This is a genomic window from Aliirhizobium sp. YIM B11859 (assembly GCF_057163345.1).
This window is the reverse complement of record NZ_JBXHAY010000013.1, coordinates 1-57,115: the sequence shown is the minus strand read 5'-3', so window position 1 is coordinate 57,115 and position 57,115 is coordinate 1. Positions and strand designations below refer to the sequence as shown.

At 60.5% G+C, this 57,115-nt stretch carries 51 protein-coding genes, 1 pseudogene and 1 riboswitch (1 of these 53 cut by a window edge); of the genes and pseudogenes, 17 read left to right on the top strand and 35 right to left on the bottom strand.

Translation table 11 applies throughout. The annotated features are described in order from the left end of the window. The 5 genes from cysG to AC2GXZ_RS29320 all read left to right on the top strand — a co-directional run. On the top strand, positions 1–1,365 hold the 3' portion of the coding sequence (cysG, locus tag AC2GXZ_RS29340) for a siroheme synthase CysG (RefSeq protein ID WP_483762796.1). 93 nt of this gene lie to the left of the window's left edge; 1,365 of the gene's 1,458 nt are visible here — the last part of the coding sequence; its start codon lies beyond the left edge, outside the window; its stop codon occupies positions 1,363–1,365. A gap of 14 nt (positions 1,366–1,379) precedes the next feature. Beyond that, positions 1,380–1,694 carry a DUF2849 domain-containing protein gene (locus tag AC2GXZ_RS29335; RefSeq protein WP_483762822.1) on the top strand — a complete coding sequence of 105 codons (315 nt, stop codon included), beginning with the start codon at positions 1,380–1,382 and terminating at the stop codon, positions 1,692–1,694. Positions 1,695–1,715: 21 nt separating this feature from the next. Continuing rightward, positions 1,716–3,389: a nitrite/sulfite reductase gene (locus AC2GXZ_RS29330; protein ID WP_483762795.1), complete on the top strand. Its 1,674-nt coding sequence runs from the start codon at positions 1,716–1,718 to the stop codon at positions 3,387–3,389. Then, positions 3,389–3,907 carry a DUF934 domain-containing protein gene (locus AC2GXZ_RS29325; RefSeq protein ID WP_483762794.1) on the top strand — a complete coding sequence of 173 codons (519 nt, stop codon included), beginning with the start codon at positions 3,389–3,391 and terminating at the stop codon, positions 3,905–3,907. Before AC2GXZ_RS29330 ends, AC2GXZ_RS29325 begins: the two co-directional genes overlap by 1 nt. A gap of 148 nt (positions 3,908–4,055) precedes the next feature. After that, positions 4,056–4,868, top strand: coding sequence for a ferredoxin--NADP reductase (locus AC2GXZ_RS29320; protein ID WP_483762793.1), 813 nt, complete (start codon positions 4,056–4,058; stop codon positions 4,866–4,868). Positions 4,869–4,897: 29 nt separating this feature from the next. Here the strand turns inward: AC2GXZ_RS29320 and AC2GXZ_RS29315 are convergent, their stop codons facing one another. The 7 genes from AC2GXZ_RS29315 to msrA form a co-directional block, all read right to left on the bottom strand. After that, a complete protein-coding gene (locus AC2GXZ_RS29315; protein ID WP_483762821.1) occupies positions 4,898–6,190 on the bottom strand; it encodes an MFS transporter in 1,293 nt (430 codons plus the stop codon). Between the two features lie 367 nt (positions 6,191–6,557). Beyond that, complete coding sequence (hflX, locus tag AC2GXZ_RS29310; RefSeq protein ID WP_483762792.1) at positions 6,558–7,898, bottom strand: GTPase HflX; 1,341 nt, start codon at positions 7,896–7,898, stop codon at positions 6,558–6,560. A 74-nt stretch (positions 7,899–7,972) separates the two neighbouring features. Next, positions 7,973–8,215, bottom strand: a complete 243-nt coding sequence (gene hfq, locus AC2GXZ_RS29305; protein WP_007757453.1) for an RNA chaperone Hfq — start codon at positions 8,213–8,215, stop codon at positions 7,973–7,975. 107 nt (positions 8,216–8,322) lie between these two features. Next, complete coding sequence (locus AC2GXZ_RS29300) at positions 8,323–9,186, bottom strand: D-amino-acid transaminase (RefSeq protein ID WP_483762791.1); 864 nt, start codon at positions 9,184–9,186, stop codon at positions 8,323–8,325. 62 nt (positions 9,187–9,248) lie between these two features. After that, entirely contained in the window at positions 9,249–10,613 is a 1,365-nt protein-coding gene (gene ntrX, locus AC2GXZ_RS29295; protein WP_483762790.1) for a nitrogen assimilation response regulator NtrX, read from the bottom strand. Next, on the bottom strand, positions 10,603–12,873 hold the full coding sequence (locus tag AC2GXZ_RS29290; protein WP_483762789.1) for a sensor histidine kinase NtrY-like: 2,271 nt from the start codon (positions 12,871–12,873) through the stop codon (positions 10,603–10,605). The genes ntrX and AC2GXZ_RS29290 overlap by 11 nt, the downstream gene beginning before the upstream one ends. A gap of 526 nt (positions 12,874–13,399) precedes the next feature. Further along, a complete protein-coding gene (gene msrA, locus AC2GXZ_RS29285) occupies positions 13,400–13,909 on the bottom strand; it encodes a peptide-methionine (S)-S-oxide reductase MsrA (protein WP_483762788.1) in 510 nt (169 codons plus the stop codon). A 266-nt stretch (positions 13,910–14,175) separates the two neighbouring features. Here msrA and AC2GXZ_RS29280 point away from each other — a divergent pair. The 3 genes and pseudogenes from AC2GXZ_RS29280 to AC2GXZ_RS29270 all read left to right on the top strand — a co-directional run. Beyond that, positions 14,176–15,441: pseudogene (locus tag AC2GXZ_RS29280) on the top strand (cation:proton antiporter); the annotation flags it as partial. A gap of 9 nt (positions 15,442–15,450) precedes the next feature. Continuing rightward, positions 15,451–16,470, top strand: a complete 1,020-nt coding sequence (locus AC2GXZ_RS29275; RefSeq protein WP_483762820.1) for a universal stress protein — start codon at positions 15,451–15,453, stop codon at positions 16,468–16,470. A gap of 471 nt (positions 16,471–16,941) precedes the next feature. After that, positions 16,942–19,398, top strand: coding sequence for a membrane-bound PQQ-dependent dehydrogenase, glucose/quinate/shikimate family (locus AC2GXZ_RS29270; RefSeq protein ID WP_483762787.1), 2,457 nt, complete (start codon positions 16,942–16,944; stop codon positions 19,396–19,398). Positions 19,399–19,522: 124 nt separating this feature from the next. Here AC2GXZ_RS29270 and AC2GXZ_RS29265 read toward each other — a convergent pair whose 3' ends face one another. The 3 genes from AC2GXZ_RS29265 to AC2GXZ_RS29255 all read right to left on the bottom strand — a co-directional run bounded on the left by AC2GXZ_RS29265 (position 19,523) and on the right by AC2GXZ_RS29255 (position 23,482). Continuing rightward, on the bottom strand, positions 19,523–21,133 hold the full coding sequence (locus tag AC2GXZ_RS29265; protein WP_483762786.1) for a M23 family metallopeptidase: 1,611 nt from the start codon (positions 21,131–21,133) through the stop codon (positions 19,523–19,525). 710 nt (positions 21,134–21,843) lie between these two features. After that, on the bottom strand, positions 21,844–22,716 hold the full coding sequence (locus tag AC2GXZ_RS29260) for a GntR family transcriptional regulator (RefSeq protein WP_483762785.1): 873 nt from the start codon (positions 22,714–22,716) through the stop codon (positions 21,844–21,846). A 202-nt stretch (positions 22,717–22,918) separates the two neighbouring features. Continuing rightward, the gene (locus AC2GXZ_RS29255) at positions 22,919–23,482 is read right to left on the bottom strand and encodes a manganese efflux pump MntP (protein ID WP_483762784.1); all 564 of its coding nucleotides are present in this window, start codon (positions 23,480–23,482) and stop codon (positions 22,919–22,921) included. Between the two features lie 75 nt (positions 23,483–23,557). After that, a riboswitch (yybP-ykoY riboswitch) is annotated at positions 23,558–23,669 on the bottom strand. A 332-nt stretch (positions 23,670–24,001) separates the two neighbouring features. On the opposite strand from AC2GXZ_RS29255, the gene AC2GXZ_RS29250 reads away from it, so the two are divergent. Beyond that, positions 24,002–24,265 (top strand): hypothetical protein, encoded by a 264-nt coding sequence (locus AC2GXZ_RS29250; protein WP_483762783.1) that lies wholly within the window; start codon positions 24,002–24,004, stop codon positions 24,263–24,265. 98 nt (positions 24,266–24,363) lie between these two features. Here the strand turns inward: AC2GXZ_RS29250 and AC2GXZ_RS29245 are convergent, their stop codons facing one another. After that, positions 24,364–24,936 (bottom strand): cytochrome b, encoded by a 573-nt coding sequence (locus tag AC2GXZ_RS29245; protein ID WP_483762782.1) that lies wholly within the window; start codon positions 24,934–24,936, stop codon positions 24,364–24,366. Between the two features lie 262 nt (positions 24,937–25,198). Between AC2GXZ_RS29245 and AC2GXZ_RS29240 the strand changes: the two genes are divergently transcribed. Together AC2GXZ_RS29240 and AC2GXZ_RS29235 are read left to right on the top strand one after the other, a co-directional pair. Beyond that, positions 25,199–25,768 carry a cytochrome b gene (locus AC2GXZ_RS29240; RefSeq protein ID WP_483762781.1) on the top strand — a complete coding sequence of 190 codons (570 nt, stop codon included), beginning with the start codon at positions 25,199–25,201 and terminating at the stop codon, positions 25,766–25,768. Positions 25,769–25,789: 21 nt separating this feature from the next. After that, positions 25,790–26,377, top strand: a complete 588-nt coding sequence (locus tag AC2GXZ_RS29235; RefSeq protein ID WP_483762780.1) for a YceI family protein — start codon at positions 25,790–25,792, stop codon at positions 26,375–26,377. Between the two features lie 95 nt (positions 26,378–26,472). Here the strand turns inward: AC2GXZ_RS29235 and AC2GXZ_RS29230 are convergent, their stop codons facing one another. Continuing rightward, a complete protein-coding gene (locus AC2GXZ_RS29230) occupies positions 26,473–26,847 on the bottom strand; it encodes a winged helix-turn-helix transcriptional regulator (RefSeq protein WP_483762779.1) in 375 nt (124 codons plus the stop codon). A gap of 109 nt (positions 26,848–26,956) precedes the next feature. Here AC2GXZ_RS29230 and AC2GXZ_RS29225 point away from each other — a divergent pair, with 109 nt between their 5' ends. Further along, positions 26,957–28,018, top strand: coding sequence for an SDR family oxidoreductase (locus tag AC2GXZ_RS29225; RefSeq protein ID WP_483762778.1), 1,062 nt, complete (start codon positions 26,957–26,959; stop codon positions 28,016–28,018). 79 nt (positions 28,019–28,097) lie between these two features. On the opposite strand, the gene ntrC is transcribed toward AC2GXZ_RS29225, so the two are convergent. Genes ntrC through dusB form a run of 3 tightly spaced genes read right to left on the bottom strand, consistent with a single transcriptional unit; the run spans position 28,098 to position 31,713 of the window. After that, entirely contained in the window at positions 28,098–29,549 is a 1,452-nt protein-coding gene (gene ntrC / locus AC2GXZ_RS29220; RefSeq protein ID WP_483762777.1) for a nitrogen regulation protein NR(I), read from the bottom strand. Then, on the bottom strand, positions 29,546–30,694 hold the full coding sequence (locus AC2GXZ_RS29215; RefSeq protein ID WP_483762776.1) for a two-component system sensor histidine kinase NtrB: 1,149 nt from the start codon (positions 30,692–30,694) through the stop codon (positions 29,546–29,548). The genes ntrC and AC2GXZ_RS29215 overlap by 4 nt, the downstream gene beginning before the upstream one ends. After that, positions 30,691–31,713, bottom strand: coding sequence for a tRNA dihydrouridine synthase DusB (gene dusB, locus AC2GXZ_RS29210; protein WP_483762819.1), 1,023 nt, complete (start codon positions 31,711–31,713; stop codon positions 30,691–30,693). Before dusB ends, AC2GXZ_RS29215 begins: the two co-directional genes overlap by 4 nt. Before the next feature lie 173 nt (positions 31,714–31,886). Between dusB and AC2GXZ_RS29205 the strand changes: the two genes are divergently transcribed. Both AC2GXZ_RS29205 and AC2GXZ_RS29200 read left to right on the top strand, forming a co-directional pair. Beyond that, on the top strand, positions 31,887–33,080 hold the full coding sequence (locus AC2GXZ_RS29205) for a bifunctional 2-C-methyl-D-erythritol 4-phosphate cytidylyltransferase/2-C-methyl-D-erythritol 2,4-cyclodiphosphate synthase (RefSeq protein ID WP_483762775.1): 1,194 nt from the start codon (positions 31,887–31,889) through the stop codon (positions 33,078–33,080). Next, a complete protein-coding gene (locus tag AC2GXZ_RS29200) occupies positions 33,077–33,577 on the top strand; it encodes a CinA family protein (protein ID WP_483762774.1) in 501 nt (166 codons plus the stop codon). Before AC2GXZ_RS29205 ends, AC2GXZ_RS29200 begins: the two co-directional genes overlap by 4 nt. A gap of 6 nt (positions 33,578–33,583) precedes the next feature. Here the strand turns inward: AC2GXZ_RS29200 and AC2GXZ_RS29195 are convergent, their stop codons facing one another. Continuing rightward, positions 33,584–34,042: a type II toxin-antitoxin system RatA family toxin gene (locus AC2GXZ_RS29195; RefSeq protein WP_483762773.1), complete on the bottom strand. Its 459-nt coding sequence runs from the start codon at positions 34,040–34,042 to the stop codon at positions 33,584–33,586. Between the two features lie 506 nt (positions 34,043–34,548). Here AC2GXZ_RS29195 and AC2GXZ_RS29190 point away from each other — a divergent pair. Further along, entirely contained in the window at positions 34,549–34,734 is a 186-nt protein-coding gene (locus AC2GXZ_RS29190) for a hypothetical protein (RefSeq protein WP_483762772.1), read from the top strand. Positions 34,735–34,754: 20 nt separating this feature from the next. Here the strand turns inward: AC2GXZ_RS29190 and lipA are convergent, their stop codons facing one another. The 12 genes from lipA to AC2GXZ_RS29130 form a co-directional block, all read right to left on the bottom strand. Beyond that, positions 34,755–35,729 (bottom strand): lipoyl synthase, encoded by a 975-nt coding sequence (lipA, locus tag AC2GXZ_RS29185; protein WP_483762771.1) that lies wholly within the window; start codon positions 35,727–35,729, stop codon positions 34,755–34,757. A 112-nt stretch (positions 35,730–35,841) separates the two neighbouring features. Beyond that, positions 35,842–36,090 carry a GlsB/YeaQ/YmgE family stress response membrane protein gene (locus tag AC2GXZ_RS29180; protein ID WP_483762770.1) on the bottom strand — a complete coding sequence of 83 codons (249 nt, stop codon included), beginning with the start codon at positions 36,088–36,090 and terminating at the stop codon, positions 35,842–35,844. A gap of 225 nt (positions 36,091–36,315) precedes the next feature. Then, positions 36,316–37,761 carry a dihydrolipoyl dehydrogenase gene (gene lpdA / locus AC2GXZ_RS29175; RefSeq protein ID WP_483762769.1) on the bottom strand — a complete coding sequence of 482 codons (1,446 nt, stop codon included), beginning with the start codon at positions 37,759–37,761 and terminating at the stop codon, positions 36,316–36,318. 76 nt (positions 37,762–37,837) lie between these two features. Beyond that, entirely contained in the window at positions 37,838–38,110 is a 273-nt protein-coding gene (locus tag AC2GXZ_RS29170) for an HP1242/YdcH family protein (RefSeq protein ID WP_483762768.1), read from the bottom strand. 70 nt (positions 38,111–38,180) lie between these two features. Next, positions 38,181–38,819, bottom strand: coding sequence for an SGNH/GDSL hydrolase family protein (locus tag AC2GXZ_RS29165; RefSeq protein WP_483762767.1), 639 nt, complete (start codon positions 38,817–38,819; stop codon positions 38,181–38,183). Between the two features lie 18 nt (positions 38,820–38,837). Next, positions 38,838–40,184, bottom strand: coding sequence for a pyruvate dehydrogenase complex dihydrolipoamide acetyltransferase (locus tag AC2GXZ_RS29160; RefSeq protein WP_483762766.1), 1,347 nt, complete (start codon positions 40,182–40,184; stop codon positions 38,838–38,840). A 15-nt stretch (positions 40,185–40,199) separates the two neighbouring features. Then, entirely contained in the window at positions 40,200–41,585 is a 1,386-nt protein-coding gene (locus AC2GXZ_RS29155) for a pyruvate dehydrogenase complex E1 component subunit beta (protein ID WP_483762765.1), read from the bottom strand. A gap of 20 nt (positions 41,586–41,605) precedes the next feature. Then, complete coding sequence (gene pdhA / locus AC2GXZ_RS29150; protein WP_483762764.1) at positions 41,606–42,676, bottom strand: pyruvate dehydrogenase (acetyl-transferring) E1 component subunit alpha; 1,071 nt, start codon at positions 42,674–42,676, stop codon at positions 41,606–41,608. Positions 42,677–42,872: 196 nt separating this feature from the next. Continuing rightward, complete coding sequence (locus AC2GXZ_RS29145; RefSeq protein ID WP_483762763.1) at positions 42,873–43,190, bottom strand: FtsB family cell division protein; 318 nt, start codon at positions 43,188–43,190, stop codon at positions 42,873–42,875. Between the two features lie 170 nt (positions 43,191–43,360). Beyond that, positions 43,361–44,635, bottom strand: a complete 1,275-nt coding sequence (gene eno / locus AC2GXZ_RS29140) for a phosphopyruvate hydratase (protein WP_483762762.1) — start codon at positions 44,633–44,635, stop codon at positions 43,361–43,363. Between the two features lie 118 nt (positions 44,636–44,753). Further along, positions 44,754–45,602: a 3-deoxy-8-phosphooctulonate synthase gene (kdsA, locus tag AC2GXZ_RS29135; RefSeq protein ID WP_483762761.1), complete on the bottom strand. Its 849-nt coding sequence runs from the start codon at positions 45,600–45,602 to the stop codon at positions 44,754–44,756. 2 nt (positions 45,603–45,604) lie between these two features. Next, positions 45,605–46,477: a VOC family protein gene (locus AC2GXZ_RS29130; RefSeq protein ID WP_483762760.1), complete on the bottom strand. Its 873-nt coding sequence runs from the start codon at positions 46,475–46,477 to the stop codon at positions 45,605–45,607. 196 nt (positions 46,478–46,673) lie between these two features. Between AC2GXZ_RS29130 and lexA the strand changes: the two genes are divergently transcribed. Further along, a complete protein-coding gene (lexA, locus tag AC2GXZ_RS29125) occupies positions 46,674–47,390 on the top strand; it encodes a transcriptional repressor LexA (protein WP_483762759.1) in 717 nt (238 codons plus the stop codon). On the opposite strand, the gene AC2GXZ_RS29120 is transcribed toward lexA, so the two are convergent. Beyond that, positions 47,371–49,947, bottom strand: a complete 2,577-nt coding sequence (locus tag AC2GXZ_RS29120) for a ComEC/Rec2 family competence protein (protein WP_483762758.1) — start codon at positions 49,945–49,947, stop codon at positions 47,371–47,373. The two genes, lexA and AC2GXZ_RS29120, sit on opposite strands and share 20 nt — an antisense overlap. 278 nt (positions 49,948–50,225) lie before the next feature. On the opposite strand from AC2GXZ_RS29120, the gene gltA reads away from it, so the two are divergent. Continuing rightward, positions 50,226–51,515, top strand: a complete 1,290-nt coding sequence (gene gltA, locus AC2GXZ_RS29115) for a citrate synthase (RefSeq protein WP_483762757.1) — start codon at positions 50,226–50,228, stop codon at positions 51,513–51,515. A 33-nt stretch (positions 51,516–51,548) separates the two neighbouring features. Here gltA and lpxB read toward each other — a convergent pair whose 3' ends face one another. From lpxB to bamA, 6 genes are all read right to left on the bottom strand, one after another. Next, entirely contained in the window at positions 51,549–52,727 is a 1,179-nt protein-coding gene (gene lpxB, locus AC2GXZ_RS29110) for a lipid-A-disaccharide synthase (RefSeq protein WP_483762756.1), read from the bottom strand. After that, complete coding sequence (locus AC2GXZ_RS29105; RefSeq protein ID WP_483762755.1) at positions 52,724–53,608, bottom strand: LpxI family protein; 885 nt, start codon at positions 53,606–53,608, stop codon at positions 52,724–52,726. Before AC2GXZ_RS29105 ends, lpxB begins: the two co-directional genes overlap by 4 nt. A 5-nt stretch (positions 53,609–53,613) precedes the next feature. Beyond that, positions 53,614–54,429 carry an acyl-ACP--UDP-N-acetylglucosamine O-acyltransferase gene (gene lpxA, locus AC2GXZ_RS29100; RefSeq protein WP_483762754.1) on the bottom strand — a complete coding sequence of 272 codons (816 nt, stop codon included), beginning with the start codon at positions 54,427–54,429 and terminating at the stop codon, positions 53,614–53,616. Beyond that, complete coding sequence (gene fabZ / locus AC2GXZ_RS29095; RefSeq protein ID WP_483762753.1) at positions 54,426–54,893, bottom strand: 3-hydroxyacyl-ACP dehydratase FabZ; 468 nt, start codon at positions 54,891–54,893, stop codon at positions 54,426–54,428. Before fabZ ends, lpxA begins: the two co-directional genes overlap by 4 nt. Beyond that, a complete protein-coding gene (gene lpxD / locus AC2GXZ_RS29090; RefSeq protein WP_483762752.1) occupies positions 54,886–55,953 on the bottom strand; it encodes a UDP-3-O-(3-hydroxymyristoyl)glucosamine N-acyltransferase in 1,068 nt (355 codons plus the stop codon). Before lpxD ends, fabZ begins: the two co-directional genes overlap by 8 nt. 50 nt (positions 55,954–56,003) lie before the next feature. Then, positions 56,004–57,115, bottom strand: a 1,112-nt coding sequence (bamA, locus tag AC2GXZ_RS29085) for an outer membrane protein assembly factor BamA (protein ID WP_483762751.1), incomplete at its 5' end; no start/stop codon positions are given.

The window sequence follows — 57,115 nt, the reverse complement described above, 5'->3', positions numbered from 1 at the left end:
TATGCCAAGGCGCGGCTTCTGGCCAATACCGATGCCGAAATTTTCGCTTATGCGCCCGCTCCCGAGCCGGATTATGCGAAATGGCTCGCCGGCCAGGGCATAGAACCAATCCGCGAGGACTTCTCCGCCGAACAGGTGAAAGGCGCCACGCTCGTTTTTGCCGCGACCGGCGACCGGGCGCAGGATCAACGTATCGCCACTGCGGCCCGAGCTGAAAAGATCCCGGCAAATGCAGTCGATCAGCCGGATTTCTGCGACTTCTTCACGCCTGCCCTCGTCAACCGTGCCCCGGTTGCCATCGCCATCGGCACCGAAGGCGCCGGCCCGGTTCTGGCCCAGATGATCCGCGCCCGCATCGACCAGATGCTGTCGCCGTCGCTTGGAAGGCTCGCAAGCCTTGCCGCCGATTATCGCGATGCGGCGGAACGGCTGGTGCCGCGCGGCGTGTCACGCCGCATCTTCTGGCGCCGGTTCTTTTCCGGTGACGTGGCGGATGCGATCGATGCCAACGACCCGGCCTCCGCCCGCCGCGCCGCCAATGCCCTGCTTTCCACCTCCGGCCAGGCCGAGGGAAAAATCTGGCTGGTCGGCGCCGGTCCCGGCGCAGAGGATCTTCTGACGCTGCGTGCCCAGCGCGTGCTGATGGAAGCCGATGCGATCGTCTACGATGCGCTCGTGCCGCAGGCGATCGTCGATATGGGCCGCCGCGATGCCGAGCGGCTGTCGGTCGGCAAACGCAAGAACTGTCATTCCAAGAGCCAGGACGAGATCAACCGTCTTCTGGTCGATCTCGGTCGTCAGGGCAAACGCGTCGTGCGGCTGAAAAGCGGCGATCCGCTGGTCTACGGCCGTGCCGGCGAGGAGATGGCGGCTTTGCGTGATGCAGGAATCGCCTACGAGATCGTGCCCGGCATCACTTCCGCCTTTGCCGCCGCCGCCGATTTCGACCTGCCGCTGACGCTGCGTGGCGTCGCCTCGTCGCTGATCTTCACCACCGGCCATGACCTAACCGGCAAGGTCCTGCCCGACTGGGCAAGCCTTGCCATCTCGGGCGCCACGATCGCCGTTTATATGGGCCGCACGGTCGCAGCCTCGGTCTCCGAGCGCCTGATGGGCGCTGGCCTCAGCCCCGATACGACGGTTGCCGTGATCGAAAATGCCAGCCGTGCCGACCGCCGGCTTTTCCATGGCGTGCTCGGCGAACTGCCGCAGCTGGAAAGCCGCGACGATCTCGATGGCCCGGTCATGGTGATCATCGGCGAGGCCGTCGCCGGTGCGAATTTCGACAAATCCGAGCCACTTTCCGCGGCAAGGTCGCAACCCCGCGACCAACGCGAACTGGCTCAAGACATGAGGACGAACTGATGGCAGACAAGGTTCTGGCAGATAAGGTTTTGACGGCCAACCGCCTGTCCGATGGCATCGCCGTGTGGCTGGATGCCGCCGGCCATTGGACGGAAACCCTGCAGGATGCGCTGGTTGCCCGCCATGCGGAAGCGATTGCCTCGCTGGAAGCGATCGGCAAGCGCGATTTCGCCGACAACAAGGTGGTCGACGTTGCCGTCATCGATGTCGAGGAAGTCAACGGCAAGCTTTGGCCGACCCGCCTTCGCGAGCGCATCCGGGCCGCTGGCCCGACCATGGATTATGCCACCGGTTACGGCAAAGCCGACGCCGCCTTTATCGCAGTCTGATACCGAAAGTTCTGGGATCCCATGTATCGTTACGATGAATTCGACCATGCCTTCGTGTCCAGCCGCGTGGAACAGTTCCGCGATCAGGTCGAGCGCCGCCTTTCCGGCGAACTTGCCGAGGACGCGTTCAAGCCGCTGCGCCTGATGAACGGCGTCTATCTGCAGCTTCATGCCTATATGCTGCGCGTCGCCATTCCCTATGGCACGCTGAATGCGAAGCAGATGCGCATGCTCGCCCATATCGCCCGCAAATATGACCGCGGTTATGGCCACTTCACCACCCGTCAGAACATCCAGTACAACTGGCCGAAACTGTCGGACACGCCGGATATCCTGGCGGAACTCGCAAGCGTCGAGATGCATGCGCTGCAGACGTCTGGCAATTGCATCAGAAACGTCACCGCCGACCATTTTGCCGGCGCTGCTGCCGATGAGGTTGCCGATCCCCGCCCCTACGCCGAAATCCTGCGCCAATGGTCCTCGGTCCACCCGGAGTTTTCCTTCCTGCCGCGCAAGTTCAAGATCGCCGTTACCGGCGCAGAGCGCGACCGTGCAGCCATCCAGGTCCACGATATCGGTCTTCATCTGAAGAAGAACGACAAGGGTGAGATCGGTTTTGCCGTTTATGTCGGCGGCGGCCAGGGCCGCACGCCGCTGATTGCCAAGAAGATCAACGATTTCCTGCCCGAGGGCGACCTGCTCTCCTACATCACCGCCGTGATGCGCGTGTATAACCTGCACGGCCGGCGCGACAACAAATACAAGGCCCGCATCAAGATCCTCGTCCACGAAACCGGCGTCGAGGAACTGACCCGTCAGGTGGAGGAGGAATTCGCCCATCTGCGTGAAACCGAGCTGAAGCTGCCAGCGCAGGATGTGGCGGCGATTACCGCCTATTTCGCCCCGCCTGCTTTGCCCGCCCGCGCCGAAGGCTGGGCGCAGTTGGCCGCCTGGAAAAAGCAGGACGAGGCCTTTGGCCGCTGGGTCAGCCAGAATGTCCAGCCGCACAAACACCCCGATTACGGCATGGTGACGATTTCGCTCAAACCGATCGGCGGCATTCCGGGCGATGCGTCCGACGTGCAGATGGATGTGATCGCCGATCTGGCCGAGGAATTCGGCCATGACGAGATCCGCATCAGCCACGAGCAGAACGTCATCTTCCCGCATGTGGCGCTGGCAGACCTCGAGCCGCTCTACCGGGCATTGACCGCACACGGGCTGGAGACCGCCAATTCCAACCTAATCACCGATATCATTGCCTGTCCCGGCCTGGACTATTGCGCGCTCGCTAACGCCCGTTCGATCCCGGTAGCCCAGGAGATTTCTACACGCTTCGGCGCCGCTGAAAGACAGGCCGAGATTGGTGAGCTCAAGATAAAAATCTCCGGCTGCATCAATGCCTGCGGCCACCACCATGTTGGCCATATCGGCCTTCTGGGTGTCGAGAAGAAGGGTGCCGAACTCTACCAGATCACGCTCGGCGGTTCCGGCGACGAAAACACCTCGATCGGCGAAATCATCGGCCGCGGTTTCGAGCCGTCCAAGGTGACCGATGCGATCGAGACGATCGTCGACACCTATCTCGGCCTTCGCGAAAGCCGGGAAGAGACCTTCCTCGCTGCCTATCGCCGTGTCGGACCGCAACCCTTCAAGGAAGCACTTTATGGTGACGCCAAGGCGGAGGCTGCGTGATGGCTGGGAACGCAAAAATCTGGAGAGAGACCGGCTTCGTCGAAAACGATCCGTGGATCATCGAAACGGACGAGGTGAAGGCCGAGGGTGATCAGAAGGTGCTTCTGCCGCTCGAGCAGTTCATCGAACGGGCCGAAGCCAGCAACGATATCGGCCTCGGCGTTTTGATCCGCCCGGCCGACGACGTGATGACGCTTGAACCCTATCTCTACCGCATCGAGTTGGTGGCGGTGGATTTCCCCGCCTTCAACGACGGCCGCGCCTTCAGCCACGCCTCGCTTCTGCGCGACCGGCTTGCCTACAGGAACGAGCTGCGTGGCGTCGGCGATGTGCTGATCGACCAGGTACCGCTGATGCTGCGTTGTGGCATGGACAGCTTTGCCGTCACCAATGCGACGGCCTTGAAGCGGTTGGCCGAAGGCCGACTGCCCGGCATCGCCGTGCATTACCAGCCGACCGCGCAACATGCGGAAAAAGGCGACGGTTACAGCTGGCGGCGGCGCTCCGTCACCGCCTGAGAGATTCCCGAAATTGCGGGAGAGTTAAAGGTGACTTTCCCGCACATATTTTTTAAGCTTTCCGCGACAATGGGCGGGGATGCCTTCAAAAGCGCTGCTTGATAGTATATCTCGCTGACGCAACAGAACGACTGGAAGACCGATCGCGATGAACGCTCCTGCGAAAAACGAAGACTTTGCCGTAAAGATCCCCGATGGGGTTTATGCCGAGAAGGTGCTGGATGTGCAGCATTATACCGACCGGCTGTTCCGTTTTCGGATGACCAGGCCGGCAGGGTATCGTTTCCGCTCCGGCGAATTCGCCATGATCGGCCTGATGGTCGGCGAAAAGCCGATCTACCGTGCCTATTCGATCGCCAGCCCCTCCTGGGATGAAGAGCTCGAGTTTTTCTCGATCAAGGTGCCGGACGGACCGCTCACCTCGCATCTGCAGAAGATCAAGCCGGGCGACACGGTGCTGATGCGCAAGAAGCCGACCGGCACGCTGGTGCTCGATGCACTCACGCCCGGCAAGCGTCTCTACATGTTCTCGACCGGCACCGGCATCGCACCGTTTGCGAGCCTCATCCGCGACCCGGAGACCTATGAAAAATTCGAGGAAGTCATCCTCACCCATACCTGCCGCGAAGTCTCGGAGCTGAAATACGGCCAGGACCTGATCGAGGAGATCAGGAACCACGAATTCCTCTCCGAACTGGTCGGTGACAAGCTGAAGCTCTACTCGACCGTCACTCGCGAGGATTACCCCTATCAGGGCCGCATCACCGACCTGATCGAAAACGGCAAGATGTTTGCAGACCTCGGCGTTCCTCCTCTCGACCCGGCAGTCGACCGCGGCATGATCTGCGGCTCGGCCGCCATGCTGAAGGACACGAAGGAACTGCTCGAAAAGGCCGGCCTCACCGAAGGTGCCAACAACAAGCCGAGCGAGTTCGTGATTGAACGGGCTTTCGTCGGCTGATTGCTCCATAGCGGGCTGGGGCATTGCCCCTAGTCCGCGACACGACCCTTGTCCGCGCTCGGGGCAATCTCGTTCCGGTAGATCACGAAGACCACGAGTGCGATAACGGCCACCCCACCGCCGACCAGATGCGACAGCGCATAACCACCCTTGCTGACAAGCCAACCGGCCACCACATTGCTGAGTGACGCACCGATGCCCTGCACGGTCATCACGCTGGCAAAACCGATATTGAACCGCCCGCTTCCCTTCAGAATGCGCTCCACCGCAACCGGCGTGACGATGCCGAGAAGGCCCGCACCTGCTCCATCCAGGATCTGCACCGGCCACACCACCCAGAACCCGTCGAAACTGCCGGCGATCAGCCCGCGTATCGGCAAAGCCGCCAGACCGATCGCAAGCGTCGCGGCCAGCCCGATGCGGCGGATCAAAAACGGCGTCGCGACCGCCACGGCAACCATGGAAAGCTGGGCGATGCCGGTAATGATCGCCGTCGTGCGAAACGGCGTGCCGAGTTCGATCGCGAACTGCTGGGCGATCAGCCGGCTCATCGGTGCGTTGCCGAAATGGAAGATCATGAGGATCAGCGCGAGCAGGATCAGGCCACGGCTTTTCAACAGCACATCGAGGCCAGAAGGCGCCTTGGTGGTATCGGCTTCGACCGTGTTTCTGTCCGGCTGAAGGCCACGCGCGACCTTGTGGTCGATACGGGCTGGATCGATAAACGCGACGGCGGCGAGCGCGCCGAAGGCGGTGGCGATCATCAGCCAGATCATGCCCAGCTGACCGAACAGCGAGATGACCACAAACACCGCAAATAACGATGCAAAATTGCCGGTGTGATTCCAGAACTCATTGCGGGCGATCTGCTGGGAAAACAGCCTTTCCCCAACAAGCCCGAGCGTCAGCCCTGCCAGAGCCGGCCCGATGACGGCGCCGACCACCGCCGTACCGATCTGCCCGATCCAGACGACCGCCGGTTCGGGCGACAGCAGCGTGATCAGGGCAGCCACCGTGACGAGCACGACGGGTCCGGCGATCAGCGCCCGTTTCCATGGCGTTCCATCCACCAGCGCGCCACAAAGCGGCGTAGCCACCAGTCCGATCAGACCGCCGACCGTGGCGATCAGTCCAAGCGACAGAGACGACCAGCCGCGCGTGGCAAGAAACGCATCAAGGAACGGACCAAGCCCGTCCCGCGCATCGGCGAGAAAAAAGTTGAGCACGCAGAGCGCCGCCAGCGACCGGTCTGAGACGATCCGCGGCGGCACCTTGCCAAGCGGCTGGCCACCCGGAGATCTGGAGGAGGAAACGTCTGTCATGGACATGAACTGCGGACCTGGCGCGAAAATGCGCAGCCACAATGCGCAGACGGGATTTTGGTTGCGCGAACGTTTCTCCTGCCACGGAATCGATCGCCGGCATCTGTGATGGTGTTGTTTGCGATGTTTGGGAGAGAGGATCGGAGGGACAGGCTGCGGTGAGCGTCGATCCCCTCACTGGCAATTTCTGAAACTTAGCCTTCGGCTAAGATTTCGAAATTGCTTTCTCTCCCACAAGGGGAGAGATGACATTGCCGCACCCTCGGCGCCTTGCCTCTCCCCTTGTGGGAGAGGTTACAAAATCAAGATCTTAGCGTCAGCTAAGTCTTAGATTTTGTTGGTGAGGGGATCGCCTCCACCACGCCGCCTACCGCTCCCAGTCTTCCTTCTCGCGCTTCGGCCCGTGGCCGAGCCGACGGTCGAGTTCGGTGGCCTGGGCCTCCGACATGCGCACCTCGAGCGTCACAGAACCGTCCTCGTTGTCGGCGCGGCCATCGACGATCGAGTTGCTGTAAACCCAGGAGACCAGCGCCAGCTTGGTCGCGGGAATGGTGATCGAGGTTTCGGTCAACACACCCGACAGCCGCTTGGCGATCTCGTCCATCAGCGGATCGAGGCCTTCGCCGGTGACCGCCGAAAGCGCCATGATATTGGTGCGGCCCTTGGCCCGTTCGGCCAGCGCGTCATGCGTTTCCGGGTCGAGCCGGTCGATCTTGTTCCACACTTCGATGATGCGCTCGGAGCTTTCCTTCTCGTCGATGCCGAGATCGGCGAGAATGCGCAAAACGTCATGCGACTGGGCGGCATTGTCCGGGTCGGACATGTCGCGCACATGCAGGATCAGATCGGCTTCCAGCACCTCTTCCAGCGTCGCGCGAAAGGCGGCAACCAGATGGGTTGGCAGGTCGGAAATGAAGCCGACCGTATCGGACAGAATGACGGTGCGGCCATGCGGCAACTTCATCCGCCGAAGCGTCGGGTCGAGCGTCGCAAACAGCATGTCTTCGGCCAGCACGCCCGCACCGGTGATGCGGTTGAAAAGCGTCGATTTGCCAGCATTGGTGTAACCGACCAAAGCCACGATCGGATGCGGCACCTTGCGGCGCTTGGCGCGGTGAAGCTGGCGGGTGCGCACGACCTGTTCCAGCTCGCGCTCGAGCTTGATGATCTTGTCCTGCAGCTGCCGACGGTCGGCTTCGATCTGGGTTTCACCCGGCCCCCCCATGAAGCCTGCACCACCGCGCTGGCGTTCAAGGTGGGTCCAGGACCTCACAAGCCGGCCCTTCTGGTAGTTGAGATGGGCGAGATCGACCTGCAGCGTGCCTTCTTTTGTAGAAGCCCGGCGGCCGAAGATTTCGAGGATCAGGCCGGTGCGGTCGATGACCTTCGCACCCCATGCCTTTTCCAGATTGCGTTGCTGTACCGGCGTCAGCGGATGATCGACGATGACGAGACCGGCATCGCGCTCGTCGAGAAGATCTTTGATCTCCTCGATCTTGCCTGTCCCCATCAAGGTGGCAGGACGCGGCTGGTTGACCGGAACGATCAGCCCTTCGGCGATGTCGAGATCGATGGCGCGGGCAAGGCCTGCCGCCTCTTCGAGCCGTGCCTCGCTTGAGCGCTGCGGTGCAGGCGTCGCAGATGTGTCGCCCTGCCCGCTGCGGGCACGCGTCTGCTTGAGCACCGGCACGATGACCACGGCGCGCATGTCGTCCCGGTGCTTTTCGGCTTCCGGGACGAGTGATTCGTTAGACGTATCTCTGGTAGAAACTGTCTTTGTCCTTAAGCTGCGTTTTCTTCGGTCTCGAACATCTGCATCGGCTGGCCCGGCATGATGGTGGAGATGGCATGCTTGTACACGAGCTGGGAGTGCCCGTCACGACGAAGAAGGACGCAGAAATTGTCGAAGGAGGTGACGACACCCGTGAGCTTTACCCCGTTGATGAGGAATATTGTCAGGGAGATCTTCTGCTTGCGAACTGTGTTGAGAAATAAATCCTGCAGGTTCTGAGAACGTTCCGCCATAGCGCCGCTTCTTTCTTTCTTGCCGGCATGTGCCGGGATAATGATCTCAAGTGATAAGAGATGATTGGGAAACGCCCCGTGTTTCCCTTCCCCCAAAACTCTGGTTATCAAATCGTCGTCTTTTCCGCAATCTCGAAAAAGGCGTCGCGAATATTCGATGCGACACTGCCCGGATGACCGTTGGCGATCGTCTTTCCGTCGATTGAAACGATTGGAGTGCAGATGCCGGTCGCCGAGGTGAAGAACACCTCACGGGCGGCCAGCATCTCGTCCCTGGTAAATTCCCGTTCTGCAAACGCCACCTTGAGCGAGGCTGCGACATCGAGAAGCGTCGTGCGGGTAATGCCGCGCAGAATACCGTGTTCGGCCGGACGTGTTATGAGCGTGCCGTCGGCGGCAACGATCCAGACATTGGCCGAGGCCCCTTCCATGACCATGCCGTTGCGATCGATATAGATCGCATCCTGCGCGCCGGCATCCTTGGCCTGCTGCTTGGCAAGCACATTGGGCAGCAGACCGACAGTCTTGATATCCACCCGGTCCCAGCGGTTCTCCGGCACGGTGATGACCTTGATGCCGTTCTCATATCTGCGAAGCGCCACCGATGGATCGCTGGACTTGGCAGTGATCACCAGCGTCGGTTCGGTTCCAGCCGCCGGAAAAACATGGTCGCGCCTTGCCGCGCCGCGGCTGATCTGCATGTAGAATAGCCCGTGATGCACATGATTGCGGCGCAGCACCTCGCGGATGACTACAGTCAGGGCATTGCGGCTCATCGGAGAAGCCATCCGCAATTCGGCAAGCGACCGATCGAGACGGTCCAGATGACGGGTCAGATCGACGATCAATCCCTGGCGAACCTCGCAGACTTCATAAACGGCGTCGGCAAACTGAAAGCCCCGATCCTCGACATGCACCCCGGCATCGAAATGATGGACATAGGCACCGTTCACATAGGCAATTCTGGACATCAAAATACTCACACCCGGCAATCCGGGACTAACGAAAATCCGTCATCCTGTCCGCCGGCGCCTCAGACGCCGAGCGATTTCAGCTTCCTGTGCAGTGCCGACCGCTCCATCCCGACAAACTCCGCGGTGCGCGAAATATTGCCGCCAAAACGGTTGATCTGGGCGATCAGATAGTCGCGCTCGAACATCTCGCGGGCTTCGCGCAAAGGCAGCGTCATGATGTGAACATTGCCCTTGGATGAAACCTTCGGCAGCATGTCGCCGAGATCGGTCGGCAGCATGTCGGCCGAGATCGCCGTGTCCGGCCCGTCGGTGCGTGCAAGGATCATCAGCCGCTCGATATTGTTGCGCAGCTGGCGGATATTGCCCGGCCAGTCATGCGCCTGCAGCACCGCCATCGCGTCGTCGCCGATCTTGCGCGGTCGAATGCCCGCCTGTTCGGAAACCTGCCGCATGAACATGTCGACGAGGAACGGAATGTCCTCGCGCCGTTCGGCAAGCGCCGGCACCTTCACCGGAACGACTGCCAGCCGGTGATAGAGATCCTCGCGGAACGCCCCCTCGGAGATCAGGCTTTCGAGATTATAGGCGGTCGATGAGATGATCCGGACATCGACCTTCACCCGCTTGGAGCCACCGACCCGCTCGAATTGCTGGTCGACGAGCACGCGCAGGATCTTGTTCTGGGTCTCGCGCGGCATTTCGCCGATCTCGTCGAGATAGAGAATGCCGCGATGCGCCTCTTCCAGCGCGCCGATCTTGCGTGGCTGGCCGGGCGTTCCCTCGGTGCCGAACAGCGCCATTTCCATCCGCTCCGGGGTGATCGTCGCAGCATTGAGCGCCACGAACGGTCCGGCTGCACGCGACGACTTGCGATGCATCATCCGGGCAACCAGTTCCTTTCCGGAACCGGACGGACCGAGGATCATGATGCGGCTATTGGTCGGCGCGACCTTCTCGATCGTCTGGCGAAGCTGCGACACGGCAACCGACGTGCCGATCAGTTCGGCGGCATCGCCGGTGCGCCGCTTGAGCTCGGAGACCTCACGCTTGAGCTTGGAATTTTCCAGCGCACGCTCGGCAATCAGGATCAGCCGGTCGGCCTTGAACGGCTTTTCGATGAAGTCGAAGGCCCCGCGCTTGATCGCCGACACGGCCGTCTCGACATTGCCGTGACCGGAAATCATCACCACCGGCAGGTCGGGATGCCGGCTCTTGATCTCGTCGAGCAACGCCAGCCCGTCGAGCTTTGAGCCCTGCATCCAGATGTCGAGAAACACCAGCCGCGGCACCCGGTCGGAGATCGCCGCCAATGCGCTGTCGCTGTCATAGGCCATCCGCGTCTCGTGGCCCTCGTCGGAGAGAATGCCCGAAACGATTTCGCGGATATCCGCCTCGTCATCGACAACCAGAATGTCAGACGCCATAAGCCATTTCCTTGTCTTTATCCGTAATGGGTGCCGCCTTTGTCTCGACATGCGGCAGAAGCACCCTGATCATGGCGCCCTTGCCATGATCGAAATCGGCAGGGGCATCATGCAGCTCGAGCTGGCCCCCGTGTTCTTCGATGATCTTCTTGACGATCGCGAGGCCGAGGCCCGTGCCCTTTTCCCGCATCGTCATATAGGGTTCCAAAATACGGTGGCGGTTCTCCGTCGGCAGACCGACGCCATTATCGACCACGTCGACGACGAAGAGATCCCTCGCCTTGTCATAGATCGATCGCACCATCACCTTGCGCCCGTCGCGTTCTTCGCCGGCCGGCACCATTTCGATCGCCTCGACGGCATTCTTGACGAGATTGCCGAAGGCCTGGCCAAGCATCCGCGCATCGAACAGGCCGTTCAGCGGCGCATCGCCAAGCTCGCGGATGAAATCCACATGGGTCGTTCCCATCTCGCGCAGGAAGATCGAGTCCTTCAAAATGGACCTGAGGTCGGCGATTTCCTTCGATGGTTTCGGCATGCGCGCGAACGAGGAAAATTCGTCGACCATGCGGCCGATATCGCCCACCTGCCGCACGATCGTATCCGTGCACTGGTCGAACACGGCCCGGTCGTTTTCGTCGATCTGCTTGCCGTAACGGCGCTTCAGGCGCTCGGCGGAAAGCTGGATCGGCGTCAGCGGGTTCTTGATCTCATGAGCGATCCGGCGTGCCACATCCGCCCAGGCGGTCGATCTCTGGGCAATCACCAGATCGGTAATGTCATCCAGCGTGATGACATGGGAATCGCTTGCTGTCCGCTGTTCCTCGCGCGTCACCTGGACCGACAGCGTACGTTCCTTGCCGCCGCGCATCAGGTTGACTTCCTTGCGGAACTCGCCGCGCGAACGTGTCGTCGCTTCGGTCAGGACATGGTCGATCTCCGGCGCCACGTCCTGCAGCGTCTTGCCGATCAGATCGCCGGAGCTGGTACCGAGCATTTCCTCGGCCGACGGGTTGACGATGCTGATGCGCCGGTCGTCGACGCCGATCACCGCAGCCGTCACGCCCGAGAGCACCGCCTCGATAAACCGGCGGCGGTCGTCCACCTCGTCCTTGGCCTCCAGGATCTCGTCTTGCTGGGTGCGGATTTCCGAGATCATCTTGTTGAACGTCCGTGCCAGACTGCCGACATCGCCGTCCACCGCGCGCACCGGTACGACGACGTTGAGATTGCCGCTGCCGACACTGTCTGCGGCCGAGATCAGAAGACGGATCGGCCGCACGATACGGTCGGCGACGGCAATCGCCGCCCAGATTGCCGCAAGCAGCACGATCAGCGCAAACCCGAGATAGAGGACCGCAAAGGCGACTTGCAGCGACATTCGCCCTGCTTCCATCGACTTGTATTCGGCGCTGTTTTCCTCCATCAGCCGCATCGCGTTCATCACCTTCGGATCGACGGCACGGATCGTGTAGAGGAAGGTGCCGGAGATTGCGTCGGTCTTGATCACCGCACCAACCAAATTGGTCACGCCCGGCGGGATCAGCGTCGGCTGGCCGGCAGCGGCAGATTTCAGCGCATCGGCGGGAATGGCCGGCAGCGGCCGCTCGGTCTTGATATCGGCCTGCGCGATCGCCTGGCCATCTTCCTGCACCAGGAAGGCGCCGAGCATGCCGCGCCCGCGCGCCTGCCGCGTCATCAGGTCGAGGAAACCGGTGCGGTCGAGATAGAACATCGCCCGGTTGCGCTCCAGATCGTTCGACATCGATACGGTCTGTCCCTGCAGGTAGCTTGCATTCTCCATCATATAGGCGCGTGCAACGTCCTGCGACGACTGAACGATCGACTGGGTGCGCAGTGAAAACCACCGGTCGAGGCCGACATTCAACGTCAGGCTGGCAAAGATCGCCACCAGCACGGCAGGCGTTATCGCGACGATCGAAAACAGCACCACGATGCGCACATGCAGCCGCGCTGCCGCCCGGCCACGGTTGCGCGCCCTGACGAGCCGGGTGACCTCGCGCCCGATGAGATACACCAGGCCGAGAATGAACAGCGAGTTGATCACCGCAGAGGCGATGACGACGTTACCGGTCGGGGCGATCGGTGTCAGGCCGAGCAGCACCAGCAAGGTCAGCATGGCGCAGATCAGCGCGCCGCCGGCCAAAAGCAAGCCCGGAAGCGCGAAGGAAGCCCGGCGATCCTGAACGAGAGTTGCCGCGTGACCGTCGGTAAGGGGCGCTGTTCGGCCGTCCACCATCGTCTCCCTCCCGTCCTGGGGCCAATATCTGATCGCCAGACCACAAGGTGGAGAGACGAGCCATGACTGATCGAAAATCTGCCGTCTCGGAAACCGGCACAGATGCGACCGGTCGAGCAAGCGACGCTTGCGTGACCTCTAAGCAACGCATTGTGGCGAAAATGCAACGATGGACTCGCCCTGTCAAGCAGGTGTTGAATTCGTCCTGTCACAATAACCGGATGTCCAACGAAAACAGATAGTTTGCCACGGAAACAGCGGGGCTGAATTGGCGCATGAGGCCAATATTCCACGAATTACTGTAGAATAGCGCCTTTCAACTCGTGCCGTCGCATGAGGACACCGCGAAACGCTGCAAGGCGCTCGCTTTCTAAGAAGTTTATCCACAGCGGAGGGGGCGTTCCTCGCGAGCAAGACGTCCCTGCGTCGGCTGCACCGGATTTACATTCACGGCCCAAGTCTTGCCGCCGGAGACGCGAGGCCGGCCGGGTACAGGTCACAGCCTCGCGACACGTTGTGCTTGCGATCAGGCAACGGCCTGACGTTTCGGCAGCCGCCAGTTCGGCCGCGGGAAATGGCAGGTATAGCCGTTAGGGTAGCGCTGCAGGTAATCCTGATGCTCGGGTTCGGCATCCCAGAAGTCGCCGACCGCCGCAACTTCGGTGACGACCTTACCCGGCCAGATGCCGGAAGCGTCGACATCGGCGATCGTGTCTTCCGCAACCCTCTTCTGCTCTTCGCTGGTATAATAGATCGCGGAGCGGTAGCTGGCACCCAGATCGTTGCCCTGCCGGTTCAAAGTGCTCGGATCATGGATCTGGAAGAAGAATTCCAGCAGATCGCGATAGCTGGTCTTCGCAGGATCGAAGGTGATCTCGATCGCTTCCGCGTGGTTTCCATGGTTGCGATAGGTCGCGTTTGCCACTTCACCGCCGGTATAACCAACCTTGGTGTTGACCACGCCCGGAATACGCCGGATCAGATCCTGCATGCCCCAAAAGCAACCGCCGGCCAAAACTGCACGCTCTGTGGTCATGGGAAAACTCCTTGTTGTCTGGATGATGCAGATATGGGTACGAGCCCCCGCAAATGCCAGCGCCTGTGATCGTATCGTGCACCAATCCGTCGCCAACCGCCATTCGTTTACTGACGGAAATTCACAAGTGCCCCGGTGCGGAGGACCCCGAAGGCAGGATGTCATGCCGTTCCTCGGATCGACGCTGCAGCCGATGATCTGAAATCTTTATCTCTCCGGAACATGGAGAATGTTGTCCCGTTGATATCCGCCAACGGAACAGTTCAATGCTATCCTCGATAACACGCCTTTTCCCTCACCTTCTCGCCACCGCCCTTGTCTTCTCAACACTTCTCGCATCGGTCGCGTTCGCGGCCGGTGGCGAGGCGGCTTCCAAACCGTCCGAAGCACTGTTTCTGCTTCAGATCGTCATTCTTGTAATTGCCGGCCGGCTGCTCGGTGAAATGATGGTCCGTATCGGACAGCCCTCGATCATGGGGCAAATCATCGCCGGCATCATCCTTGGCCCCTCCATTCTCGGCCTCGCCTTCCCCGATTTTCAGAAAACCTTGTTTCCATCGACCGAAGCGCAAAAAAGCATGACCGATGCCGTCGGGCAGTTGGGCATCCTGTTCCTGCTTTTGCTTGCAGGCATGGAAACCGACCTTGGCCTGGCCAGGAAGCTGCGGAAATCGGCGACCGGCGTTTCTCTGACAGGTATCGTCATTCCCTTCGCGCTCGGTTTTGCGCTTGGCGAACTCATTCCGGACAGCTTTCTGCCCGATCCGGACAAGCGCCTCGTCACCTCGCTTTTCCTTGGCACCGCACTCTCCATCTCGTCGGTCAAGATCGTCGCTTCCGTCGTTCGCGAAATGAACTTCATGCGGCGCAACGTCGGACAGCTGATCGTCGCATCGGCGATCATCGACGATACCGTCGGCTAGGTGATCATCGCGGTGACGTTCGGGCTTGCAAAGACCGGCACCGTCGACCTGTTCACCCTTGCGGAAAGCGTCATCGGGACATTGGCCTTCATGGCCTTCAGCTTCACCATCGGCAGGCGGATCGTATTCGAGATCATCCGCTGGACCAACGACACGTTCCGTAGCGAACTGCCTGTCTTGAGCGCGATCATCGCCATCATGGGCGGCATGGCGATGATAACCGATGCCATCGGTGTCCATACCGTTCTCGGTGCCTTCGTGGCCGGCATCCTGGTGGGAGAATCGCCCATTCTTACCCGCCAGATCGACACGCAGCTGAGGGCACTGACGACCGCGCTGTTCATGCCGGTCTTCTTCGGGCTGACGGGATTGCAGACGGATCTGACCGTTCTGGCCAATCCGCAGGTAGCCCTCCTCACCGCAGCTGTCGTTCTCATCGCCTCGCTCGGCAAGTTCGGCGGAGCCTTTGCCGCCGCGCGTTTCGGTGGCCATACGACCGCCGAGGCAATGGCACTCGGTTGCGGCATGAATGCGCGTGGCTCGACGGAGGTGATCGTCGCAACCATCGGCCTTTCCGTCGGCGTCCTCGACCAACAGCTCTTCTCCGTCATCGTCGCGATGGCGATCATCACCACGATGGCCATGCCACCGACGCTTCGCTGGGCTCTGGCGCGGCTTCCCCTGCGCGACGAGGAAAAAGGGCGCCTCGAGCGCGAGGCGTTTGAAACCGACAGTTTTGTCGCACGGTTCGAGCGCATTGCGCTGGCCGTCGATGGATCGTCGAGCAGCAGGCTGGCCGCATGGATTGCAGCCCTTCTTGCGGCGAGCCGGCGCATGCCGGTCACAGTGCTCGACATCGACAACCGCAAGCTTTCCGAAGACGGCAAAAGCGAGGAAAGGCCCGCAGAAAAAACGGGCGACGCCGAAACCATCCCGGAACTGGTCAGCCAACGAGCCGAAGGTGTCGACGGACCGGATGGCGAGCCGAACGAGATACATGTCGGCAGTTTCGACAAGGACGCCGAGCTGGATGCGGCATTGAAAGAGCTGTCCGGAGCCGGCCACGATCTGCTTGTCGCAGGGATTGAACCCTCGACGGGAAAAGACGGCAGTTTTGATGACAGGCTTCAGATCATCACGTCGGCATTCGCCGGCACCTCCATCATCGTTTCGGCAAGAAACCACCTGCCGGAAAAGAACCGCGATCTGCGGATCCTCATCCCCGTCAGCGGCACCGAACGATCGATCCGGGCCGCCGAATTTGCCATCGCCCTGGCGAAGGCGGCAAAGGCCGATTGCGCCGTTCTGCTGATCGAGGAACAGCGCCAGGCCTCCGCCGCTCCAAGGGTCAGCGACGAGGGCAGTTATCGCGACGAGGTGTTCCGCAAGATTGATGCCATCGGTGAATATTACGAAGTCACGCCAGAAAAGATCGTTCAGCAGGGTGCCTCACCCGAACTGGCCATTCTTCGTCAGGCCCGTTCCGGCAGCTATAATCTCATCGTCCTTGGCGTAAGCCGTCGTGCCAGCGAAAATCTGTCCTACGGCGATGTCGCCGACACGTTGGCGAACACGGCCGACAGATCCTGCATTTTCGTCGAGACCGAACTGGCAAAAACCGGTGCGGTCAACGAGTGACCGCATACGCCGCCTATCCCCGCAGCGGGCTGTGATACCCGTTTCACGCGTCTCCGGCCAAATGCGCGCATATTGATGCCCATTACCATCATCAGATCCGAGCGCGAGGCATCCATCAAAATGTGTTCTTTTTAAATCTAAAAGACATTTTAGAATTGACATCGCCTCGCCTTTCCGCGACGTAATGACACACACACAGAATGGCGCAACATGCGTTCGGGCGTATTGATGGTGAGCGACCTACGGGAAAATTTGCGTGCTTGCAGAAACCATGCAAGCCGCATGCGGGAGACATCGGAAAACCTCTGTCCAGACGATGCTCCTGGCTGACGGCGATCAGCTAGAGCACCGTTCCTGAACTGAAGGAAACCATCTGCCGGACGACATGTCGTCCGGAGAAGCGGTCTGCCATGTCTGGCAGGCCGCATTGCAATCAAAATAAATCCTACACAAGTCACATGGAGAATATCTATGGCTGGCAACAATGTTGCTCGTCCCAAACATGGCGTGGGCGATTACGTCTTTCTGTTTTACCTCGCACTGGTCGCCATTCTCGGCGCGGCGCTGGCCTATTATGGCGGCCGGCTGCTGATGCTTGGCGGCTCGCCATATTACGTGGCGATGGGCATAGCGCTGATCGCCGCCGTGGTCCTGATGGCGCTTGGAAAACGGATTGGGTTCTACGTCTTTGCCGTCGCCTCGCTGGCAACGCTCGCCTGGTCGATAGCGGAATCCGGAGCGAACGGCTGGGCCTATATTCCGCGCACCGCGTGGCTTATCGCCGTCAGCGGTTTTCTGCTGCTCTTCTGGCCGATCGTCAAACGCCGCATTCCCGGCATTGGCGGGATCGCCTGGCTTACGGTCAATGGCGTATTGCCTTTGATCATGTTGCTCGCGATCCTCGTGCCGATCACCTGGTTTCCCGGCGTTGAACTTGCCGACAACAACCTTGTCAGCACACGGCCGAAGGAAGCATTCAGCCGCACGACCGTCTCGTCTCCCGATGGCAATGTTGCAGCCTCGCATGACGAGACGAACTGGACGGCCTATGCCGGCTCCAACCTCGGGACGCATTATTCTGCGGCAAATCAGATCACTGCCGCCAACGCCTCGAAGCTGACGAAGGTCTGGGAATACCATCACGGCGACCTGAAGCCGTTGGGTGGGAAAACTGCCTATCTCAACGAGGCGACCCCGATCAAGGTCGGCAATTCGCTTTACACCTGCTCGCCGACGCAGATCATCATTTCGCTCGACGCCGAAACCGGCAAGGAAAATTGGCGTTTCGACTCGAAGGTTGATCCGGCGTATCTCGCCGGCGGTGGCGCAAATTGCCGCGGCGTTTCTTATTACGAGGTCGCAAACTCGACCGATCCCTGCGCCAAGCGGATCATCTGGGGTACGACCGACATGCGCCTCGGCGCCGTGGACGCGCTTACCGGTCAATCCTGCGCGGCCTTCGGCGATAACGGTTTCGTCGACCTCAAGCCGGGTGTCGGCAATTTCCGTCCGGGCTCGTCGGCCGTGACATCCGCACCGACGATCGTTCGCGGCACGGTGGTCGTCGGTGGCCAGGTCATCGATTCCGACATCCGCCCTGCGCCTTCCGGTGTGGTGCGCGGTTTCGATGCCGTCTCCGGCAAGCTCAAATGGGCTTTCGACATCGGCCGGCCAGGCGTTAAGACGGCTCCGCCTGCGGGCGAGACCTATACGCTGAGCACACCCAACTCCTGGGCGCCGCTGGCAGCAGACGACGAGCTCGGCCTCGTCTACGTCACCCTCGGCAACCCCGCCGGCGACTTTTATGGCGGCACCCGCACGGCCTATGAAGATGCATACAACACGTCTCTTGTGGCACTCGATGCCCAGAGCGGCGACGAACGCTGGAAGTTCCAGGTCGTCCATCACGACCTCTGGGACTACGACCTCAGCCCGACCCCTGCGCTGATCGACTTTCCGACTCCCGACGGCGTTCGCCCGGCCATCATTCAGGCAGGCAAGTCGGCACAGCTCTACGTCCTCGATCGCGAGACCGGCAAGCCGCTGGTCGACGTCACCGAAATGCCCGTTCCCCAGACCACGGTTGGCGGCGAGCGAACCTCGCCGACGCAGCCGATGTCACTCGACATGCCGAATACGATGGGACGCCCGAGCCGTGATCATGAGATGCTGACGGAGGCCAGCACCTGGGGTCTGACACCGTTCGATCACATGGCGTGCCGGGCGGATTTCGTTCAGGCACGTTATGAAGGCGTGTTCACGCCGGCAGAGGTCGATCGCAAGTCGATCATCTATCCCGGCCATCATGGCGGCGTGAACTGGGGTGGCGTCATGGTCGACCCCGTGCGTGGGATGATGATGATCAACAACCAGCGCCTCCCCTATCTCGAAGGTCTCGTGCCGCGCGCCGAGCTCGACGCGATCGGCTCCAAGTCCTTCCAGGAGGCCCCCGGCCAGTCGAAGGGTTATCGCCCGCAGTCCGGCCAGGCCTATGGCGCATCGAAGGATCCGTGGCTGTCGCCTCTGCATCAGCCCTGCATAGCGCCGCCATGGGGCTTCATCTCCGGGATAGACCTGCGCACGCGTGACGTCGCCTGGAGCCGGCCTTTCGGCACCGGATATGACAGCGGTCCGCTTGGCATGCGGTCGCGCACGAAGTGGCAGATCGGCACGCCAAGCGACAGCACTGGCGTGGCGACCGCCGGCGGCGTCACGATTATCGGTGCAGCCCTCGACCAGTTCATCCGGGCCTATAATTCCGAGACCGGCGAACTGCTCTGGGAAGACAGACTGCCGGCCGGAAACCAGGCGGCACCGCTGACCTATGTTCAGAACGGCCGCCAGTACGTGGTCGCCGTTGTCGGCGGTCATGACCGGATACCGACGCAGCTGGGCGACAGCATAATCGCCTGGGCTCTTCCGCAATAAACCGACATCGGGCGCGGCTTGCGCCGCGCCCGAGCTTCTCGGCTATTGCCCGTTGATGAACAGATTTCCCGCGGTTGACCCGGAAAAATAATCACCCGGCTTTTGCCGGCCATAACCGCCCGATCTAGCCGTGCCGCAAGATCCAGGACGAACTGACCGATTCCATCCCGTCGTCTTTTCCGCCGATAATCGCGTCCATCCTGTCGCGCTGCTGGGTAAATACCTTAAGATCCTCGCCTTGCAGCACGGTTCCGCTCGGAAAGCGGACAGTCAGGGGATCGACACGGTTGCCGTTGATCGCAAGCTCGTAGTGGATGTGCGGCCCGGTCGAAAGACCGGAAGATCCGACCCAGCCGATAACCTGCCCCTGCTCCACCCTGACACCCGGCAAGATGCCCTTGGCGATCGCCCGCTGATGATTGTAGGAGGACGTAAAACCGTTGGCATGCCGGATGACGGTCTGGTTTCCATAACCGCCACCGACCGAGGCAGCCTTCTCGACGATGCCGTCGCCGGTGGCGATGATCGGGCTTCCGTTGGGCGCCGCCCAGTCGACACCCGTATGCATGCGGACAATGCCGAGGATCGGATGGCGCCTGATACCGAAGCCCGAACTTATCCGGCCGTTCCGCAGCGGGCTCCTCAAGAGGAACTGCCGCGAACTTGCCCCTTGGGAATCGTAGAATTCCGGGTTCTCGCCATCCGCCGCCCTGAACCGGTATAGACGCAGGTGCTTGCCGCCTATCTCCGCCTCGACGAAGGCAACCTGCCCCTCGCCGGCATTCTCGGCCTGGGGATGCAGAACCTTGACCCGGTCGCCTTTTTGCGGCGGCATTTTCAGATCGACGCTTGTCGAAATCGCAGCGATGATCGAGGCGATCGTATCGAGCCCAAGGCCGTTCGACAGGCCAGAGCGGTAAAGAGCATCATAGATCGTCGGCGCCGTTTCCCCGGCCCCGGCAGTGTCCACGCCGCTGCCATCCGGCTCCAGAGGGGGAAGCAATGGCGGCGCATCGACGAAATCTCCCCTGTCGCGCCTTGCCACCGTCGCGATCTCGACGCCCCGCCTGTAGACTCCCACCCCGATGACCGATGACATGCCGTCGCTGCGTCGAGAAACGACGCGCAGCAGATCACCGTGGCGCAGGCCGCCCTCGTGCAGACGCGCCGCGAGAGCGACGGCTGCCAGTTCATCCTCGGGCTGGCGATAACCAGCCCGGCTGAGCGCGAGATCGACAGCCATGTCGTCCTCGACCGGCACCAGATCGTCGATATCCTGCAGGCTGGTCGGCCCGATGCGGGTCTCCGAAGAGATCGTCATGTTCGAGTTGAGAACCCGCGCTGATGGTTGCGGCGGCAAGGTGCCGTCGTCGTTAAAGCGCTCCTCGTCGAAATATGCCGCGGACACGGCCTGGGTCTGGCCCGACAACAGCAGCGCGCCGTCCGTGCGAACGGAAGCCTCGACTTCGTCCGTGCTCGGTGCCTCGGCGATCGAAGCACCGTTTTTCCCCGAAGGAAAGTCAACCAGCTTGACGGTAATGTCGGATTGCAGGTCGGAGGAATAAAACGACTGGTTGGTCTGCAGATCCGGCGCCTGTTGTCGTCTCCGGTAAAGGCTCGCAGGGTCGAATTCGGGGTAGTCCGAGGTGACGGGCGGGCTGCGATACAACGGGAGCGTCGACAATACGAAAGGCTGGCGGCGGACCACCTCAGCACCATTGGAACTCGTCACCATCGCGACATCGAGCTTCCTGATGTTGCTTCTGAGATTTTGAATCCGGCCGGGAACGACCCGTCCACCACGAACCATCTTCTGATCATCAGTCCGAGGCACCATTCGCGAGGCACTGCCGGCAGGCAAATTCGCCCGGTAGACTGACGTCGCTGTGGCAAGAGCAAATCCCATGAGTGCCGAACTGCTCAACCCCACGAGAATCGTTCCGACCAGCCATCGCAGTGATACCGCCCTTGGATCGGGTGACCTCCTGCCCGTCAGCAGGATCGGCGCTGTAGTGCCGAGCTCACTGAGAATGACGGCTTTGCTGGCCTGCATTGTCAAAACGGCTGCATCATCAAGAGGACAGACCTGCCCCGTCGGCGTCTTGACTTGAGACTGCCGAACACGAGCTTGCCAGCAGCCGCGCAGTGGCCTTGGAATATGTCGTCATCAGCTCCTCGATGGAGGCGCAGCAGCGTCTGTGATCCTCGCCACCACCTGTCACTTGTGGCTGAGCTTCCCATGAGGCTCGGCATCCTGGAGGACCTCCTTAAATGAAGAGCTCACAAAATTAAAGTGTCTTTTTACAATACAAAAGACAAAAATATATGAGCAAGCTGCCGCGAATTTCAGCCTGTGGAGAGAGGGAAACAGCAAGCGATGCGCCGGAATGGAGAAGGCAATCCCCAACCCTATAGGGTCAACCCAGCGCTCGTGTCAGAGGATCGCTACATATGTATCGTCAGATGATCCAGCATAGCCTTGGAGGCAGCAGCCATCTCGCCACGCTCGATCAGAGCAAGGATATCCAGGTGCTCGATGACGTTTTGCCGGACCCGATCATGGGCCTCGGCGTTCGAACGGTACATATAGAGGCGACGCATCGTGTTGATCCGCTTGAGCGTCTCAAGAACGAACGGATTGCCGCAAGCTGACGCGAGAGCTTCATGAAACTCGCAGCCGAGAAAGAAAAGTTCCGCCGGGGTGAACTGGCCGAGGTCGCGGTCCAGCAAGGTCTGCTGATTGCGCCTGACCTCGTCGATCCTTGCTTGCGGCATAAAAAAGGTCGGTTCCAGGATGCCCTGCGGTTCGAACATGCGCCTGAAGCCCATCAGCTTGCTAATTGCTTCCGGCATGTCCAGCATTTCGGAGAACCGCCAGCCATAGCCGGGTAACCGCTCCACCCAGCCTTCAGCCAGTATTCTCGCAAGCACCCGGCGGACATCGCTGAGAGACAGCCCATATCTGCGGACAAGTTCCTGCTCCTTGACGATCGTCGGCAGCTTCTTGTCCAGCCGGTCGTTGGCAATCGCCATATAATGTTCTTCGGCAGCCGGCTTTCGCTCGCCCAGCGCCGCAAGGTCCTGCGGATCGATCGGCTTTTCGAGGATATAACCCTTGTTGCTCAGCCGGCCGACATAACCCTTTTCCATCAGTTCATCGAGCGCTGCACGCACCGGGGCGCGTGAAACCTGAAGCTGGGTGGCGATCCGGGCTTCGAACAATCGGTCTCCCTGTCGGGACCCCGCCGCGGCGATCATCTCCGCCACCTGGCCGACCAATGACACCCGGTTTCGTTCTTTCGTTTTTCGCTTTTCCACTGAGAACCACCTGAGAGAATTCGTTGGCGCACGGACGTCCAAGCCACCAACGCCCTCATCAACCAATAAGAACGTTTTCAGCGTAAAAACCTATCGTACGGTCACGCCGCATCCGGGATCAAGGTCGAGATGTGGAAAATAAGCCGCAAGCCGAAACGATCGGCCAAGCGCCGCAGACGAAGCCGTTGCCCCGCGTCGCTGATCAGACGGCAGACAGATGTTCATAGAGGATCGAGGCGCCGAGGCCGATCAGGGCCAGCCCCGCGACGGCCTCGGCGATGCGGCCGAAGCGCTCGCCGATCAACCGGCCGACCAGCATGCCGCCGGACGCCATCAGGAACGTAGCAGCACCGATCGCCCCCGCGATGACCAGAATGTTGACCTGCAGGAACGCCAGCGAGACACCGACGGCCATGGCATCGAGACTGGTCCCGATCGCCGTTGCAATCAGGACAAGGAAGGACATGCCGGGCTTCTCGTCCTCTTCCGCATCGTTCTTGAAGGCGGCGTAGAGCATGTTCGCACCGACGACGGCAAGCAGGCCGAACGCGATCCAGTGATCGACGGCCGTGACATAGCTCGACGCTGCGACGCCGGCAGCCCATCCGATCAGCGGCGTGATCGCCTCGACGACGCCGAACACCACGCCGGTCCACACAGCCTGTCTGAAGCTCGGGCGCCCTAATGCGGCACCGCGGCCGACCGACACGGCAAACGCGTCCATGGACATGCTGAACGCGAGCACGATGATTGCGATGACCGACATCTTGAACCTCTCGTGGACGATGGAAACCGGGCGTCAACTGCCTTGTCCGATGGCAGATTTCGCCACGGTCTCGCCGAGCCGATCAGATCGACTGAACGCGCCACGTGCAGATGCGCACGAGCATGTTGACGCGTTCCCGCTGGGTCAGCGGTGGCTACTCCCCGATGCGGGAGCCACTAAGCGAAGGCTTTCCCGATGTCAACGAAAGATGAGATTTTTCATCGGGAATATGTCTACTTAACAATGACTTGCAACTGCATTTGCATCTGGGCGCGCAACGCCCGAAAATGCCATGACCGCCATGGTCGCGGTCCGCGCATCTCCAGTTCGCGGGTTGCCTGTCCGGTCGCCTTGCCGTTGCCTGCCAACTCCCGCCAACACCCTTCGCCGGTTTCCCAACGTCTCCAGACGTCTAAAAATCGCTATTGCAAGTCATTCGCAGAACAGCCATATTGCTGCGAATGACTATCAACAAGAAGTCTTGCTGAGTATCTCATGACGCTTTCTGGACATTTGACGATGAAGAGATCCGGTCGGTTGGCTTCGGCCCACACCGGCGACATCTCCGGAAACGAGCGCGGACTGGGCGCAGACCGGCACTGTCGGAAGGCTGATCTGTCTCCGCTGCCGAAGAGTGCAACAGTCAGCGTCTGTCTTCGGGGCATCATTGCCGGCATCCTGGTCGGCGGCCTGCTGACCGGCGGCATCGCTCCACGCACGTCATCCACCAGCCCGTCATACTTGCCGGATGTGCAGGCATATTTGGTGACGCCGACACGGTAGTTCTGCATTCTCGCTTGAAAAACGGAGCGCTCCCTCCGGACGGTGACGTCCATGGGCGCTCTGTCTGCTCGCACAGGGTTTCGCAACAGCCCTGCCCTCTACTCTGCTTTCCAGCCTGCCATCGAGCGAAACACGCCGTCGCGCAGCACGTAGTGGTGAAAGAGTGCGGCACCGGCATGCGCTGTCGCGACGGCGATGACCATCCACGCTACATATTCGTGAAGCATTCCGACCAGATGGCGGCCGTCCCCATACACGACCACCAGCGGCGGGATCGCCGGAATTCCCAGAAACGCAATCGGTTTCCCCGCGGACCATCCCAACAGGTAGCCGAGCACGACTTGCAGAATCAGCAGGCCATAAAGAGCAGCGTGAACGACGCCGGCAGCGATGCGATGGGGCCGCGGCAATGACACCGGACGCCGCTCCCCGAACACGAGGCGCCAGAACAATCGCACCACTACAAGCGCGGAAAGAACGATCCCCAGCGTGAGGTGGCTACCGATAAGGCCAAGTCTGGGGCCTGTGCCTCGCTCCAGCAGCGGCCAGATATTCGCGGTGGCAAACTGGACCATCACCAGAGCCGCGGTGAGCCAGTGAAAAATCATCGTTGGCCGGTCGTATCTGGTCGCAGCCGCGCGGCGGGCGTTGGTTTGCGTCGTGAAATCCATCGGAAGTCTCCATTGCTGACGACCCAATGGCACCGCAAACACCGCTTTTATTCCATCACGGAGCGATCACGTAAGCGCGATCTCCGCCTTGCCGCACAGGGCCTCATCTTCGATGATCATTGTCAAAAAGCCCTTCCGCGCTGGATCTCGGACCGATCCGCTTTTGTGATGCGGCGTGATCCATCGCGATTTGCAAGGGGAATATGAGCGGCGCACGGTCACGCGGAAAGAGTGCAGACGACCTGATCGCGGAAGGCCGCCCATGCGTAACCCCGATGACCGTTACAGCCCCATCACGATCCTGCTTCACTGGATCATCGCCCTGCTGATCTTCAGTCAGATCGCGGACGGCTTCGTCATGACCAGGCCCTCGATTGATCCGTCACTGCAGTTTTCGATTTTTCAATGGCACAAGTCCTTTGGCATGCTGGCGCTTCTGCTGGCGGCGATAAGGCTTTTCCATTCCCTGGCTCGGGTGAGGTTGCTGCCGGCCATCGGCAGCAGTCCGCATGAAAATCTCGCAGCCCGTGGCATGCACCATCTTCTCCTCGCACTTACTCTATTCGTGCCACTCGCCGGCTGGATGATTGCCTCCGTCTCGACGCTGGAAATCCCGACATTCGCATTCAACCTGTTCGTCATTCCCCATCTGCCCGTGCCAAAATCGGATGCCGCAGAGGCCTGGTGGACGGAGTCCCACGCAGTGCTCGCATATCTGATGCTGGCGCTCGTCACGCTGCATTCCGGCGCCGCCCTCTTTCATCATTACATCCGTCGCGACGGCCTGCTGATCCGCATGCTCGGCCGACGGCACAGTTCGACAAAGCGATGATCTCATTCGGGAGGAAAAGTCATGATCCGCAAGACAGTTTTGATCGCGTCGCTGATAATCGGCGCATCCATGCCCGAAATCGGCCGATCAGCGGTCAGCACGCCGAGCCTTGCCGACGCAGCGGGCCGTTACGCAATCTCGAAAACCTCGGACATCGCCTTCATGGTCGATCAGATTGGCGGCGGCGGCATCAAGGGAAGGTTCGGCGGATTTTCGGGGACATTCAACCTGAAGGCCGGGGATATCGGCCATGCCACGGTGAATTTCGAGTTGCGACCGGAAAGCGTCAGCACCGGCCAGGAACGGGTCGACAACTTCCTGCGCTCCTCGGCGGTTTTCGATACCAGCCATTTCGACACGATTTCATTCCGTTCGGAACATGTCGTTCAGACCAGCCCTGAAAGCGCCCGTGTAACCGGCACGCTGACGGCAAAGGGACATAGCGACGCCGAGACCTTCGATGTGAAGCTCACCTCATGGAACGGCCGGATGATCGGTTTCACCGTCAGCGGAAAGATCTACCGTTCCCATTACGCGATGGACGTCGGCACCCCGATCTTCTCCAATGTCGTCCAGTTCGACATGGTCATCGTTGGTCAGCGCGACTAGTCCGGATCTCCCCTTGAGAGCACGGAGATCCGTCAGCAAACCGGCAAGCGCCTCAGAGCCGCTGCGGCTGAAGCCCGTTGTTCGACGCTAGATGTCTAACCGGCCGCGTTTTTGGTTTTCAGCGCGTCGAGTGCATCGGCATTGTCCCTTGCCCAGCCGTAGAGCAGGTCGATCGGCTCGACGAAGCGCCGGCCGAGCGGTGTCAGCGTATAGTCGACCGCCGGCGGCACCGTGCCATAGACACGCCGGTTGACCAGGCCGGCCGCTTCCATGTCACGCAGGGTCTGGGTCAGCATCTTCTTGGAAATGCCCGGCAGGCTGCGAAGCAGCACCCCGGTCCGGGCACAACCATCCAGTCGGGTGTGCAGCACATGCAGGATCATGCTTGTCCATTTGCTGGAAAATATCTCCAGCACGCGCCGCGGCGCGCAATCCTCGCGCCACTCGTGATCGGGTGAGCCGGGCTCCATCAATCCATCTCCGAAGTGGTTACGTCAGGGTACCTATGTCCCGTCAGGGTGCCTTCTGGCAAGCCCTTGCCGAAAAGACTAGATGAGCGCTGCAACCGCAGGAGAAGTTATGACGAAGAAAGCATTGATCGTAGGCGCAAGTGGCATTGTCGGCAGCGCGACGGCAAAAGTCCTTGTCGAAGATGGCTGGCAGATCTGGGGCCTTGCCCGCAAGCCGCTTGAGCAGACAGACGTGACGCCGGTCGCGGCCGACCTTCTGGATCCGGCCTCGCTCGCCGCCGCATTATCAGGCATCGAGCCGTCGCATGTCTTCATATCGAGCTGGCTGCGGCAGCCTACGGAAGTCGAAAACATTCGCGTCAATTCCGCCATGGTGCGCAATCTGCTCGACGCGTTGTCGCCGGCGGGCTCGGTCAGGCATGTGGCGCTGGTAACCGGCCTCAAGCATTATCTCGGACCGTTCGAGGCTTACGGAAAAGGCTCGCTGCCGCAAACACCCTTCAGAGAAGAACAAGGCCGCATCGACGTCGACAATTTTTATTACGCCCAGGAAGACGAGGTTTTCGCAGCCGCGGCGCGCGACGGCTTCACCTGGAGCGTCCATCGCCCTCATACGATCGTCGGCAAGGCAGTGGGCAACGCCATGAACATGGGCACGACGCTTGCCGTTTATGCCGCCATCTGCAAACACACGGGCCGGCCTTTCCGCTTCCCCGGCGTCGAGATACAGTGGAACGGCCTCACCGACATGACCGACGCCACACTGCTGGGCCGGCATCTTCTCTGGGCCTCCACCACACCGGCGGCGGCCAATCAGGATTTCAACGTCGTCAACGGCGATATCTTCCGATGGAACTGGATGTGGGGCCGTATCGCCGCATGGTTCGGCCTCGAACCGGCAGATTTCGACGGGACAGTGAAGCCTCTCGAACAGCAGATGGCCGATGACGCGGCTGTCTGGCGCGAGATCGCCACCCGCCACGCACTTGTCGAGCCCGATATCCATCGGCTCGTTTCCCCCTGGCATACGGATGCCGATCTCGGCCGCCCGATCGAGGTCGTGACCGACATGTCGAAAAGCCGCCGGCTGGGTTTCCTCGACTACCAGCCAACCGACGATGCTTTCTACGCATTGTTCGAACAATTGCGCGCCGACCGGCTTATCCCCTAGACGGGAGCCATGAGCTGCCGATGGATCGGCCAAGGTGTTGGCCGGTCCTCAATTATATGGCTATGCAGGGTTGGCGGAACTATGCACCACGCGAGCTGCGATAGACCGACACACCGAGTTCACGGATCTTTTTGCGAAGCGTGTTTCGGTTGAGGCCAAGCAAATCCGCCGCCTTGATCTGGTTGCCGCGGGTGGCCGTCAGTGCTGCGAGTATCAGCGGATACTCCATCTCGGTCAGAACACGGTCATAAAGCCCCGGAGGCGGCAGGTTGTCACCGAAGCCGGCGAAATAGCTCCGCATGTTTTCCTCGACGGCCTGGGCGATGGTCAGCGACCCGTTGCGTGGGCTGACCTTGTCGATCGGGCTGTCGGGAACGTCGGAGCGCAATTCGGTATCGATGATCTCGCGGGTGATGACGTCCTGCGGATAAAGCGCCATCAGGCGGCGCACGAGATTTTCCAACTCGCGCACATTGCCCGGCCAGGCATAGGCCTTCATCACATCCAGCGCCTCGTTGTCGAAACGCTTTGGATCGAGGCCTTCCTTCTCCGCCATCTGCATGAAGTGACGGACGAGATCGGCAATATCCTCCGCACGGTCACGCAGCGGCGGCAGGCGCAGCGGCACGACGTTGAGGCGATAATACAGGTCTTCGCGGAAAAGCCCCTGGTTGATCAGGTGCTTCAAGTCCTTGTTGGTGGCGGCGACGATGCGTACGTCGGTGCGGATCGGCGTGCGCCCGCCGACCGTCGTATATTCGCCCTGCTGCAGCACGCGCAGAAGGCGGGTCTGGGCGTCCATCGGCATGTCGCCGATTTCGTCGAGGAACAGCGTGCCGCCTTCAGCCTGTTCGAAACGGCCCGTCGAGCGGTTCTGCGCCCCGGTAAAGGCGCCCTTCTCATGGCCGAACAGTTCCGACTCGATCAGGTCGCGCGGGATCGCCGCCATGTTGATGGCGACGAACGGCCCGTTACGGCGCTTGCCGTAATCATGAAGCGCGCGGGCGACCAGTTCCTTGCCGGTGCCGGATTCACCGGTGATCATCAGCGTCAGGTCGGTCTGCATCAGACGCGCCAGCACGCGGTAGATTTCCTGCATCGCAGCCGACCGGCCGACAAGCGGCATGCCGTCCTGCATGTCGTCGTCGAGACGCGCCGGCTTGCGCTTCGGTTCGGCCAGCGCCCGGCCGATAATGGCGATCAGCTCTGTCAGGTCGAAGGGCTTCGGCAGATAGTCGTAGGCGCCCTTTTCCGACGCGCGGATCGCGGTCATGAAGGTGTTCTGCGCGCTCATCACCAGAACCGGCAGATCCGGCCGTGCCTTCTTGATGCGTGGCAGAAGATCGAACGCGTTTTCGTCCGGCATCACCACGTCGGTCACCACCAGATCCCCCTCGCCGGCTGAAATCCAGCGCCAGAGTGTGGCAGCGTTCGATGTGATGCGCACCTCGTAACCGGCCCTGGTGAGAGCCTGGTTCAGGACAGTGCGGATGGCCGCGTCGTCGTCGGCGACAAGGATCGTGGCAGTCATTTTTCGCTTCCTGTGGAGTTCAAGGCGCGGCCGTCACCGGCCTCTTCCTTGTGCATGGGCATCAAAACACGGAATACGGTGCGGTGGGCCTGGCTGTCGCATTCGACAATGCCGCCATGGCCACCGATGATCTTGGCCACCAGCGCAAGCCCGAGGCCGGAGCCGTTGGTCTTGGTGGTGATGAAGGGGTCGAAGAGATGCGGCACGAGATCGGTCGGCACGCCCGGGCCATTGTCGATGACGCAGAATTCGAGCGGCAGGGAGATCTTTTCGCGCGTACCGGCGACCGAAAGCTTGATGCCCGGCCGATAGGCCGTGGTCAGCATGATCTCGGCATCCGGCTGGCCAGCGACAGCCTCTGCTGCATTCTTGATGAGATTGAGGAAGACCTGCACCAGCTGGTCGCGGTTTGCATAAACCGGCGGCAGTGACGGGTCGTACATTTCGGAAATCTTGATCTCGCGGGCAAACCCGGCCTTGGCCACCGCCTTGACGTGATCAAGCACCGAATGGATGTTGAGCGGCACCCGATCGACCGGGCGCTCGTCGGAAAACACTTCCATGCGATCGACCAGCGAAACGATCCGGTCGGTTTCGTCGCAGATCAGCCGCGTCAGCGCCCGGTCTTCGTCCGGCACGACCGTCTCGAGAAGCTGCGCTGCGCCACGGATTCCAGACAGCGGGTTCTTGATCTCGTGGGCAAGCATTGAGGCAAGTCCGGTGACCGAACGTGCCGCAGCCCGATGCGTGAGCTGCCGGTCGATCTTGTCCGCCATCGAGCGTTCCTGGAAAACGATCACCACGGAGCCGGGTTCGCCCGAGACCGGCGCGACATAAAGATCGACGAGCTTTTCCTGGCCGAGCTTCGGCGAGGACAGGTCGACACGATATTCGTTGACCGGCGCCTTGCGCTCGCGCACCTGTTCGATCAGCGCCAGAAGCGGGCTGCCGAACGGAATGAAACCCGAGATCTTGTGCTTGGCCAGATGCGATGCACTCGCCCCGAAAAAGGTTTCGGCTTCCCAGTTGGCGAAGGCGATGACGCCCGCCTGATCGACGAGAATGACCGGATTCTGGACCGAATTGAGCACGGCCATGGCCAGCGCCTGCCCGTGAGCGGCGTCCTGAGTGGCAGACTTGGTCATGCAGCCTCCTTGCGGGCCGTGTCTGAATGTTCGTTTCCGAAGAAAGACGAGAGATGCCGGATCACTTCGGCCGGATCACGAGACACCATGATCGCCGCTTTGTCCCCCGCTGCGATGTCGCGGGCATGACGTTCCATATACCATCCGAGATGTTTTCGGGCATGCCGAAGACCTGCTTCGCGGCCATAGAAGTCCAGCATTGCTTCATAATGTTCGATGACGATTGCGGCGATTTCTCCCGCTTGCGGCGCGGCATGGCCCGCCAGCCAGCCGACATGCCATGGCCGCCCCTGAGCGCCGCGGCCGACCATCACGGCATCGGCGCCCGAACGGCGCAGTATCTCGGCTGCGTCTTCTTGCGTCTGCACATCGCCATTGGCAACCAGCGGCACGGATATCGCGTCGCGCACCGCATGGATCGCGTCCCAGTCGGCTTTGCCTTCGTAAAACTGCATGCGGGTGCGGCCATGGACGGTCACCATCTGCACGCCGACCTGCTCGGCGCGGCTGGCGATCAGCGGTGCGTTGAGACTGTCATGATCCCAACCGAGCCGCATCTTGACTGTGACCGGAACCGAAACCGCCTTCACCGTTGCCTCGATCAGCGACAGCGCATGATCGGGATCGCGCATCAGCGCCGAGCCGGAATAACCGCCGGTGACCTTCTTCGCCGGACACCCCATGTTGATGTCGATGATGTCGGCGCCGTTATCGGCGGCGATCTTTGCAGCCTCCGCCATCCAGTGCGCTTCGCGTCCGGCAAGCTGCACCATATGCGGGGACATGCCGGCATTCTGCAGCCTTGCCCATGATTCGCCCTTGTTCATGGCAAGCTCGCGGCTCGCCACCATTTCGGTGACGACAAGGCCGGCGCCGTAACGCCATGCCAGCTTGCGGAACGCAAGATCGGTCACGCCGGACATCGGCGCGAGCACTGTCCGGTTGCGGACGGTGATTGATCCGATCTGAAATGGTCTGGCGAGATCGCTGCAGCGCAATTGATGATCTTTCAGGCAAATGTGCATTCTGCACTATTTTTATTCAGGTCTTGAGCGTTTGCCAAGAGCGTTTTCGAATGTGCGATATTTTTAAGCGACGTGCTGGAATTACGGCTTTTGAGGCTATAGTTCTCGGCCTGTCAATCCAATTCGATTATCGTTCATTTCGACTACAAGACGGGGACGGCAACTCCATGACAATCGGTATCGTCATCGTCGCAGCAGGACGAGGTGAAAGGGCTGGCTCGCCGGACGAGGGCCCCAAACAGTATCGCTCGATCGGTGGGCGCTCCGTCATCGCCCGCACACTCGACACCTTCCTGAACTGGCCGCGTCGCGGCCCGATCGTGGTCGTCATCCACCCGGACGACGAGGCGCTCTTTGCAGCCGCCACCAGCGGTCTCGGCGACATCGGAGAGGTCACCACGACATTCGGCGGCGAGACCCGCCAGCGCTCGGTCCATGAAGGCCTGAAGGCCATTGCCGGTACCGACGCGACGCATGTGATGATCCACGATGCCGCCCGCCCCTTCGTCGATCACGCGATCCTCGATCGCATCGCTGACGCCTTCGACGAAGGCATCGACGCCGTGTTGCCGGCCATCAGCGTGACCGATACGCTGAAGCGTGGAGGCTCGGATGGGCTGGTCCACGAGACGGTGCCGCGCACGGGCCTTTATGCCGCCCAGACACCGCAAAGTTTTCGCCTTTCGGAAATCCGCTCCGCCCATGAAAAGGCCGCGGCGCTTCGTCGCGACGACTTTACCGACGACGCGGCGATCGCGGAATGGGCCGGGCTTGCGGTGTCGATCGTCGAAGGTTCCGTCGAGAACGTCAAACTCACCGTCAAACGGGATATAACCATGGCCGACGAAAAACTCTCCCTCCAGATGCTGCCCGATGTCCGTACCGGCAACGGTTACGACGTCCACCAGCTGGTGGAAGGCGACGGCGTGACGCTTTGCGGCGTCTTCATCCCGCATGACCAGAAACTCAGTGGCCATTCCGACGCCGATGTGGCCCTGCACGCCCTCACTGACGCCTTGCTTGCGACCTGTGGTGCCGGCGATATCGGTGATCATTTCCCGCCTTCCGACATGCAGTGGAAAGGCGCGCCGTCGAAAATATTCCTCGAGCATGCGGCCAGCATCGTGCGTGAAAAGGGCGGCACGATCATGAACGCCGACATTTCGCTGATTGCCGAAGCCCCGAAGGTCAGTCCGCATCGTGACCGGATGCGCCAAAACCTCGCCTCGATGCTCGGCATTTCGCTCGACCGTTGCTCGGTCAAGGCGACGACCAACGAAACGATCGGCTTTGTCGGCCGCCGGGAAGGCATCGCCGCAATCGCCACGGCCACGGTCGTCTATCGCGGAGAGAACGTGTGAGCCTCTTTCCCGCCGATATCGAGGCGGCAGCAAGGCATATCGTTTCACGGTTCTCGGCGGGCGGACTGATGCTGTCGACGGCTGAATCCTGCACCGGCGGACTGATCGCTGGTGCACTGACGGAAATTCCCGGTTCGTCGGCCGTCGTCGACCGCGGCTTTGTCACCTATACGAACGAAGCGAAGATGGACATGCTCGGCGTCAACGCGGCAACGCTCGGTGCCTTCGGTGCGGTTTCCAGGGAAACCGCACTGCAGATGGTCAATGGCGCCCTTTTCCGTTCACGTTCGAACATCGCAATCGCAGTGACCGGCATTGCTGGCCCCGGCGGTGGATCGCTTGAAAAGCCAGTCGGCCTCGTACACCTGGCGGCACGCAACCGTTTGGGCGCAAGCCTTCACCGGGAAATGCGATACGGTGACATCGGTCGAACGGAAATCCGGCTTGCAACGCTGCGTACCGCCTTCGATATGCTGATTGAAGCGGCAGGCTCCTGACGCCTGTCAGGGAGCAGCATAGACCTTGTCCGCACGCGCTTCGAACGCATCGGTGAACATCCGGAAGGCGCGATCAAACATCGATCCCATCAGCGCCCCGAGAATCATGCTCTTGAACTCGTAGTCGATATAGAAATGCACGATGCAGCCCTCGCCGCCGTCGGTCGGCGGCTCGAAACGCCAGCGGTTGTCGAGATACTTGAACGGCCCCTCGATATACTTGACGTCGATCGCCTGTTCGGCCGGATTGAGCAGCACCTGCGTGGTGAAGGTCTCGCGGATCGCCTTGTAGCCCACCGTCATGTCGGCCAGCAGCAGCACCTTGCCGTCACGTTCCTTGCGGCTGCGAATGGCAAGTCCCTCGCAAAGCGGCAGGAACTCCGGATAACGTTCGACGTCTGCGACCAGCGCGTACATCTTCTCTTGGCTGTGCTTGACCGGGCGGCGGATTTCGAACTTGGGCATGAGGTGCAGTTAATCCGCGCGTTGGCGAAGATCAAGCCCTCAGGACATCGAGCAATCGCCGCATCCGGCACCGCGGCCGCACCATCACCATCGAATCTCGCCGACAGCGCTTTTCAGGCCATTGATGCAGTATCCGAAGAGGACCTTCTCTGGTGCGCGAAGAAGCAAGGGAACATTAAACCGGCAGTCTGTCGAACGCTGGGCGCCCGCCCGCCACCCTCATCCTGCCGATGGGATAAGAATGCCCCAAGCTTGATGATGGACTTTACCGCAGGTTGAAAAACGGCAGATTCGGTGATTTTGCATCGCGAGACGTACATGCTGCAGCCTGCGTCAATCCCTCCTGCCATGTGCCCACTGCAACGCACACTTTCGGTTTGATAAATTTCAAGTTAAAGAAATTTAATGTACCTTGGAGAGGTTGTAATATTCACATATCGCAATCCTGCCTATATTGGTGCATTGCAACATTCTGAAAATCTATCCGTTCCGAAAGACGCATACCCATGGACGATTTCGCACAGATGATAAAGCTGCTGGAATCAGCAAAGCAGCTCGCCGATATGAACGGCCTTCCGATGCTGGCCTATTTCATCGAAATGGCAAAGGGCGAGACGCGCGGCCACAAGACCACGCTGCGCGAACGCAGGCATGGCCAGGACAAGCCCCGCAAGATCGAAGCGGCGGAATAATATGAGAACCGGTTGCCGCCCTATTCGGCGGCAGCCAGGAGCTTCTTTTCGCGTGCAGCTCTCAGCCGCGCGAAGTCATCGCCGGCATGGTGAGACGAACGGGTCAGCGGGCTCGATGCAACCATCAGAAAACCCTTCGTATAAGCGACCGTCTCGTAGGACTTGAATTCCTCCGGTGTGACGAATGCCTCGACCTTGTGATGTTTGCGGGTCGGCTGCAGATACTGGCCGATGGTGAGGAAGTCGACATCCGCCGTGCGAAGGTCGTCCATCAGCTGCAGAACCTCATTCCTTTCTTCGCCGAGTCCGACCATGATCCCCGACTTGGTGAACATCGTCGGATCGAGCTCCTTGACCCGCTGCAGCAGGCGCACAGAGTGGAAGTAGCGCGCACCGGGACGCACCGTCAGGTAATTGCCCGGTACGGTTTCCATATTGTGGTTGAAGACATCCGGCTTGGCCGCGACGACGCGCTCCAGAGCGCCCGGCTTCTTCAAAAAGTCCGGCGTCAGGATCTCGATCGTCGTCAGCGGTGAAGCAGCCCGGATCGCCCAGATCACCTTTTCGAAATGTTCGGCACCACCATCATCGAGATCGTCACGGTCGACCGAGGTGATGACGACGTGGCTCAGCCCCATTTCCTTGACCGCACGCGCGACGCTGTCGGGCTCGGCCATGTCGAGCGGGTTCGGTTTGCCGGTCGCGACATTGCAGAAGGCGCAGGCGCGGGTGCAGATCTCGCCCATGATCATGAAGGTGGCGTGCTTCTTGTCCCAGCACTCACCGATGTTGGGACAGCCCGCCTCTTCGCAGACCGTCACCAGCTTGTTTTCGCGCACGATCGCACGGGTTTCCTGGTAGCCCTTCGACACCGGCGCCTTGACGCGGATCCAGTCCGGCTTGCGCATCACCTCGGTATCCGGCCGATGCGCCTTTTCCGGATGGCGGACGCGCTTCTCATCTAAGAGATTGGTCCTGTCGAGAATGGTGACCATGAAATCCTGCTTTCAGTTCCAGCCTGTGCCGGAAGCACGTTGTCCGTTCGGAAAATCTCTATGCATCAACCGCGGCAAATGTTTGCGCGGCATTGCCTGCCTGCCCGCTACATTAGCGCCTGACGATTTTGGCGACGAATAGCAAAAGGCTCGCACCAAGGAAAGCCGTGACGAAATAACCAAGCCGGCTGTCCTGCACGAACACGTCGAAGGCTCTCAGCACGGCGATCGCGACCACCGAGCCGACAATGCCGAGGATGATGTTCATGAAGATGCCGAAGCGCATGTCCATCAGCTTGCCGGCGAGCCAGCCCGCCAGTCCACCGATGATGATCGCCCCGATCCAGCCAACACTTTCCATCATTCCTCCTGATATTGGGCGGCGCCTCTGCCGCTCTCCGTCTTGTCACCGACCGGGGACGCCCCTCATCCGCCTGCCGGCACCTTCTCCCCGTAAACGGGGAGAAGGAGATATGCCGCAACCTCTCGCCTCTCTTGAGGCAAGTCACCTCTCCCCGTTTACGGGGAGAGGTGGAGCGCAGCTAGCTAGCTGCGCTCTGGGTGAGGGGCACGCCCCAAATGCCGATTACGCGTTCAACACACGCCCATAGGCATCCAGCACACTTTCCTTCATCGATTCCGAAATCGTCGGATGCGGGAAGATCGTGTGCATCAGGTCTTCCTCGGTCGTCTCGAGGTTCATCGCGACGACAAAACCCTGGATCAGTTCGGTGACTTCCGCACCGACCATGTGGGCGCCGAGCAGTTCGCCGGTCTTCTTGTCGAAGATCGTCTTGACCATGCCCTGGTCCTCGCCGAGCGCCACGGCCTTGCCGTTGGCGGCAAACGAGAAGCGGCCGACGCGGATATCGCGGCCCTGTTCCTTCGCCTTGGCCTCCGTCAGACCGACCGAGGCGACCTGCGGGTTGCAATAGGTGCAGCCCGGGATCTTGCTCTTGTCGGTGGCATGGACGTTCGGCAGGCCGGCGATCTTTTCGACGCAGACGACCGCTTCATGCTCGGCCTTGTGGGCAAGCAGCGGGCCACCGGCGACGTCACCGATCGCATAGATGCCGGCAACGTTGGTCTTGCCGTAACCGTCGATGACGATGAAGCCCCGCTCGGTCTTCACACCAGCAGCCTCGAGGCCGATGTTTTCGATGTTTGCCTGAACGCCGACAGCCGAGATCATCCGGTCAGCGGTGATCTTTTCGGACGTGCCGTCCTTCTTCTCGATCGTTGCGGTGACCGAGTTCGCACCCTTCTCCACCTTGGCGACCTTGGCCTCCAGATGGATCTTGATGCCCTGTTTTTCGAACTGCTTCTTGGCGAAGGCGGAGATTTCCGCATCCTCGACCGGCATGACCTGGCTCATGATTTCGACGACGGTGACGTCGACGCCCATCGTCCGGTAGAACGAAGCGAACTCGATGCCGATCGCGCCCGAACCCATGACGAGCAGCGACTTCGGCAGTTCTTCCGGCTTCATCGCTTCGAAATAGGTCCAGATCAGCTTGCCGTCCGGCTCGATGCCGGGCAGTGCGCGCGGGCGTGCACCTGTGGCGACGATGATATGCTTGGCGGTATAGGTGCCCTCACCCAGCGTGTTCTTCGGCACCGGGCCCATCGGCTCCATCGGCGCCTTGGTGGTCTTGCCGACGACGATTTCGCCCGGCTTGGTGAGCTTGGCTTCACCCCAGATGATGTCGACCTTGTTCTTCTTGAACAGGAAGCCGACGCCGTTGTTCATCCGCGCAGCAATGCCACGCGAACGTGCGACGATCGCCTTGACGTCCGGCTTGATCGAACCTTCCAGCGTCAGGCCGTAATCCTTCGCATGGGTGGCCGTGTGCAGCACATCGGCGGTTCTGAGCAGCGCTTTGGTCGGTATGCAGCCCCAGTTGGAGCAAATGCCGGCAAGGTGCTCGCGTTCGACGACGGCGACCTTCATGCCGAGCTGGCTGGCCCGAATGGCGGCGATATAACCGCCGGGGCCGGAGCCGATTACGATGACGTCATAAGCGTTGGACATGAGCGTTTCCAATCCTCGTTTTGCCGAGACCCGGGCGAGCGCCTTGAGGCCTAGAACGGGATGGAAGCGCCTGGCTTCAGACCGCCAGCTTGATCACTTCTGCCTCTGGTTCTGGCTGAACCAGCATCCCGTAGATTTCTTGTCTGAGCTGCCTGCGCTGTTTGCACATGTCGATGAACATGGCGTCGCCTGCGGGCTCGTTGCGTTTTTCGACCTGATGAACTCTCCGGCTCAGCTCTTCGTAGCTCCGGCACAGCCTGGCAAAATGCCCGTCCGTTTGCTGGAGATGACGCACGAGCGTCGTAAGATCCGGAAATTCTGCGGCCAGTTCATGCAGCGTACCAGACATGGTCCAAGTCCCTTTTCGGTGAGGAAGTGTCCACGCTAGGTCCGCCTAAAAATACCTCCGTTGATCCAGATCAAAGGCCAAGCATCATTCGGGCGATCGGTTCGAGACCGCGACCAATTGCCCGACTTGCCTCCGCCGTCAGATGCACTCCGTCGATCGGACTGGTGCGGGAAACCGAGCCGGCATCGAAGAAACCGCACCCGAGATCATCCGCGAGATCCCGATAAAGCGAGGCAAGCATCGAGGATTGCTCGATGCCGCCCCGGAAGATTGCCGAAAATACCGGATCGGCCGTCTCGCAAAGCGGCGGCGGCGACACGATCAGGATATCCGGCGCATCATAGTCGAATGCATAGTCGTGATGGCGGATCAGCCCCACCAGTCTCTGCATCCCGGCACGCGCCGCATGGGCGGTGCCGGCGACTACAGGCTTCATGTCGTTGGACCCGAGCATGATGACGACGAGGTCAAGCGGCATATGGGTATGAAGCACCGTTGGCAGGTTCTTCACACCGTTACGGTCGCAATCGGCCAGATGATCGTCATAGCCGGTGGTGCGGCCGTTCAATCCCTCGGCAATCACGCTCACACTGGGGCCGAGTGCCGTTCCGAGGACGCCTGGCCAGCGATCCTCGAAAGCATGCCGTCCCGGCCCTTCGGGGTCATACCCCCAGGTGAGACTATCGCCAAAGCAGAGAACGGTCCTCATCCCGCCGTCCTTTTGCCGTTAGACCAGCATCGACATGGGGCTCTCGATGTAGCGCTTGAAGGCGGAAGCGAGTTCCGCACCGAGCGCGCCATCGATGACGCGGTGGTCGAAGGCAAACGTCGCCGTCATCACCGTACCCACTTCGATCTTGCCGCCACGAACGACCGGCTTCTCGACGCCGGCACCGATCGAAACGATCGAAGCCTGCGGCAGGTTGACGATCGAGGTGAACGAGGAAACGCCGAACATGCCGAGGTTGGACACCGACGTGGTGCCGCCCTGGTATTCTTCCGGCTTCAGCTTCTTGTCGCGCGCCCGCTTGGCCATGTCCTTCACCTCGTTGGAGATGACCGACAGAGCCTTGGTTTCGGCCTTGCGGACGATCGGCGTGATCAGCCCGTCCGGGATCGACACAGCAACGCCGACATCCGAATGCTTGTGCAGCACGCGGGCAGTCGAGGTCCAGGAGGCGTTTGCCATCGGGACATCGCGCAGTGCCAGAGCCAGCGCCTTGATGATGAAGTCGTTGACGGAAAGCTTGAAGGCCGGAACCTCGCCTTTCTCCGTCTTCTTCACCGGTGCCGATGCATTGATCTCGCCACGCAGCTTGAGCATCGCGTCGAGTTCGCAATCCATCGAGATCGTGTAGGCCGGAACCGTCTGGGTCGATTCGGTCAGGCGTGCAGCGATCGTCTTGCGCATGCCGTCATGCGGAAGAAGCTCGTAGGAACCTTCGGCAAACAGCTTGAGCACGTTGTCGTCCGACGGGCCTTTCGCGGCAGCCGGAGCCGGTGCAGCGGCTTGTGTAGCAGCAGGAGCAGCCTTGGCACCACCGGATGTTGCAGCCTTCTCGACATCCGCCTTGACGACACGGCCATGCGGGCCGGTGCCGGTGACGCCGGAAAGATCGAGGCCAGCTTCTTTGGCCAGACGGCGGGCGAGCGGCGAAGAGAACACGCGCTTGCCATCGGCAACCGGAGCCGGCGTCGACGGTGCCGGAGCAGCGTCGGTGACCGGGGCCTTCGGAGCTTCCGAAGCAGTTTCAGCCTTTGCGGCTTCCGCCTTGGGAGCCTCGGCCTTCGGCGCAGATCCCGCACCGGCAGCAGCGGCTGCAACGTCTTCGCCTTCTTCGGCAATGATGGCGATCAGGGCGTTGACCTTGACCGCTTCGGTACCGGCGGGAACGACGATCTTGGCGATCGTGCCCTCATCGACGGCTTCGACCTCCATCGTCGCCTTGTCGGTTTCGATCTCGGCGATCACATCGCCGGACTTGACCTTGTCGCCTTCCTTGACCAGCCACTTGGAGAGGTTGCCCTCTTCCATGGTCGGAGAAAGGGCCGGCATGGTGATGTTGATAGGCATCGTATCACCCTTCCCTTACTTGTAGCAGACGGTTTTGACCGCCTGAACGACTTCGCCGACATTCGGCAGAGCCAGCTTTTCGAGGTTGGCCGCGTAAGGCATCGGAACGTCCTTGCCTGCGATCGTCAGCACCGGCGCATCGAGATAATCGAAGGCCTGCTGCATGACGCGGGTGGCGATTTCGGTGCCGACCGAGTTCTGCGGATAACCTTCCTCGACGGTGACGAGGCGACCGGTCTTCTTGACCGATTCGATGACGGTCGGAAGATCCATCGGGCGCAGCGTGCGCAGATCGATCAGTTCGACATCGATGCCTTCCTTTTCGAGTTCCGCAACAGCCTTGGTGGCGTAGGACATGCCGATACCGAAAGACACGACGGTAACGTCCTTGCCCTTGCGATGAATGCGCGCCTTGCCGATCGGCAGGACGAAATCATCCATCTTCGGCACATCGAAATGCTGACCGTAAAGGATCTCGTTTTCGAGGAAGACGACCGGGTTCGGATCGCGGATGGCAGCCTTGAGCAGGCCCTTGGCGTCGGCAGCCGTATACGGCATGACGACCTTGAGGCCCGGGATCTGGCTGTACCAGGCGGAATAATCCTGGCTGTGCTGGGCGCCGACGCGGGCAGCAGCGCCGTTGGGGCCGCGGAACACGATCGGAGCACCCATCTGGCCGCCGGACATATAGAGCGTCTTGGCAGCCGAGTTGATGATCTGGTCGATCGCCTGCATGGCGAAGTTGAAGGTCATGAACTCGACGATAGGCTTGAGGCCGGACATCGCCGCACCGACGCCGACGCCGGCAAAGCCGTGTTCGGTGATCGGGGTATCGACAACACGGCGCGGGCCGAATTCCTGCAGCAGCCCCTGGGTGATCTTGTAGGCGCCCTGGTATTCGGCGACTTCCTCACCCATCACGAAGACGTCTTCGTCACGGCGCATTTCTTCGGCCATTGCGTCACGCAGGGCTTCGCGAACGGTCGTCGAAACCATCTCGGTGCCGGCCGGAATATCCGGATCGGCCGCAACCTCGGTCTTCGGCTGTGCCGGAACCGGCGCGGAAGCCGACGACGTTTCGGCAGCCGCCGGCTTTGCCTCTTCGGCCTTCGGGGCTTCTGCCTTCGGTGCATCAGCCGAGATCGCATCCGCGCTTTCGCCTTCGGCGAGCAGGATAGCAATCTTGGTATTGACCTTGACGTTTTCGGTACCGGCTTCGACCAGCAGCTTGCCGATCACGCCCTCATCGACGGCTTCCACTTCCATGGTCGCCTTGTCGGTCTCGATCTCGGCGATCACATCGCCGGACTTGACGGTATCGCCTTCCTTCTTGACCCATTTGGAAAGCGTGCCTTCCTCCATCGTCGGGGAAAGCGCAGGCATCAGGATATCGATAGGCATTGGTTCTTTCCTCCCCGCGCTTAGAGCAGGATGTCGGTGTAGAGCTCGGATGCATCCGGCTCCGGATCGTTCTGGGCGAAATCGGCGGAGTCCGAGACGATGTCGCGGATATCCTTGTCGATTGCCTTCAACTCGTCCTCGCTTGCCCAGCCCTTTTCGAGCAGACGATTGCGAACCTGTTCGATCGGATCCTGCTCGGAGCGCATCTTCTGCACTTCTTCCTTGGAGCGATACTTGGCCGGGTCCGACATCGAGTGACCGCGATACCGGTAGGTCAGCATTTCGAGGATGATCGGTCCCTTGCCTGAGCGGCAGTGGGCAAGCGCCTCGTCACCGGCAGCCTTGACGGCGCGAACATCCATGCCATCCACCTGGATGCCCGGAATGCCGAAGCCGACGCCGCGCAGCGAATAGTTCGACTGAGCGGTCGCACGGGCGGTCGACGTGCCCATGGCGTAACGGTTGTTCTCGACGATGTAGATGATCGGCAGTTTCCACAGAGCCGCCATATTGAAGCTCTCGTAGACCTGGCCCTGGTTGGCGGCGCCGTCACCGAAATAGGAGACCGAGACGCTGTCGTTCTTGCGATAGGCATTGGCGAAGGCCAGACCTGTGCCGAGCGAGACCTGCGCGCCGACGATACCATGACCACCGTAGAAATGCTTTTCCTTGGAGAACATGTGCATCGAGCCACCCTTGCCATGCGAATAACCGCCCTGGCGTCCGGTAAGCTCGGCCATCACGCCGCGCGGGCTCATGCCGGCTGCCAGCATGTGACCGTGATCGCGGTATGCGGTGATAACCTGGTCACCGTCCTGCTGGGCCATCTGCATGCCGATAACGACAGCTTCCTGGCCGATATAGAGGTGGCAGAAACCGCCGATGAAGCCCATGCCGTAAAGCTGGCCGGCCTTCTCTTCGAAACGACGGATCAGCAGCATCTCGCGATAGGCATGCAGATCGTCGTCCTTACCGAATTCCGGCGTGTTCTTGCCGGTGAATTCCTTCGGGGCTGATTTCGTCGTGGTCTTGATAGCAGACTTCGCCGCTGGCTTGCGGCCGGATGCAGACGCGGATTTAGCTTGCGCCATCGATCCCTCCCTATGTGCTGCACTGAAAGAGCGGCACCGACGCAAGCATTTACCGCTCGCCCCGACCCGCTCGGGTTTCGGGAGCTAACATAGGGAAGAAAACCCGGCCCAGCAATGACATAATTGCATGGCTCACATGTAAGATAAGATACTGAATTTTATTAAGAAAACATAGGTTAACCGAAATTCGGTTAACTCAGAAATAGTTGTTAAATATGACTATTTCATCCGGCCGGGAGACATTTAATTGATAACGCGCAATTTCATCGAGCATGTCTTTGTCGAGCGAACCGTCGCTCATCAGATGCACCTGACGTTCCAGCGCCTCGCGCTTGGCCGTCAGCGTCGCAAGCTCGGCACTTCGCGCCAGCCGCTGTTTCTCGAACTCCTCAGTGGCGATCAGGCCGAGATCTCCGTGGATCGAATGATAGCCGAAATAGGAGACGAAAGCGACGGTGATTGCAGGCAGGATGAGACGGCCAAACTTTCTTTGTTTGTGATGCTTTGTCCACATGCCTGTCTACGCCTTGGGTTACGCGGTGGGATCGAGTCGGTCCCTTTGGGGAGCATCTAGAATTCGCAGAACTTGCTTAAGCATTCGTTTCCTCCGCCACGATGCAAAAGGCCCGCGTCAGGTGACGCGGGCCTTGTAACTGCCGAAAATCAGGATTGGCGAAAGCCGCCTTAGCCCTTCAGGATCGAACGACCGGCATAAGCTGCCTGCGGGCCGAGCATTTCCTCGATGCGGATCAGCTGGTTGTACTTGGCCAGACGGTCCGAGCGCGACAGCGAGCCGGTCTTGATCTGTCCGCAATTGGTGGCAACGGCGAGATCGGCAATCGTCGAATCTTCCGTCTCACCCGAACGGTGGGACATGACCGCCGTGTAGCGTGCCTTGTGTGCGGTTTCGACGGCGTCGAGCGTTTCCGTCAGCGAACCGATCTGGTTGACCTTGACGAGGATCGAGTTGGCGACACCCATCTTGATACCGTCGCGCAGGCGCGCCGAATTGGTGACGAACAGATCGTCGCCGACCAGCTGAACCTTCGAGCCGATCTTGTCGGTCAGCGACTTCCAGCCATCCCAGTCGTCTTCGGCCATGCCGTCTTCGATGGAGATGATCGGGTATTTTGCGGCGAGTTCGGCAAGATATTCGGCCATGGCTTCCGGCTCGAGCGTGCGGCCCTCGCCTTCCATGACATACTTGCCGTCCTTGAAGAATTCCGTCGAGGCGCAATCGAGACCGAGATAGACGTCTTCACCCGGCTTGTAGCCGGCCTTTTCGACCGACTTCATGATGAAGTCGAGTGCTTCCGGGGCACTCTTCAGGCCCGGTGCGAAACCGCCCTCGTCGCCGACATTGGTGTTGTGGCCCTGAGCGCCCAGTTCCTTCTTGAGAACATGGAAGATTTCCGAACCGATGCGAACGGCGTCGGCAAGCGATTCCGCGCCGACCGGCATGATCATGAATTCCTGGAAGTCGATCGGGTTGTCGGCATGCGCACCGCCGTTGATGATGTTCATCATCGGAACCGGGAGAACATGGGCGGCGGCACCGCCGATGTAACGGTAGAGCGGCAGGCCCGACGATTCGGCTGCAGCCTTGGCAACGGCAAGCGATACGCCGAGAATGGCGTTGGCACCCAGACGCGATTTGTTCGGCGTGCCGTCGAGCGCGATCATCGTCTTGTCGATATGGATCTGGCTTTCGGCATCAAAACCGCCGATCGCATCGAAAATCTCGGTATTGACGGCTTCAACGGCCTTCAGCACACCCTTGCCGCCATAACGCTTGCCGCCATCGCGCAGTTCGACTGCTTCGTGAGCACCGGTCGAGGCACCCGACGGAACGGCAGCGCGGCCCATCGAGCCGTCTTCCAGATAGACATCGACTTCGACGGTCGGGTTGCCACGGCTATCGAGGATCTCGCGAGCGATAATATCGGTAATAGCAGTCAAGGGTCTCTCCTCAGAGTTTAAGTCCACGCGGTCATTGAAAATGTATCATGTTCAATGACACGCCAATTACAGTGCGAGCGCTTTTTGCGCTTTGACCACCATCAAGCAGTTCTGCAGATCAGGCAGCCTTGGCCACCGCATCGAAAGCCATCAGCTTTTCGAGAAGTCGCGGCATGTCCTTCAGATAGACCATGTTCGGCCCGTCGGAAGGCGAATTGTCGGGATCCTCATGCGTTTCGACGAAAAGCCCTGCAATACCGACAGCCACCGCCGCTCGTGCCAAAGTCTCGACGAATTCGCGCTGGCCGCCGGTCGAGCCGCCCTGCCCGCCGGGCTGCTGCACCGAATGGGTCGCGTCGAAGATGACTGGAGAACCGAGTGCCGCCATGGTCGGCAGCGAGCGCATGTCGGAAACCAGCGTGTTGTAGCCGAAGGACGCGCCGCGTTCGCACAGCATCACGTTCGGATTGCCGCTTTCGAGGAACTTTGCCTGGACGTTCTTCATGTCCCACGGCGCCAGAAACTGGCCCTTCTTGACGTTGATCGCCCGGCCGGTCTTGGCAGCGGCAACGAGAAGATCCGTCTGCCGTGACAGGAAGGCCGGGATCTGCAGGATATCGACCGTCTCGGCAACGATCGGGCACTGCTCTTCCGTGTGGATGTCGGTGATAACAGGAAAGCCGAACTCCTTCTTCAGGTCGGCAAATACCTCCATCGCCTTTTCAAGCCCGATGCCACGCTTGCCGGAAAGCGAAGTGCGGTTCGCCTTGTCGTAGGACGATTTGTAGACCAGTCCGATATCGAGCTTGGCGCAGAGTTCGGAAAGCGTCCCGGCGATCATGAAAGCATGATCGCGGCTTTCCATCTGGCAGGGTCCCGCAATCAGGGAAAGCTTGCCGGTATTGGAGAAGACGACTTTTTTTGCACCTTCGCCGACCGAAACTTCAGAATTGGGGGAGACTGCCATATCTATTCCTCGAAGCCGAAAAACACGCCTTGGCCGGGCACTGGCGACACGAGCACGCGGCCATCCCGGCGGATGAATGCGACGTCATTAGCAGCAAGGGTGATCTCTGTCACGGCCAGATCGGCGGTACGGAATATCACGGCCTGGCCGGAAAGCCCCGTGGCAACCGCCGGACCGGCAAGCCCGAATTCCTGCAGCAACTGCTCGCGATCTAGGACCCGCACCCTGGCATTCTCGACGGCAAACACCATGCCAGACTCGCCGTCTTCGCCGTCGACAGAAAGGACATTCTGCAGCAGTGACGCCGATTCGGGCGGCGTCTCGGCGGCCAGAACGACCTCCTTCAACCCGGTGACGGCATTCGCATGCGAGCGCAGCGATCCCATGTCCTGCGGAAAGGAGACCACCCGCTGACAGGCAAAAGCGAAAAAATCGACAGCCTCCTGTTCGGCGGCAAAGGCCAGCCGGAACCGACCTTCTCTTTCGTCGCCTTCCGGTGACTTGATGATACGTGCGAACTCCAGCGGCTCTCCGGCGGATATTCCGTTCTCGACAAAACGCCGGTGATCGCCTGACGCGTCGTCGCTTGCAACCACGATCGCCGAAAGCCCCTGGCGCCCCCGGCGTCCGCGAAAGGCCATGTCGCGTTCAACGAAGACGTTGCCGCGCTTGACCGCCGCCCCCGCTTTACGACGGTCGGCCAGCGCCAACGGCTCCAGATAGGTGCCGTCCTCCAGGAAGATACAGGCATTGGCCGTGCCGAACGGGTGAAGGCCGTCCGGCGCCACGGTGAACCCAAGTGCCGACAGCCGTTCCCGTGCCAGGACGAGGTTGCCGACCGGCAAAACGAGATGATCGATTTTCCTTGCAGTCACGCACGTCCCCCAGACTTTGATCCGCCGGCAGTAGATTGGGCAGACCGCCGGCAAGCGCAAGTAGATTCCGACTGAGAACGTCATCCGGCATCTCAGAAAGTTATGATGTTTTCACGAAAATTTAGGGACTTGCGGAACACATATGGAACATATAGTGTCCGTTCTGCATTTGTTTCAAATCTGAAGGTGCATCAAGATGCTCACCCGCAAGCAACAGGAACTGCTTCTGTTCATACATGAACGTATGAAGGAGTCCGGCATCCCACCTTCTTTCGACGAGATGAAGGATGCGCTCGACCTCGCCTCCAAATCGGGCATTCACCGGCTGATTACGGCGCTGGAAGAGCGCGGCTTCATCCGCAGGCTACCGAACCGGGCCCGTGCGCTCGAAGTCATCAAGCTTCCCGAATCCTATGTGCAGACGCTGCAGCCCAAGCGCGGTTTTTCGCCGAGCGTCATCGAGGGAAGCCTCGGTAAAAAAATACCCGCCCCTGCCCCCGCTGCACCGGCCTCTGTAAACGAACCATCCTCCGCAAGCGTTCCCGTCATGGGCCGCATCGCGGCCGGCGTGCCGATTTCGGCCATTCAGAACAACACCCATGATATTTCCGTGCCTGTCGAGATGCTGGGCTCCGGCGAACATTATGCGCTGGAGGTGAAGGGCGATTCGATGATCGAGGCCGGCATCCTCGACGGCGACACCGTTATCATCCGTAACGGCAACACCGCGAACCCGGGCGATATCATCGTGGCACTTGTCGACGACGAGGAAGCCACGCTGAAGCGGTTCCGCCGCAAGGGTGGATCGATCGCGCTGGAAGCCGCCAACCCTGCTTATGAGACCCGCATCTTTCCGCCCGACCGGGTCAAGGTTCAGGGTAAGCTGGTTGGCCTCATCCGCCGGTATCACTAAGTTCGGCTGGATCATACGTGGTCTGCAGGTCACCGCCCTGTCCTGCAACCGGAATTGATGAGGCGCTTTGTATGGTGCCGAGCTCTTCCGGGGGTTGTTGTTGAGCCTCGACCAGCCAGTCAGGCAATGACCCGTCATAGACATCACGCCGCCAGTCATATTGGCGGTGAACGTTCCACGGTCGTGTTGCGGCCTGCATGCCTGCTTTCACCATCCATTGCTCGGGCATAAAAGAACCGGCAAAATCGATCTCGAGCGAGCCTGTCTTGCGCAGCGTTTTGCCGCTCAGCAGGGGCGTCCCTGACCGGCACTGATCGAACCGCGCCCGTGGCGCGATGACGAGACCGGCAATGTCACAGGCAGCCCCTGTGAAGCGACCATCCTCGACGACAACGACGATGACGTCGCCCGCTGTAAAGGCGCACCACGCCTTCGGCTGGCAGGCAAAACGGCTGCCACTCGCTTCCTGCATTCGCTTTCGCGCCATGGCGACCACTTTTGCCGGCAGCCGTTCGGCACGATCCTTGGGAAGGACGGCGTCACTCCAGTCGTCGCGCATTACCGGCCCGACAGGATCCCCCAGCCGGCGGGCGCGGCTCCACTGCCCATAAATGAAATCCGGCACACGCGGGCGATTGACGGCGATCATCCCGGCACTCCGAAAGCCTGCAAGCGTGCCATCTTCCGCGATCAGAAGGCTGGACTGCGGTTCCGGCATGCCGAACCTGAACAGCAACAGCGCGACCACAAGAAAAAGCAATCCGAGATATCTGAGCTGCGTGCGCAGCAATGTCAGCAGCAGCAGGCTGCAGACCCCGAATGGCAGGAACCAAGGATGTTGTTGGCCAACGGTGAAATCACCTCCCCATCCCGCAACATGCCGGGCAATCGTTATCACCCAGCCGAGACTTGTCGCCATCACCGCGATGAATGGACCATCCAGTCCGAAAGGCATCAGCAGCATGGCGACAAGCCCCGCCGGCATGACCAGGAAACTGATGATTGGCATCGCCGCAAGATTGGCCGCAAGCCCGTAGGTCGCGATCCGGTGGAAATGCTCCACCGAGAACATCGTCGTGGCGAGGCTGCCGATCATCGATGTCATGATAATGCCGGCGATGAATTTCCAGCCTCCCGCAAACCATGTCGCTGCCCGGTGACGAAAAGGCAGCGGCTCGGACTGGTGCCGACGCGCCCGCCTGGCCCATGCGGCATAACCCGCGACAAGCGCAACGGTCGCGGCAAAGGACATCTGGAAACTTGGACCGAGTATCTCCGACGGGGTCCAGACGAGAATGATGATGGCAGATAAGGCGACATTGCGCAGGCTGATCGACGGCCGATCGACAAGCACTGCGATGAGCATCACCGCCATCATGATATAGGCGCGCTGGGCTGACACCCCGAAGCCGGATATCAGATAATAGGCCGTAACCATCGCCAGCGCCCCGGCTGCTGCTATTTTCTTCACTGGAAAGGCTTGGGCAAAACCGGGAAACAGCGACAGGATCGATCGCAAGCCGACGAAAAAGATCCCCGCGGCAAGCGCCATGTTGAGCCCGGATATCGCGACGATATGGGCAAGGCCGGAAACCCTCAGCGCCTCGACGGTATCGTTTGAAATCGCCCGGCGCTCGTCGGTAACAATCGCAGCGGCAAAAGCTCCCGCATCGCCCGGAGCAAGCGCCCGGATCCGGTTCCCTATCCTCGCACGCAGATCGAAAAGCCCACGCTCCGCAGCCTCCGACCATCCCGGAGACCTCTCCTTTCCTTCGAACGGGCGGGGCGCTGAGTAAAAATAACCGACCGCACCGATGCTGTCGAAATAGGAGGAAAAGGCAAAATCATGCAATCCAGGCAAGGCAGGTCCGGCAGGCGGCGACAGTCTCGCGCGACCCGTGACCATCGTACCGTTCGGGAAAGGTGCGTGGCGGGCACGGACGATGAGCAGAACCTGACCCGGCGGGCGTCTGATCTGCGGGTTGGTCGTCGAGATGAGGCTGACGACATAACGCATCCGGTCGGAACCGGCGACCTCGCTGCGCTCGATCGTGCCGACGACATCTGTCGTGACGGGACTATCGAGGATGACCGTCGAACGCCGCCACGCCTCAACCTGCGCCAGAAGCATGCCGCCGACAACGAGACCGATAGCCATGAGCACAATCTTCACGCGGCTGCCGCCCTTCAGGCAAAAGACCGCAGCCCACAGGGCGACGAACACGAGAACCAGTGGCCACACGGGCGGATCGGCGGTCGCCAGCAGCCAGATCACTGCTCCTGTGCCTATTGCGACCGGGACGAAGAGAAAACCATGCCCGTATCGGCCTTCTTCATCGATGGCGCTGCGCACCTTCCCTGTCAGCCGACGCCCGATTTCGACAGACCGCCGTCCTGGGGTCGATCTGCCGGTCGGGCGTAAAATGATGCGTCGCGGCGGAACGCCGTCCGCTATGCCGATTCTGGCTGTACGGGATGCTGGAAAATCGGCAGGCGAAACCGGCCCGGCAACCTTGGAGCGGATCACGATCTCTTCATTGTCGATCTTATTTGCCATGCAGAAACATGCCCGCCGAGGCCCACAAATTACAACCTGAGCGTTATTTTTGCATGCGTCAACCTGACGCAGCAGGGTCTGGCGGCCAGAGCCGGATTCGGATTGCAACATGGGGTTGGCCGCACCCCTGTTTGCCCATGCCCAATATCTTGCCGCGCTGCACAAATTGCCGCCAGAACTGCTTGGCATCGGCCTAAGTATCATATAGCTAAACGTAGGACGCTTAATGCTTATGGCGCTTTTTAGGCGCCTTGCCGCCAACCGGTTGGAGGATCAGAATGACGGAAATAAGCGCAAATATTGTTCTCGGTGAAACCAAGGTCGACCTGCCTGTTCGCTCCGGTACGATCGGCCCTGATGTCATCGATATCGGCGCGCTCTACAAGCAGACGGGGGCCTTCACTTACGACCCCGGGTTTACCTCGACGGCCTCGTGCGAATCCGCCATCACCTATATCGATGGCGATGAAGGTGTATTGCTCCATCGAGGTTACCCGATCGAACAATTGGCCGAACACGGCGACTTTCTCGAGACCTGCTACCTGCTTCTCTACGGCGAACTGCCGACGGCTGCACAGAAGAAGGATTTCGACTATCGCGTGACCCATCACACGATGGTGCACGAGCAGATGAGCCGCTTCTTCACCGGCTTCCGCCGCGACGCTCATCCGATGGCCGTCATGGTTGCCACTGTCGGCGCTCTGTCGGCTTTCTATCATGACTCGACCGACATTACCGATCCGCATCAGCGGATGGTGGCTTCGCTGCGCATGATCGCCAAGATGCCGACGATCGCCGCCATGGCCTACAAGTACCATATCGGCCAGCCTTTCGTGTATCCGCAGAACAATCTCGACTATTCGTCGAACTTCCTGCGCATGTGCTTTGCGGTACCCTGCGAGGAATACAAGGTGAACCCGGTTCTGGCCCGCGCCATGGACCGCATCTTCATCCTGCATGCCGACCACGAACAGAACGCCTCCACCTCGACCGTTCGCCTTGCTGGCTCTTCGGGTGCCAACCCGTTCGCCTGTATCGCCGCCGGCATTGCCTGCCTTTGGGGCCCTGCTCACGGCGGTGCCAATGAAGCAGCGCTCAACATGCTTCAGGAGATCGGCACGGTCGACAAGATCCCGGAATATATTGCCCGCGCAAAGGATAAGAACGATCCGTTCCGTCTGATGGGCTTCGGTCATCGCGTCTACAAGAACTACGATCCGCGCGCCAAGATCATGCAGAAGACCTCGCATGAAGTTCTGGCCGAGCTCGGCCACAAGGATGATCCGCTGCTGCAGGTCGCCATGGAGCTCGAGAAGATCGCGCTGACGGACGAATATTTCATCGAAAAGAAGCTCTACCCGAATATCGACTTCTATTCGGGCATCACGCTGAAGGCGATGGGCTTCCCGACGACGATGTTCACGGTTCTTTTCGCACTCGCCCGCACCGTCGGCTGGATTGCCCAGTGGGCCGAGATGATCGAGGATCCGCAGCAGCGTATCGGTCGTCCGCGCCAGCTCTATACCGGTGAACCGAAGCGCGACTACGTGCCGGTTTCCAAGCGATAAGCTTTCACCGATATCGACAAACAAAAAACCCGGTCAGAGATGACCGGGTTTTTTATTGATCAGCAGTTCGATCACCGCGCCCGCGGCAGCTCTTCCGGGCGCCACCGGCACCTGCAGCCGCTCCCACGCCAGGTCGAACCCCTCCAGCATCGCCTGGCGCTGCAGCGTGTCGTTCGACAGACGTTCGGCCCAGCGGCAAAGGCTGGCCGGGCGAACCACCTCGTTGACATATTCCGGCACGACCGCGTAGTCGGCGATCAGGTTCGGCAAGGCTCCCGTCCAGATCTTGATCTTGCCCGCGAGAAGCTTGATCAGCCAGTCCGTCTTGTAGGCGCAGACGGCCGGAACCGTGGCAAGCCCCAGCTCCAGGATCACCGTACCGGAGGCGGCCATTGCCGCGTCGGCCTCAGCGAACGCTGCCCACTTGCCTTCGCTGTTCGAGGTGACCTCGATCGGCAGATCCAGCCCCGATACCATCTCGCGTACCAACGCCTCGCGCCTCGGCACGGTCGGCAACAGAAAACGTGTCTTTCCGTTGCGCGCGATGATCTCGCGCGCAGCCTCGCCAAAGACCGGCAAAAGGCTCTTGATCTCGGCGGTGCGGGAGCCAGGCAGAAGCAGGATCGTCTTTTCCGCATCGGCCGGCTTTACCGCACGTGAAGCGCGCAAGGCCCGAACCTTCAAAAGCTCCGGATCGTTCGTCAGCCGGTGGCCGACGAAGATCGTCTCTGGTCCGCCGAGCCGCACCATCGCCTCCGGCTCGAACGGAAGAACCGCAAGCACGCGATCAACATAGGCGAGCATCGCCCTGGCGCGATATTCCTTCCAGGCCCAGACGCTCGGGCAGACATAGTTGACGATCGGCAGGTCAGGCAGAGCCGCCCTCACCTTCTTTGCCACGCGATGGGTGAAATCCGGGCTATCGATGATGATCAGCACATCGGGACGTGCAGCAACGATTGCCTTGGCCGTCTGGCCGATTCGCTGGATCAGTTTGGGCAGGCGCGACAGGACCTGCGTCAAACCCATGATCGACAGCTCGGAAAAATCAAAGAGCGAAGCGAGGCCCTGCGCCATCAGCGCATCACCGCCGACACCGACGAGTTCAATCGGACCGTCATGCATCGTCTTCAGCGCCGCGATCAGATCGCCGCCAAGCAGATCACCGGAGACCTCGCCGGCAATTACTGCAACTTTCAGCGGTTTGCTCATGCCAGCCCTCCCTTGGCAAGATCGGCATCAATGCCGCAGACGAAGATGCCTGCAGCATCGGCCGCCGCAATGACCGCATGTTCCTCGAGCACCAGCGCGCCGCCCGCCTCCACCGCAATACCGGCAAGCCCTGCCTGCGCGGCATTCTCGATCGTCGACGGGCCGATCGTCGGCAAGTCCGCACGCATGTCCTGTTGCGGCTTGCAGAGCTTCACCAGCACGCCACGCCGGCGAGATGATATCCTGCCCTCGGCACGCAGCTTGCCGACCCTTTCGAGCATCGCATCCGTGCCCTCGACGCCTTCGAGCGCCACCACCCTGCCACCGACCGAAACCGCACCCTGGCCGATGTCCAGATGGCCGAGAAGTCGCGCTGCCTCGGTGCCCTTTTCGATATCGTGCAGATCGTCACCGCTTGGCGACACCTGCCCGAGCGGACCGAGCCTTGCCAGCAGTCCGGGCGCAATCTCATGTGCACCGACAACCTCGCATCCCATCGCCTCGATGAGCTGGATGACCATTTGCAGCACCGTGTCATCACCGCGTGACATCAGCGTCTTCACCACAGACGGCATTTTCAGAATGGTCTTGAGGGTCGGCCGGATATCGCGCCAGTCGGGGCGGCGCTCGACGCCGCCGGACATGACCACCCGGCTGATACCCTTCTGCCGGAACGATTTCTCTATATCGGCAAGATTGCCGACGCCGAGCGACAGGCTTTCGAAGCCGTCGAACCGCTGGCTGGCTTCGCCCTTGAGAGCGATGATGAATGGATCCTCACCACCGGCCCGCGCCGCCTCCGCCAGCCGCAGAGGCAGAAGCCCCCGTCCGGCGATGATCGCCAGACGCCCTTTTTCAGCCACGCTCAAGTGGCCGGCCATGGGCCTCATCCCTTCCTGCGGAAGGGCGAGGAGATGGCACGATCACTGTCGGCGGTAATGAAGTCGATGACTTCCATCGCCTCGGCACAATCTGCATATTCGTCGCGAAGTGCTGCGGCATTCGCACGGACATTGCCCTCGCCTTCGAAAATATCCTTGAAGGCACGACGCACACGATGGATCGTCTGCTTCTCCATGCCCGCACGCGCCATGCCAACGACGTTGAGGCCGCCGAGAAGGCCGGGATTGCCATTCAGCATGCCGTAGGGAATGACATCGTAGTTGACGGCGGACAGACCGCCGATAAACGCCTGCCGGCCGATACGGGTGAACTGGTGTACGGCACAGCCGCCGCCAAGGATCACCCGGTCGGCGACATGCACATGTCCGGCCAGCATCACGTTGTTGGACATGATGATCTCGCTGCCAAGCTGGCAGTCATGGGCCACGTGGCTATTGGCGAGAAACAGGCAATTGTCGCCGACGACGGTCTTGCCGCCGCCACCGACCGTGCCGGTATTCATCGTCACGCCTTCGCGCATGGTGCAATTTGCCCCGACTGTCAGGGTAGATCCTTCGCCGGCCTCATGCAGACTCTGCGAAACGCCACCGATCACCGCCATCGAAAAGATCCGGCATCCCTTGCCGATTTCTGTCTTGCCGGTGACGATCGCATGCGAAGCCAGTTCGACATCATCATGAAGAACGACATCCGGCCCGACATGGCTGAATGGCCCGACGACGACATTTTCCCCGATCACGGCACCATCTTCGATGACCGCAAGCGGATGAATACGCGCGCTGGCAGCGATCGTGCTCATTCGGCTTCCTTACGAACGATCATCGCGCCGATATCTGCTTCCGCCACCAGCACACCGTCGACCTTGGCATCGCAATGGAACTTCCAGATATTGGCGCGCTGCTTCTGCTTGACCACATGGAATTCCACCCGGTCACCCGGCACGACAGGCTTGCGGAAACGGGCATTGTCGATCGTCATGAAGTAGACGAGATTGCCGCCTTCGCCTTCCTTGCGTGCACAGATCGCACCGGCAGTCTGAGCCATGGCTTCCACCAGCAGAACGCCCGGCATGATCGGCCGCTCGGGAAAATGTCCTTGGAAATGCGGCTCGCTGGCGGTCACGTTCTTGATGCCGATCGCGGAATTGTCGCCATCGATATCGATGATCTTGTCGACGAGCAGAAACGGATAGCGATGAGGCAACAGCTTCATGATTTCCTGAATGTCGGCCGCGCCGAGCACCGGCTTGGTCTCATCAGTCATTGTTCTTATCTCCTCTGCGTTTTGCCCGATCGTCCGCCTGAGCCATTTTTTCTGCAACTTCACGAAGGAATACCTTCATCGGCCTTGCCGGGATCCCGCCATAGGTAACGCCCGGCGGCACACTTGCAACCACACCGCTCATGGCGCCGATCTGCGCGCCGTCGCCGATGGTGATATGGCCGTTCACGCCGGAAGCGCCGCCGATCAGCACGCCGTTGCCGACGGTTGTCGAACCGGCGATGCCGACGCCTGAAGCAATGCCGCAATGCCGGCCGATGCGCACGTTATGCGCGATCTGGACCTGATTGTCGATCTTAGTACCTTCGCCGATCACGGTATCGTCCATGGCGCCGCGATCGACCGTGCTGTTTGCACCGATCTCGACATTATCCTGGATGATGACCCGGCCGATCTGCACGATCTTCAGCATCCCGCGTGGTCCGGGCGCAAAGCCGAAACCGTCCTGGCCGATGCGGGCACCGTTATGGATGATGACGTTGTTGCCGATCAGTGACGAGATCACGCTTGCACCAGCAGCGATCGTCGTATTGCGCCCGATCTGCACATCCTCGCCGATCACGGCGCCAGCGCCGATCCGGCTTCCCGAACCGATATGCACACGCGCACCGACAACGGCCATTGGCTCGACAATAACGCCGTCTTCCAACTTGGCTGTCGGATCCACATAGGATGCAGGAGAAACGCCCTCTGCTTCCGATGTTACCGGTGTCGGACGCATGGCGTGCGGATGCAAAAGCGCACCGGCCATTGCAAAGGCCGCATGCGGCATCTTGGTGGCAAGCACCGCGATATGTGCAGGGACGATATTGGCAAGAGCGGGATCGCAGATGATCGCCGATGCGTTGCAGGTTTCCAGTTCCTGGCGGTTCTTACGGGACAGGATGTAGCAAACCTGCCCGTTCTGGGCACGCCCGACAGGTGAAACCGAATGAATGACACGCGCACCAGCGCTTTCATCCAAAAGTTCGGCCCCAAGATGGGCGGCCAGCTCGCGCAGGCTTACGCCATCGTGGGGCGGAAAGAAAATAATGTGGTCCATAAAGCTAAAGCTCCGGAACAGGTTTCCGGCCGCCAGGCGGCCGGAACCGATCAGAACTGGTTCGCCATGCTGAAGCGGAATTCCTGGGTTTCGTCGAAGTCTTCCTTGACGACAGGAATTGCGTAATCGAAGCGCAGGTTACCGAACGGCGAAGCCCACATCACACCGGCACCAACCGATGCACGCAGGGACATGCCCGTGCCTTCGACCGCCGAGCCGAGCTTGTCGACATCGTTGCCGTAAAGCGTACCGGCATCGGCAAAGGCTGCCAGACGAAGGCCGATATCCTGCGGAACGGCCGGCATCGGCATAGACAGTTCAGCCGAAGCGTTGAAGTAGGTCGTACCGCCCAGCGCGTCGCCATCCTTCACCGTACGCGGACCGATACCGTCGTTCTCGAAGCCACGGATCTGGCGACCGCCAATGGTGAACTGATCGAAGACGTTGAGGTTGTCGCCCGTGCCCATGACATGACCGGCGCCGACAGCCAGCGACCCGATCAGGTCGGCTTCGGTCGACAGCGTGTGGAAGTAACGAGCCCGACCGGAGAGCTTGTAGAATTCCGAATCGCCACCGAGACCGGCAAACTCATGCGTGAAGCTCGCATAGAAGCCTTCGCGCGGCAGGGTCTGACTGTCCAACGTATTGTATGTCAACGTCTGCGAAACCGACGACTGCGTATAGCTGCCGTGATCGATCATGTTCGCATAGATCGGAGAAACCCGATCGTCCGCGGTGAACGGGGTGTCGTCGTCGCCGAATGCGCCGTCGTCCTCGTATTTGATTTCCTTGTAGGTGTAGCGGAACGTTGTCGCCAGATCTTCGGTGATCGGAGCCGTCACGCGCAACGTGATCCCCTGTTCCGAATAGTCGTAATAGTCGTTCGACGACGTTTCGTTACGGAAGATGTCGAAACCGGCCGCCAGACGATAACCGAGGAAATAAGGCTCGGTGAACGACAACGAATAGGTACGGGCATCGTTAAGACCGCCACCGACGGCCACACGGACATACTGACCACGTCCGAGGAAGTTCTTTTCTTCGATCGAAGCTTCAAGAATGAAGCCGTCGCCACCGGCCGAGTAACCGGCACCGATACCGAACGAACCGGTCGACTGATCCTCGACATCGACGACGATGACAACACGGTCGGGCGAGCTGC

What these genes read in the sequence shown, in the direction of transcription:
- AC2GXZ_RS29160 (WP_483762766.1), bottom strand. Translation starts at nt 40,184, where the DNA reads ATGCCTATCAACATCACCATGCCGGCCCTTTCTCCGACCATGGAAGAG.
- AC2GXZ_RS29170 (WP_483762768.1), bottom strand. Translation starts at nt 38,110, where the DNA reads ATGTCTGGTACGCTGCATGAACTGGCCGCAGAATTTCCGGATCTTACG.
- AC2GXZ_RS29300 (WP_483762791.1), bottom strand. Translation starts at nt 9,186, where the DNA reads ATGTCCAGAATTGCCTATGTGAACGGTGCCTATGTCCATCATTTCGAT.
- AC2GXZ_RS29315 (WP_483762821.1), bottom strand. Translation starts at nt 6,190, where the DNA reads ATGACAGACGTTTCCTCCTCCAGATCTCCGGGTGGCCAGCCGCTTGGC.
- AC2GXZ_RS29245 (WP_483762782.1), bottom strand. Translation starts at nt 24,936, where the DNA reads ATGGATTTCACGACGCAAACCAACGCCCGCCGCGCGGCTGCGACCAGA.
- AC2GXZ_RS29250 (WP_483762783.1), top strand. Translation starts at nt 24,002, where the DNA reads ATGAAGAGATCCGGTCGGTTGGCTTCGGCCCACACCGGCGACATCTCC.
- lpdA (WP_483762769.1), bottom strand. Translation starts at nt 37,761, where the DNA reads ATGTCCAACGCTTATGACGTCATCGTAATCGGCTCCGGCCCCGGCGGT.
- AC2GXZ_RS29325 (WP_483762794.1), top strand. Translation starts at nt 3,389, where the DNA reads ATGGCTGGGAACGCAAAAATCTGGAGAGAGACCGGCTTCGTCGAAAAC.
- AC2GXZ_RS29195 (WP_483762773.1), bottom strand. Translation starts at nt 34,042, where the DNA reads ATGCCCAAGTTCGAAATCCGCCGCCCGGTCAAGCACAGCCAAGAGAAG.
- lipA (WP_483762771.1), bottom strand. Translation starts at nt 35,729, where the DNA reads ATGGTCACCATTCTCGACAGGACCAATCTCTTAGATGAGAAGCGCGTC.
- lpxB (WP_483762756.1), bottom strand. Translation starts at nt 52,727, where the DNA reads ATGAGCAAACCGCTGAAAGTTGCAGTAATTGCCGGCGAGGTCTCCGGT.
- AC2GXZ_RS29180 (WP_483762770.1), bottom strand. Translation starts at nt 36,090, where the DNA reads ATGGAAAGTGTTGGCTGGATCGGGGCGATCATCATCGGTGGACTGGCG.
- AC2GXZ_RS29120 (WP_483762758.1), bottom strand. Translation starts at nt 49,947, where the DNA reads ATGGCAAATAAGATCGACAATGAAGAGATCGTGATCCGCTCCAAGGTT.
- AC2GXZ_RS29255 (WP_483762784.1), bottom strand. Translation starts at nt 23,482, where the DNA reads ATGTCGGTCATCGCAATCATCGTGCTCGCGTTCAGCATGTCCATGGAC.
- AC2GXZ_RS29155 (WP_483762765.1), bottom strand. Translation starts at nt 41,585, where the DNA reads ATGCCTATCGATATCCTGATGCCTGCGCTTTCCCCGACGATGGAGGAA.
- AC2GXZ_RS29235 (WP_483762780.1), top strand. Translation starts at nt 25,790, where the DNA reads ATGATCCGCAAGACAGTTTTGATCGCGTCGCTGATAATCGGCGCATCC.
- ntrC (WP_483762777.1), bottom strand. Translation starts at nt 29,549, where the DNA reads ATGACTGCCACGATCCTTGTCGCCGACGACGACGCGGCCATCCGCACT.
- AC2GXZ_RS29290 (WP_483762789.1), bottom strand. Translation starts at nt 12,873, where the DNA reads ATGGTGGACGGCCGAACAGCGCCCCTTACCGACGGTCACGCGGCAACT.
- fabZ (WP_483762753.1), bottom strand. Translation starts at nt 54,893, where the DNA reads ATGACTGATGAGACCAAGCCGGTGCTCGGCGCGGCCGACATTCAGGAA.
- AC2GXZ_RS29215 (WP_483762776.1), bottom strand. Translation starts at nt 30,694, where the DNA reads ATGACCAAGTCTGCCACTCAGGACGCCGCTCACGGGCAGGCGCTGGCC.
- msrA (WP_483762788.1), bottom strand. Translation starts at nt 13,909, where the DNA reads ATGACCACAGAGCGTGCAGTTTTGGCCGGCGGTTGCTTTTGGGGCATG.
- AC2GXZ_RS29230 (WP_483762779.1), bottom strand. Translation starts at nt 26,847, where the DNA reads ATGGAGCCCGGCTCACCCGATCACGAGTGGCGCGAGGATTGCGCGCCG.
- AC2GXZ_RS29225 (WP_483762778.1), top strand. Translation starts at nt 26,957, where the DNA reads ATGACGAAGAAAGCATTGATCGTAGGCGCAAGTGGCATTGTCGGCAGC.
- AC2GXZ_RS29270 (WP_483762787.1), top strand. Translation starts at nt 16,942, where the DNA reads ATGGCTGGCAACAATGTTGCTCGTCCCAAACATGGCGTGGGCGATTAC.
- AC2GXZ_RS29320 (WP_483762793.1), top strand. Translation starts at nt 4,056, where the DNA reads ATGAACGCTCCTGCGAAAAACGAAGACTTTGCCGTAAAGATCCCCGAT.
- lexA (WP_483762759.1), top strand. Translation starts at nt 46,674, where the DNA reads ATGCTCACCCGCAAGCAACAGGAACTGCTTCTGTTCATACATGAACGT.
- AC2GXZ_RS29205 (WP_483762775.1), top strand. Translation starts at nt 31,887, where the DNA reads ATGACAATCGGTATCGTCATCGTCGCAGCAGGACGAGGTGAAAGGGCT.
- AC2GXZ_RS29265 (WP_483762786.1), bottom strand. Translation starts at nt 21,133, where the DNA reads ATGGTGACGAGTTCCAATGGTGCTGAGGTGGTCCGCCGCCAGCCTTTC.
- hfq (WP_007757453.1), bottom strand. Translation starts at nt 8,215, where the DNA reads ATGGCGGAACGTTCTCAGAACCTGCAGGATTTATTTCTCAACACAGTT.
- AC2GXZ_RS29105 (WP_483762755.1), bottom strand. Translation starts at nt 53,608, where the DNA reads ATGGCCGGCCACTTGAGCGTGGCTGAAAAAGGGCGTCTGGCGATCATC.
- AC2GXZ_RS29240 (WP_483762781.1), top strand. Translation starts at nt 25,199, where the DNA reads ATGCGTAACCCCGATGACCGTTACAGCCCCATCACGATCCTGCTTCAC.
- AC2GXZ_RS29330 (WP_483762795.1), top strand. Translation starts at nt 1,716, where the DNA reads ATGTATCGTTACGATGAATTCGACCATGCCTTCGTGTCCAGCCGCGTG.
- gltA (WP_483762757.1), top strand. Translation starts at nt 50,226, where the DNA reads ATGACGGAAATAAGCGCAAATATTGTTCTCGGTGAAACCAAGGTCGAC.
- ntrX (WP_483762790.1), bottom strand. Translation starts at nt 10,613, where the DNA reads ATGGCGTCTGACATTCTGGTTGTCGATGACGAGGCGGATATCCGCGAA.
- lpxD (WP_483762752.1), bottom strand. Translation starts at nt 55,953, where the DNA reads ATGGACCACATTATTTTCTTTCCGCCCCACGATGGCGTAAGCCTGCGC.
- AC2GXZ_RS29190 (WP_483762772.1), top strand. Translation starts at nt 34,549, where the DNA reads ATGGACGATTTCGCACAGATGATAAAGCTGCTGGAATCAGCAAAGCAG.
- pdhA (WP_483762764.1), bottom strand. Translation starts at nt 42,676, where the DNA reads ATGGCGCAAGCTAAATCCGCGTCTGCATCCGGCCGCAAGCCAGCGGCG.
- kdsA (WP_483762761.1), bottom strand. Translation starts at nt 45,602, where the DNA reads ATGGCAGTCTCCCCCAATTCTGAAGTTTCGGTCGGCGAAGGTGCAAAA.
- AC2GXZ_RS29145 (WP_483762763.1), bottom strand. Translation starts at nt 43,190, where the DNA reads ATGTGGACAAAGCATCACAAACAAAGAAAGTTTGGCCGTCTCATCCTG.
- hflX (WP_483762792.1), bottom strand. Translation starts at nt 7,898, where the DNA reads ATGCGCGCCGTGGTCATCGTGCCGGTGCTCAAGCAGACGCGTGCCCGC.
- AC2GXZ_RS29165 (WP_483762767.1), bottom strand. Translation starts at nt 38,819, where the DNA reads ATGAGGACCGTTCTCTGCTTTGGCGATAGTCTCACCTGGGGGTATGAC.
- AC2GXZ_RS29275 (WP_483762820.1), top strand. Translation starts at nt 15,451, where the DNA reads ATGGCGATCATCACCACGATGGCCATGCCACCGACGCTTCGCTGGGCT.
- lpxA (WP_483762754.1), bottom strand. Translation starts at nt 54,429, where the DNA reads ATGAGCACGATCGCTGCCAGCGCGCGTATTCATCCGCTTGCGGTCATC.